The following is a 56,881-nucleotide window of genomic DNA, read 5'->3' on the forward strand; positions in this document are numbered from 1 at the left end:
CCTCTCGACCTGCTGGACGACCAGTTGGGCGATCCGGTCGAAGCGCTCGAACCGCACGCACTCGCGCGGGTCGAGGTTCACCACGATCACCTTGATCTCCCCACGGTACCCGGCATCAACCGTCCCCGGGGCATTCACCAGGGCGACACCGCAGCGGGCGGCCAGGCCGGAGCGCGGGTGCACGAAGGCCGCGTACCCCTCCGGCAGTGCCACAGACACCCCGGTGGGCAACACCGCGCGTTCGCCGGGCGCGAGTTCGCAGGCCTCGGTGGTGCGCAGATCGGCCCCCGCGTCGCCGGGGTGCGCATACGCCGGAAGCGGCACGTCCGGATCGATGCGGCGAATGAGCACTCGCAGCGGCTCGCGGCTCACGGGTTCACCTCGAAGGCGCGGGCCCGGCGCAGCTGGTCCGGGTCGTTCATGGCGGCCCGGATCTCCTCCTGGCGGCCGTGGTCGACGAAGTGGTCGACCTTGACCTCGATGAAGAGGGCGTCGGCGCGGACGGCGACGGGGCCGTCGGGGCCGCCGATGCGGCCGGTGGCGGTGGAGTAGATCTTCCGTCCGGCCACGGCCGTGACCTCGGCCTGAAGGAACAGGGTGGTACCGACCGGCACCGGCCGCACGAAGTCGGTCTCCAGCCGTCCGGTGACGGCGATGATGCGCAGCAGCCAGTTCAGCGAGCCCAGCGTCTCGTCGAGCGCGGTGGCCAGGACACCGCCGTGGGCGAGGCCGGGCGCACCCTGGTGGGCGCTCTGCACGGTGAACTCGGCGGTGATGCTGACGCCGTCACCGGCCCGGGCCGCCAGGTGCAGTCCGTGCGCCTGCCCGCCACCGCAACCGAAACAGTGTTCGTAGTGCGCGCCGAGGAGCTCACCGGGGGCGGGAGCGTCGGGATGCCGCACGGGAGGCGCGGCGTCGGCCGGGGGCTGAAGAGCTGGGGAAGTACCACTCACAGCCGCAGACCTTACCCGCCCACCCGCCCCCCACGACCAGCCCTGCCCGGCGCCCGGCGGCCACCTGCCGTGGGCGGGGCGGGCGCGGGGCGGCGCCTGATTGCGGGGACGTCCGCACACCATGCCAAGCTTGGCTCCATGCAGCTTCCCGCCACCCCCTACGAAGAACGCCTCACCGCCCCCCGTTCGTGGTGGCTGGTCTCCTTCCTCGTGGGTCTCGCCCTCGCCTTGGTCTTCCTGCCCTTCGGGACGCTGCCGATGCTCGGCGCCCTGGTCGGCGGTACGGCCGTGTCGGCGGTCGTGGCCAGCGCGTACGGCTCGCTGCGCATCCGTGTGGTGAACGGCTTCCTGATCGCCGGTGAGGCGAAGGTCCCCGTGTCGGCGCTGGGCGAGGCCGAGGTGCTGGACGCGGAGGAGGCGCGCGCCTGGCGCACCTACAAGGCGGACACGCGCGCGTTCCTGCTGCTGCGGGCCTACATCCCGAAGGCACTGAAGGTCGAGGTCACGGACCCGGCCGACCCGACGCCGTACCTGTACCTGTCGACGCGGGAGCCGGAGCGGCTGGCCGAGGCGCTGAAGACGGCGCGGGAGGCAGCGGCTCAGCAGGGCTCGTAGGAGCTTCAGGGGCCCGGACAGGGAACCCTTGGGGCCACCCTGGCGCCCAGGTCCCAGAGGCCCGGCAGGGACCCCCGGTGGGCCATGGAGGGCCCGTGGGTCAGCGCTCCAGGTCCTCGGTGAGCTCGCCCACCGTCACGGGCTCGTCCGGCTGCTCGAGAGGCGGCAGCTCGGGGAGGGCTTCCCAGGGCACCTGCACCGTGCGCAGGTCGGTGCGCACGTGCCCGGCGAGCCTGCGGGTCTCGCGGCGGTTCATGACCGCGCCGACCGCGGCGCCGACCATGAACGGCATGAGATTGGGCAGATCCCGCACCAGGCGCTTCATGATCTGCTGGCGCAGTTCGCGCTTCATCCGGCCCCCGAGGGCCGCGTCGAACGTCGACGGTTTCGTCACCTCGATGCCCCGCTCGCCGGACCAGGCGCGCAGGTACACCGAGCTGCGGTCCTTGAGAGAACCGGGCGGTCGCACGCCGTAGACCTCGTGCAGTTCGGCGATGAGCTTCAGCTCGATCGCCGCGACGCTGGTGATCTCAGCGGCCAGCTCGGTCGGCATGGCGGGCGGCACGGGCAGCATCGCCGCCGCGCCCACTCCCGCTCCGACCGTCGCCGTCGCCCTGGTGGCGCCGGCCACGAGCTTGTCCGCCAGCTGCTCCGGACCGAGGCCCGGAAACTGTGCGCGGAGCGTGGCGAGATCGCGTACGGGCACGCGTGGGGCGAGGTCGATGATCCGGTCGGCGAGGTAGCTCAGGCCCGCGCGGGCGCGGTCCTTGCCCTTGCTCGCGCCGGACCTGGCCAGATCTCCGGCCTTGGTGCGGGCGGCCGCGGCCCGCCTTTTGGCGACGGGCGCGATACGTCCGGCGCGATCCCGAAGACCGCTCCGGTCGCCCGCGGCTTCGAGCGAGGCCGACCCTGTTCCTTCCGTCGAGGACGTAAGGGGTGAGCCTCGCTCGTCGTCACGCACGCCATGGGGGCCTTCCACCGGCCCCGGGTCCGCTCCCCTGCGGGAGAAGCGGCGCTTCCGAGAAGGGGTCGAGCCAGTCACGGCCGACCCGCCCTCAGTCGCAGTCGCGGCAGATCGGCTGACCGTTCTTCTCCCGGGCCAGCTGGCTGCGGTGGTGCACCAGGAAGCAGCTCATGCAGGTGAACTCGTCCTGCTGCTTGGGCAGCACCCGGACGGCCAGCTCCTCGTTGGAGAGGTCCGCTCCGGGCAGCTCCAGGCCTTCTGCGGCCTCGAACTCGTCGACGTCGACGGACGACGCCGACTTGTCGTTGCGCCGGGCCTTCAGCTCCTCAAGGCTGTCGGAATCGACGTCGTCGTCGGTCTTGCGTGGGGTGTCGTAGTCAGTTGCCATGTCGCTCTCCCCCTCTGGGTGTCTGCGGTGTCTCCAGCGCACGTAACGCGTGAGAGGCCGGACTTGTGCCCGCCTCGAGGCGGAGATTTTGCCTCACATCAAGGTCTGTTACTCAATCGACACCCAACCGGACACCTCAAGAGTGATCGGCTTGGATGGCGAACGGGACCGTACACGGTCCGAATGTCGCACTTCAAAGGCGTCCCACCGTGTACTTCCCGTGATCAGGACCCCTGAAAACCCGGATTTTCCGGGCTTTCCGGCGGCCTTCATGATCACGGAGAGTAGATGGCCGGAAAATCGCCCTTGTGATCGATCACACATCGGAGGCTGGGCCGAGTGCCCGGAAAATTCCGCGCAAAGCGAACATCCTCCGCGTGTGTCGCGACGGTCTCACAGCGGCAGGGTGACCCGCATGACGAGCCCACCCCCTTCGCGGGGCGTCGCCGTGATGTGCCCGCCGTGGGCCCGCGCCACGGACCGCACGATGGACAGGCCCAGGCCCACCCCCTTGTCGCTGCCCGTGCGCTCGGTGCGCAGCCGCCGGAACGGCTCGAAGAGGTTGTCGATCTCGTACGCCGGGACCACCGGGCCGGTGTTGGACACCACCAGCACCGCCTGACCGTGCTGGACCTGCGTGGTGACCTCCACCCAGCCGCCTTCGGGAACGTTGTACCGGACGGCGTTCTGCACCAGGTTAAGGGCGATCCGCTCCAGCAGTACGCCATTGCCCTGAATGACCGCGGGCTCGCGCTTGCCGCGCACCTCCACGCCCTTGTCCTCGGCCTCGCCGCGCACCTGGTCGATGGCCTGCGAGGCGACCTCCGCGAGGTCGACGGGCTTGCGCTCGACGATCTGGTTGTCGCTGCGGGCGAGCAGCAGCAGGCCCTCCACCAGCTGCTCGCTGCGCTCGTTGGTGGCCAGCAGCGTCTTGCCGAGCTGCTGCAGCTCCACCGGGGCGTTCGGGTCGGACAGGTGCACCTCGAGCAGCGTGCGGTTGATCGCCAGCGGCGTGCGCAGCTCGTGCGAGGCGTTGCCGACGAAGCGCTGCTGGGCGGTGAAGGCCCGCTGGAGGCGCTCCAGCATGTCGTCGAAGGTGTCGGCGAGCTCCTTCAGCTCGTCGTCCGGGCCGTCCAGCTCGATCCTGCGGGACAGATCGGATCCGGCCACCGCACGCGCGGTGCGGGTGATCCGGCCCAGCGGCGACAGCACCCGGCCGGCCATGGCGTAGCCGAACGCGAACGCGATCACCGCGAGGCCCAGCAGGGCGAGCAGGGAGCGGCTGAGCAGGCTGTCCAGGGCGTGCTGGCGCTGCTCGTTGACGCAGGCGTTCATGGCGCTGTTGAAGACGTCGGGCGACGCCTTGTCCGGCAGGTTGCAGACGTTGCTGGTGACGCTTCCGCTGGTGATCTTGAAGGGCAGCTCACTGCCCACGTTGAGCGCCTGCGCGGCGAGCAGATAGATGATCGACAGCAGCAGGATGCCGGCGATCAGGAACATGCCGCCGTACAGCAGCGTCAGCCGTATCCGGATGGTCGGCCGCAGCCATGGGAACAGTGGCTGCGGCCGTCGGGGATCCCAGGTGGGCTTCGGTGGCGCCTGCGGAGGCGCGGGGGTGGCCGTCACGTCGATCAGATCCGGTAGCCGGAACCGGGCACGGTGACGATCACGGGCGGCTCGCCCAGCTTGCGGCGCAGCGTCATCACCGTCACGCGCACCACGTTGGTGAACGGGTCGGTGTTCTCGTCCCAGGCCTTCTCCAGCAGCTGCTCGGCGGAGACCACGGCGCCCTCGCTGCGCATCAGCACCTCCAGGACCGCGAACTCCTTGGGCGCGAGCTGTACCTCGCGGCCGTCCCGGAAGACCTCGCGGCGGTTGGGGTCGAGCTTGATGCCGGCCCGCTCCAGGACGGGCGGCAAGGGCACGCTGGTGCGCCGGCCGAGGGCACGCACGCGTGCGATCAGCTCACTGAACGCGAAGGGCTTGGGCAGATAGTCGTCGGCGCCGATCTCCAGGCCCTCCACGCGGTCGCTGACGTCGCCGGAGGCGGTGAGCATCAGCACGCGCGTGGGCATGCCCAGCTCGACGATCTTGCGGCAGACGTCGTCGCCGTGGACGAGCGGGAGGTCACGGTCGAGGACGACCACGTCGTAGTCGTTGACGCCGATGCGTTCCAGAGCGGCCGCACCGTCGTACACGACGTCGACCGCCATGGCCTCCCGGCGCAGTCCGGTGGCCACCGCATCGGCGAGCAGCTGCTCGTCCTCGACGACGAGTACGCGCACGTCGCTTGTCCTTCCTCAAAGCCGCCGGGCACGCCGCATCGGCGCACACAGGCGGAATCCATACCGGGGTCTACGCCTCCATCCTGCCGCGTTGGCCCATAAACCGGTGGTAAGGCGCCCGTCGGCCGGTATGGGAGGCGCTGGCTCCGCGGGGGGACCGCCTGGCGTCGGCTCCCTCGGGACGACGCCTCGTGCGCCGGCCGGCGCACGGGGTTCCTCTCCCCTTGGTCCGCCCGCGGAGCGGTCCCTCTCGGTCCGTCCGCACCGGCCACTCGGCGGTCCCGTCCGGCTCCCCCAGCCCCACAAGTCCCCTCCCGCTGCCGTCCGTCGGGTTCCGGTCACGGCCGCGGGCATATGCGGCCAGATGCGGGCGCGGGAAGATTTGTCGGCTCGCCGAGGTTTCCCCGGATGTCCGCGGGGGGAGGACGGCTTTACACCCCGCGATCACGCTCTGCTTGTGCCGCAGCACCATGCGGCACGACAGGCCGCTTCCGCAGAGCGGGCGTGGGTGTCCGGCACCGTCGCCGCCCAGCAGGGCAGCGCTGGGCACCTACGGAGACGTGATCGCCCCTTCCCAACCGGCACACCCCCGTGCCACCGACCCACGACCCTGGACGAGGGGGCGCAGCATGGACGCTTTCACCGCAGGACTTCTGCAGCGCATAAGGGCGACCGAGTCCGACCTGACGCGGGCTCGTGACGAGGGCGACGACTTCCTCGTCGACGTGGAGCAGGGCGAGCTCGACGACCTGCGCCGCCTGGCCGCCGAACATGGCGTGGAAGTCGGCCTGTCCGGCGTCTGATCAGCCCGTATGCACCCCAGCGGGGCCCCGGCGAATCCAGCGCCGGGGCCCCGCTGTCCGTGTCGGCGTCGTACCCGCCGTCAGTCGTGCCAGGCGCCGAAGTCCTCCAGGAGCCGCTGGAGGGGCTGGAAGACGGCCGGTGAGGCGGCGATCGTCAGGTCGCCCGACAGGGGCTGTCCGGGCCGCCCACCGGTCACGGCGCCCGCTTCCCGGGCGATCAGGTCACCGGCGCGGAAGTCCCACGGGTGCAGCCCCCGCTCGTAGTAGCCGTCGAGACGGCCCGCGGCGACATCGCACAGGTCGATCGCGGCGGATCCGCCGCGGCGGATGTCCCGCACGAGCGGGATCAGCCGCCGGACGACCTCGGCCTGATGCTCCCGGACGTCGGCCACGTAGTTGAAGCCCGTGGAGATCAGGGCCTGCTCCAGGGGCGCCGCCGCGCGGCAGGTCAGCCGGCGCTCGCCGTCCCACGAGCCGGTGGCCCACGCCCCGCCGCCGCGCACCGCGTGGTACGTCTCCCCGCGCATCGGTGCCGCGACGACGCCGACCACCGTCTCGCCGTCCTGCTCCGCGGCGATGGAGACCGCCCAGGTCGGCAGGCCGTAGAGGTAGTTCACCGTGCCGTCGAGCGGGTCGATCACCCAGCGGATCCCGCTGGTGCCCTCGGTGGTGCCGCCCTCCTCGCCGAGGAAGGCGTCCTCGGTTCGGCGCTCGGAGATCAGTCCGGTGATCAGCTTCTCCGCGGCGATGTCCATCTCGGTGACGACGTCGACGTCGCTCGACTTGGTCGCGGCGACCGAGAGGTCGGCCGGCCGGCCGTCGCGCAGCAGGGTTCCGGCCCGGTGGGCGGCCTCCCGGGCGAGCCTGAGCAGCTCCAGGTGCAGGGGGTCGTTCACGGCGCTCCTCACGCGTACGGGCTGTCGGCGCCCGCGGCGGCGGGACGCGGGGCACGGGACGGGCAGCAGCCCACCGGGCACAGCTGGTGGCTCGCGCCCAGCGCGCCCAGCGCGCACGGTGTGACGTCCTGGCCGCGCTCGAGGCCGGCGCGCTCCAGGACGAGGTCGCGCACCGCGGCGGCGTACCGCGGGTCGGCACCCACGGTGGCCGAGCGGCGCACCGGCAGGCCCAGCTCCTGCGCCTTGGCCTTGGCCTCCGTGTCGAGGTCGTACAGGACCTCCATGTGGTCGGAGACGAAGCCGATGGGGGCCATGACGACCGCGGGGACCCCGGCGGCCTTGCGCTCCTCGAGGTGGTCGCAGATGTCGGGCTCCAGCCACGGGATGTGCGGGGCGCCGGAGCGGGACTGGTAGACGAGCTGCCAGGGGAGCTCGAGGCCGGTGCGCTCGCGTACGGCGTCGGCGATCAGATGCGCCACGTCCAGGTGCTGCCTGACGTAGGCGCCGCCGTCGCCGTGGTCCTCCACCGGCCCCGAGGTGTCGGCGGCCGCGGTCGGGATGGAGTGGGTGGTGAAGGCGATGTGGGCGCCGGCGCGGACGTCCTCGGGGAGGTCGGCGAGGGACTCCAGCACGCCGTCGATCATGGGCTCGACGAAGCCGGGGTGGTTGAAGTAGTGCCGCAGCTTGTCGATCTTCGGCAGTTCCAGGCCCTCGGCCTCGAGGGCGGCCAGGGCGTCGGCGAGGTTCTCGCGGTACTGCCGGCAGCCCGAGTAGGAGGCGTAGGCGCTGGTGGCCAGGATGAGGATGCGGCGGTGGCCGTCGCGCACCATCTCGCGCAGGGTGTCGGTGAGGTACGGCGCCCAGTTGCGGTTGCCCCAGTAGACCGGCAGGTCCAGGCCGTGCTCGGCGAAGTCCTTGCGCAGGGCTTCCAGCAGGGCGCGGTTCTGGTCGTTGATCGGGCTGACCCCGCCGAACAGGAAGTAGTGCTGCCCGACCTCCTTGAGGCGTTCGGTCGGGATACCGCGGCCGCGCGTCACGTTCTCCAGGAACGGAACCACGTCGTCCGGGCCCTCGGGGCCGCCGAACGAGAGCAGGAGCAGGGCGTCGTAGGGACTGGCGTCGAGCACGTCTGGCATGAGTCGATCCTGCCACCCGCCACTGACACCGGGGAAACGACGGGTGACCGGTGCGTCGGCGGCCCGGACGGCCTCCGCTGCGGCGGCCTGGTTACTCGTGTGCGTTAGGGCGCCCTAACTCGTAAGCTGTACCGGCTGCCTACGCTGCTTACGAAGGCACCGCCACTCGCACGGCCCCGCCCCGAGCCGTACCGGACCCCCGGAGACCACGTGCCCAGCCCCTACCGCGCCTTGTTCGCCGCCCCCGGCTCCAAGGGTTTCTCCGCCGCGGGCTTCGTCGGCCGGATGCCGCTGTCGATGATGGGCATCGGCGTCGTCACGATGGTCTCCCAGCTCACCGGCCGCTACGGCCTGGCGGGCGGGCTGTCGGCGACGATCGCGCTGTCCGCGGCGGCGCTGGGTCCGCAGATCTCCCGGCTGGTGGACCGGCACGGGCAACGCCGCGTGCTGCGCCCGGCGACCCTGGTCACGCTCGCGGGGGCCGCCGGACTGCTGCTCACGGCCCACTACCGGTGGCCGGACTGGCTCCTGTTCCTCTGCGCGGTCGGCATCGGCACCGTCCCGAGCCTCGGAGCGATGATCCGGGCCCGCTGGGCCGAGCTGTACCGGGGCACCGAGCGGCTGCACACCGCGTACTCCTTCGAGTCCGTGGTGGACGAGGTGTGCTTCATCTTCGGGCCGATCATCTCCATCGGCCTGTCCACGGCCTGGTTCCCTGAGGCGGGTCCGCTGCTCGCCGCGTGCTTCCTCGCCGTCGGCGTCTTCTGGCTGACCGCGCAGCGGGCGACCGAGCCCGCGCCGCACCCGCGCGAGCAGCACGGCGGCGGCTCGGCGCTGCGCGCGAAGGGGCTGCAGGTACTGGTGGCGACCTTCGTGGCCACCGGCACGATCTTCGGCTCGGTCGACGTCGTCACGGTGGCCTTCGCCGACGAGCAGGGCCACAAGAGCGCGGCGAGTGTCGTCCTGGCCCTGTACGCGGCCGGGTCGTGCGTCGCCGGGATCGTGTTCGGTCTGCTGCGCTTCACGGGTCCGCCCGCCCGCCGCTGGCTCCTGGGCGTGTGCGCCATGGGCGTGAGTATGATCCCCCTCCTACTGGTCGGGAACCTGCCGTTTCTGGCCGCGGCGCTCTTCCTTGCGGGTCTGTCCATCGCTCCCACGATGATCACGACGATGGCCCTCATCGAGGAGCACGTACCACGCGCGCACCTGACCGAGGGCATGACCTGGGTGAGCACCGGGCTCGCGGTCGGCGTCGCGCTCGGCTCCTCGGTGGCCGGCTGGGTGATCGACTCGGCCGGCGCACGAGCCGGGTACGCGGTTCCGGCGGTGTCCGGAGCGGTCGCGGTGGCGGTCGGTTTCCTCGGGTACCGCCGGCTCAGCAGGCCGGTTCCGCGTCGGGGAGGCACCGTTGAGCAGCACAGCGAGCGGGAAGAACGGCACGTGGCGTAACTGGGGCGGCAACGTCTCGGCCCGCCCCGCGCGGGAGGTCACGCCCGCCTCCGTCGACGAGCTGGCCGCCGCGGTACGGCGGGCCGGCGAGGACGGTCTGACCGTGAAGGCCGTCGGTACGGGGCATTCCTTCACGTCGATCGCGGCGACCGACGGCGTCTTGATACGCCCTCAACTGTTGACCGGTATACGCAACATCGACCGTGAGGCGGGGACCGTCACGGTGGAGGCCGGCACCCCGCTCAAGAGACTCAACATGGCGCTGGCGCGCGAGGGACTGTCGCTCACCAACATGGGCGACATCATGGAACAGACCGTCTCCGGCGCCACCAGCACCGGCACGCACGGCACCGGTCGTGACTCCGCCTCGATCGCCGCACAGATCAAGGGCCTGGAGCTGGTGACGGCCGACGGCTCGGTGCTCACCTGCTCCGAGAAGGAGAACCCGGAGGTCTTCACGGCCGCCCGGATCGGCCTCGGCGCCCTGGGCATCGTCACCGCGATCACCTTCGCCGTAGAGCCGATCTTCCTGCTCACCGCGCGCGAGGAGCCCATGCCGCTGGAGCGGGTCCTCGCCGACTTCGACGAACTGTGGGTCGAGAACGAGCACTTCGAGTTCTACTGGTTCCCGCACACCGGCAGCACCAACACCAAGCGCAACAACCGCAGCGCGGGCCCGGCCCGGCCGGTGAGCCCCGTCAAGGGCTGGATCGAGGACGAGTTCCTCTCCAACGGCGTGTTCCAGGTGGCCAACTGGGTCGGCCGGGCGGCGCCCGCCGCGGTCCCGGCGATCGCGCGGATCTCCAGCAAGGCCCTGTCCGCGCGGACCTACACCGACATCCCCTTCAAGGTCTTCACCTCTCCGCGCCGGGTGCGGTTCGTGGAGATGGAGTACGCCGTTCCGCGCGCGGCCCTGACCGAGACGCTGCGCGAACTGAAGGCCATGCTGGACCGTTCGGGCCTGCGCGTCAGCTTCCCCGTCGAGGTGCGCACCGCCCCGGCCGACGACATCGCCCTCTCCACGGCCTCCGGGCGCGACAGCGCCTACATCGCCGTGCACATGTTCCGGGGCACGCCCTACCGGCGGTACTTCACGGAGGCCGAGCGGATCTTCACCGCGCACGAGGGCCGGCCGCACTGGGGCAAGGTGCACACCCGGGACGCCGCGTACTTCTCCCGGGTGTACCCGCGCTTCGGCGAGTTCACGGCGCTGCGGGACCGGTTGGACCCGGAGCGGCGCTTCCAGAACGACTACCTGCGCCGGGTGCTGGGGGCGTAGCGGTCGCGGGCGCGCTCGGCGTGCCGGCGCCGCCCGTCGAACCGTCCTCGGTGGCGTCGGCGCTGGGCGTCGGTGTCGGCGTGGCGCTGGGAGTCGCGCCCGGTGTCGTGTCGCCGGAACCGGAGGGCGAATCGCCCGGCGCGGTGCCGCCGTCCGCCGGCGGCGCCTTCGAGGGCGAGCCGGTGCCGTGGTCCCCCGGTTCGGAGGACGGGGACGGCGTGGCGGGCGACGAGGCGCTGCGTCCGGTGAACGCATGACTGACGGTCGTGCCCTTGCCGCCGCTGAAGCTGCTGCCGGAGACGAGTTCGAAGGCGGTGACGCCGGCCATGGTCACGCCGAAGACCAGCGCCGCCGCGAGAAGCGGCCGCCGCCAGCTCTTGACCCGGGCCCGGTAGACGGTCCCGTCCGTGTACTCGCCCGGAGCGGGCGGCCCGGACTGCTCCCTTGACCGGGGCACGGTGACTGTGCGCAACTGCTCGCCGGTGTGCTTGAAGAAGTGCTGGAACACCGTGCCGCCGCAGGTGGCGATGACACTGACCACCCCGGCGCCGAGGATCGTGCCGTAGACGCCGAAGGAGGAGGCGAGTTTCGCGGCCACCACCGCGGCCATGGCGCTGCCCGCCACCTGAGGGAGGTTCAGGTCGATGCGCTTCTTGTCCTGCCGCTGCGTCAACTGTCCGTTCCCTCTCATTCCCGTACGTGATCGACTTTTCCTACTTGATCAACCAACTGCACGAGAAAGGGACGTAGGAACGAAACCAATAGTTCCGTTTCTGCTGATTACGTGAAGTACGCCACGTTCAAGATCGCGAAAACCGGCCACGGGCGGCCAAGTCCCGCCTCTTGCCAGAAGTTGAGCGGCGCGCCGATCCACGCGCGTGGCCCGAATGGAGTACTGTTGCGAGCCCTGGACCCGGTCTCCCGCCAGGATGTCCGGGGCCTTGCTGGACCGCCAGGAGGGGGGCTTGTCGCACAGGGTGACGGCGTTGGTCACTTAGCGTGGCGAATAGGTAACCGTGCCATAACGGCGATCCAGGGCCCGTGCCCGACACGCCGGGCAACTCGGCAAGGTTGTGGCAGGCTGCACCCGGGCAGGCCACACTCGACTAGCGGAAGCAGCGACGCACGTGACGTCGGCAGGCACCACCCGGGAGGTCCCCATGCCCGAACTGCGTGTCGTGGCCGTCTCCAATGACGGCACACGGCTGGTGCTGAAGGCTGCGGACAGCACGGAGTACACGCTTCCGATCGACGAACGGCTCCGCGCCGCCGTGCGCGGCGACCGTCCCCGCCTCGGCCAGATCGAGATCGAGGTGGAGAGCCATCTCCGCCCCCGCGACATCCAGGCGCGTATACGCGCCGGCGCGACCGCGGAAGAGGTCGCGCAGATGGCCGGCATCCCCGTCGACCGCGTACGCCGGTTCGAGGGCCCCGTCCTCGCCGAGCGTGCCTTCATGGCCGAGCGGGCACGCAAGACACCCGTCCGCCGCCCCGGGGAGAACGCCGCGGGACCGCTGCTCGGCGAGGCCGTGCAGGAACGGCTGCTGCTGCGCGGCGCCGAGAAGGACACCGTGCAGTGGGACTCCTGGCGCCGCGACGACGGCACGTGGGAGGTGCTGCTGGTCTACCTGGTGGCCGGCGAACCGCACTCGGCGAGCTGGACGTACGACCCGCCGCGGCGGCTCGTCCAGGCCGTCGACGACGAGGCGCGCTCGCTCATCGGCGAGTCCGACGACCTCGCGCCGCCGGAGCCCAGCTTCCCCTTCGTGCCCCGCATCGCCCGTCTGCCGCGCGACCGCCCGCTGGACCGCCCGCTCGACCGGGAGCGGCCGAGCCTGCCCGCGCAGGCGTCGGAGCCGGTGGAGGAGAACACCGGCGAGCGCGACTCGCTCACCAGCCTGCTGGAGGCGGTCCCGAGCTTCCGGGGCGATCTGGTGGTGCCGGAGCGAGCGGCGTCCTCGGAACCGAACGACGACGAACCGGACGCGGAGCCCGCGGCGGAGGAACCGCCGGCGCCCGCCGCCTCGGCCGGTTCCGCCTACGCCGACGTGCTCATGCCGCGGTCGGTCGGCAGCCACCGGGACCGCCTGATCGGCGCGACCGACCGGCAAGCCGAGGCCGACGGCGTCCGCCCCGGCCGCCGCGCGGCGGTACCGAGCTGGGACGAGATCGTCTTCGGCACGCGGCGCAAGAAGCAGGAGTAGCGCGCGGGAGCGGGGCTCAGGCCCCGTGGGTGAGGTGCCCGCCTCGCCGGGCGTACGGCGCCCGGCGAGGTACGACGACGGCTGGCGAGGCGGTACGACGACGGCCGCGCGGGCGCCTCGGGCGGTACGGCCCGAAGCCGGAACGCTGGACGCGCTCGCCCCGGCGTCCGCGTGCAGCCTCTCGGGGCGCCTCCATGACGCCACGGCCGCATGCGCGCGCAGGCGCTCCCGGCAGGGCACAACGCTCACGCGGCCGACGTCACCGCTCCACGCGCGCGTGCTCGTCGTGTCGCGCGAGCCGGGGCGGAGAACCCGCCCCGACGCCACCTGATCACTGCGGGTCCGGCCCCACCGCCACCGGCCGGTCGGGGTCCGACGACCACTCCGACCACGAACCGACGTACAGGGCCGCCGGGATGCCCGCCACGGCCAGCGCCAGCACCTCGTGCGCCGCGGAGACGCCCGAGCCGCAGTAGACCCCGACCTCGGTGTCGTCGGCGGCTCCGAGGGCCTTGAAGCGGGCGCTCAGCTCCTCGGCGGGCAGGAAGAGGCCGTCGGGGCCGACGTTGTCCGTGGTCGGCGCCGACACCGCGCCGGGGATGTGACCGCCGATCCGGTCGATCGGCTCCACCTCGCCCCGGTACCGCTCTCCCGCCCGGGCGTCGAACAACAGGCCGGAGCGGGCGAGCGCGGCCGCCTCGTCCGCGTCCAGCCGCCGCACGGCTCCGGGAACCGGTTCGAAGTCGCCCTCCGGCGGCTGCGGCACCGCCGTCTCCAGCCGGCCCTTCCATGCCGTCAACCCGCCGTCGAGGACCCTCACATCCGGGTGACCCGTGTAGCGCAGCAGCCACCACGCGCGTGCCGCCGCCCAGCCCTGCCCGCCGTCGTACACGACCACGGGCCGCTGTGCGGACACGCCGGCCCGGCGCATCGCCGTACCGAAGACGTCGAGGCCGGGCAGCGGGTGGCGGCCGGCCGGGCCGGGGGCGGCGGCCAACTCGCGGTCCAGGTCGACGAAGACGGCGCCGGGGATGTGCCCTTTCTCGTACTCGGCGCGGCCGTCGAAGGGCGGTTCGCCGGCCGCCTTGGCCACGCTCAGCTGCCAGCGGACGTCCAGCAGGACCGGCGGGTTCTCGCCGGTCAACTCACCGGCGAGTTCGGATGCGGAGATGATGGCGTTCATGACCCCATCCTTGCGCACGGGGTGGCCGCATCGCCCATGTCCGGCTACTGTGCTCGGCCGGACAGGCTCGGTCACGATGCGTACGTGATCGAGCACATGCCGTACCATCCATCGACACCCGCCGCCGGTACACCGCGACGCGCGGGAGACCGCGCTCCGGGCACAGCCCGACGTCCCGACCGCCCCGTACCGCGCGTGGCGGGCCCGGCCGCGGCTGGTGTGCGTATCCCGCACGCGTCCGGTGAGCGGATTGGACACGGCCGCCGCGAGGGGCCGAGAAGAGAGTGACGATGACCGAGGCAGGCGGGTCGGCCGACCGGAACGGTGAAGCGCACGCTCGGTACGCACCGGGAACACCCTGCTGGGTGAGTCTGATGGTGCACGGGGTGGCCGCGACCCAGGAGTTCTACTCGGAGCTGTTCGGCTGGGAGTTCCAGCCGGGCCCGCAGCAACTCGGCCCGTACGTGCGGGCCCTCCTCGACGGCCGTGAGGTGGCCGGCATCGGACAGCTGCCGCCCGACCGTCATCTGCCCATCGCCTGGACGCCGTACCTGGCCTCCGACGACGTGGACCTCACCGCCGAGACGGCCCGGATGTGCGGCGGCACCATCGGCGTCGGTCCGCTGGACGCCGCCGAGGCGGGGCGGATGGCGATCGGCTCCGACCCGTCCGGCGCGGTGTTCGGCATCTGGCAGGCCTCGGCGCATCTCGGCACCGGCCTCACCGGCGTACCCGGCACGCCCGTCTGGAACGAGCTGGTGACGTTCGAGACGGAGAACACCGCCAAGTTCTACGAGACGGTGTTCGGCTACGAGGAGGAGCCGCGGGCCTCCGCCGACGAGGACCGCGTGGTCCTGCGCGTCGGCGGCCGGCCGGTCGCCGGTGTCCGCGGGGTGGGCCACGCGCTGCCGCACGACCGAGGTCCGCACTGGATGACGTACTTCCAGGTGGCCGACGTGGACGCGGCTCTGACCCGGGTCGCCGAACTCGGCGGCCGTGTCCTCGGCCCGGTGCGCGACAGCGCGTTCGGGCGCATGGCAGCGGTGTGCGACCCGGAGGGGGCGCGCTTCTCGCTGCTCCAGCCGCCGGACGGTGCGCCCGCGTAGGTCGGCCAGACCGCGTGGTTCAGGCAGACCGCGTGGCTCGGGCAGATCGCGCAGGCCGGGCACGAGAAAGCCGCGGCTCGGGCAGGAGAGAGCCGCGGGCTCAGGCCGGTGAGACCGGCAGGACGTCCGGCGACAGGGCCGCCGCGTGGGCCGTCGCGGCCGTCATTCGGCGGCGGTGGTGACGGCGGCACAGCACCTCGTAGCCGATCTCGTCGGCCGAGCGGTTGACGTCGCCGACGACGACCTGGGCGCCCTCGACGACCATCACGCCGCCCACCGTGCGCGCGTTGTGCGTGGCGCGGGCGCCGCACCAGCACAGCGCCTCCACCTGGAGCACCTCCACCCGGTCGGCCAGCTCCACCAGCCGCTGCGAGCCGGGGAAGAGCTTGGAGCGGAAGTCCGTGGTGATGCCGAAGGCGTAGACGTCGAGCTCGAGGTCGTCGACGACGCGCGCGAGCTGGTCGATCTGCTCGGGCACCAGGAACTGCGCCTCGTCCGCGATCACGTAGTCCACGCGCCCGCCGTGCGAGAGGTGGTCGATGACATAGGCGTACAGGTCCATGCCGTCCACGACCTCCACCGCGTCCGTGACCAGGCCGAGGCGGGAGGACAGCTTGCCCTCGCCGGCGCGGTCGTCACGGGTGAAGATCATGCCCACCAGGCCGCGGGCGGAACGGTTGTGCTCGATCTGGAGAGCCAGCGTCGACTTCCCGCAGTCCATCGTTCCGGAGAAGAAGACCAGCTCGGGCATGGGGGGATGAGCACCTTTCGGCGGGGAGGGGGACGAGTGGGCCTTCAGGAGCGTACTTCGAGCAACGGCACCAGCTGCTCGGCAGGGGTCATCGAGCCGTGGTTGCCGACCATCGCCGACTCGTTGGGCTCCCGCTCGGAGGCGATGAGGAGCACGTCGTCGTGCGCGGCCGCGACGACGTCGCCGAGGCGTGCGTACACCCGGTCGTCGATGTGCGGGCCGAACCAGCCGGCCGCGATCGCCTCGTCCCGGGACGCCACCCAGAACCGGTCGCCGAGCACCTCGCGCCAGCAGGTGAGCACGTCGTTCTCGGCCCCGGAGACGGCGTAGACGTGCCGGGCGCGGCCCTCGCCGCCGAGCAGGGCGACGCCGGCGCGCAGCTCCCAGTCCTCGTCGAAGTCGATGCGGTGGTCCTCGTCGAACGGGATGTCGACCATGCCGTGGTCGGCCGTGATGTACAGCGCGCTGCGCGGTGGGAGCTGCTCGGCCAGCCGCTGGGCGAGCCGGTCGACGTACATCAGCTGGCCGCGCCAGGTGTCGGAGGCGACGCCGTAGCGGTGGCCGGAGCCGTCGAGTTCGGCGTAGTACGTGTAGACCAGGGAGCGGTCGGCGGCGGCCAGTTGCTCGGCCGCGAGGTCCATGCGCTCCTCGCCGGTGAGCCGCCCGTGGAACGTCCCGCCGCTGAGGGCGACCTTGGTCAGCGGGGTGTTCTGGAAGGTGGGCGACGACACCTGGGCGGCGTGCACACCGGCCTCGTGGGCCTGCTGGAAGACCGTTGGGTACGGCTGCCAGGGGCGCGGCGGGGTCCAGGGCTGCCAGCGCAGCTGGTTCATCAGCTCGCCGGTGGCCGGGTTGCGGGCGGTGTAGCCGGGCAGGCCGTGCCGTCCCGGGGGCAGGCCGGTGCCGACGGAGGCGAGGGAGACGGCGGTGGTGGCCGGGTAGCCCGCGGTGACGGGGCGGCCGGTGCCGCCGCGCGAGGCGGCCATCAGGGAGGTGAGGAACGGCGCCTCGTCCCGGTGGGCTCGCAGCTGCTCCCAGCCGAGGCCGTCGATGAGGAAGACGCAGTTCCGGTCGGCCGGCGTGAGCTCGGGGATGGCCGCAGTCATGCCGGGTACGCCCATGCCGGCGGCGAGGGTGGGGAGTACGTCGGCCAGGGAACCGCTGCCGTACTCGGGGACGGGAGCGGAGGCCAGGGCGAGGGGTTCGGGGTGCGGTTCCCAGGCGGTGTGGACCATCAGCGGGTGATGTCCGCCGTGGCCTCGGAGATCGCCTGGGCGAAGGCGAGCGTCTGGCGGACGGTCTCCGGGCCGTCCCCCGCCTCGCTGACACGCAGGCTCAGGTCGTCCGCGGTGGAGTTGCCGGTGTAGCCGTGGTCGGCGTCGCAGTTGGGGTCGCCGCAGGCGGCGGGCTCCAGGTCGATGCGGGAGACGGCGCCCCAGCCGATGGTCAGCACGACCTCGCGGGGCAGCGTGCCCGGGGTGTACGACTCGGGGTTGGCGACGACGCGGCTGACCACGACCGACGAGATCCGGTCGATTTTGACGGACTCGGTGGACGTCGTGGCGTACGGCGTCGGGGACGTGCTGTCGGCGCTCTGCTCGTCGGTGTGGCTGACGAGGAAGCGCGTGCCGGTGAGGACGAGCACGGTCACGTGCCGCCGCACCTCGTTCTGGTCGAAGGTGGTCTCCTGGTGGACCAGGTACGACCGGATGGGCTCGCCGCCCACGGCGGCCTCCACCGCCTCGGCCACGAGGGCCGGGTAGTAGCCGCTGCGCTCGATCGCCGCACGCAGCCCCTGGGTCGTCGTACTGGTCTTGGCCATGCGCCCCATCCTACGGGGGACCACTGACTGCGAGGGAACCGTTACGGGGTTCCGGCGGCCCCGGCAGGGACCCGCGGGGGCTGTGATGTGCCTGGGCGAGGTGCGGGGACGGGGCCGGGGCCCGGGTCGTCAGTACGCCGGGAGCGTGCGGGGGCCGAGGTCGTCGCGGGCGGGGGGCGGTGCCAGTCGTACCGAGGCGCCGAGCACGCTCAGGCCGTGCGGGGCGACGACGACGGGTTCGAGGGTGACCGCGACGACCTCCGGGTGGTCGTCGACCAGCCGGGAGACCCGCAGCAGCAGTTCCTCCAGGGCGGGCGTGTCCACCGGTGTCGAGCCGCGCCAGCCGAACAGCAGCGGGGCGGTGCGGATCGAGCGGACCAGCGAGGTCGCGTCCCGGTCGGTGACCGGTATGAGCCGGTGCGCCATGTCGCCGAGCAGCTGGGAGGCCGCTCCGGCGAGGCCGAAGGAGAGCACGGCTCCGGCGGCCGGGTCGATGACCGCCCGTACGACGGTGTCGACGCCGCGCGGTGCCATGCCCTGCACGACCGGCCGCAGCTCCTCCGGCTTGCCGAACAGGTCGGTCAATTCCGCGTAGGCGCGCCGCAGTTGCTCCTCGTCGGCCAGGTCGAGGCGTACGCCGCCGAGGTCGGCGCGGTGCCTGAGGTGCGGGGCGGTGGCCTTGAGGGCGACCGGGTAGCCGAGGGCGCGGGCGGCCTCGGCGGCGTCGTCCGGGGTGGGTGCGGGCAGGGCGCGGCGGACGTGGACGCCGTACCGGCCGAGCAGTTCGCAGGTGTCCTCGGTGGAGAGGGTGAGGCCCTGTCCGCGGGCGAGCAGGGCGTCGATCCGGCGGGCGGCGCCCTTGACGTCGATGTCGTCGTACTCGGGGACCTTGCCGGGGTCGATGGCCTCGCGCCGCCACTGCGCGTACCGGACGGCCTCGGCGAGGGCTCGGACGGCCCGCTCGGCGGCGGGGTAGGCGGGGATGAGGTGGGTGTCTTCGGGGGTGCCGAGGTGAGCTGGGAGTTCGGCGGGGGCCCGGGAATCGGCGGGAGACACGTCCCGGGCGGGCGTGGCGGGCACGCGCGTGGCACCCGGGCCTGCCGGGACCGTGCTTTCCGGGACCGGCGCGCCCGGTGTGCCGTTCTGGCTCGGAGCGCCGCTCCGGCCCGGCGTGGGCGGCACGCGGGTGTCCGTCTGTGGTGCCGTGCTCGCCGCGGCCGAGAGGGCCTCCGCCAGGCCACCCAGCTCGACGTGCACCACCAGTACCGGCTTGCCCGGCACGGCCGCCGCGGCGGAGCGCAGCGCCTGCGCCAGCTCGGCGTCTCCCGGTGAGCCTTCGCCGATCGCCGGGATGGCGGTCACGACGACCGCGTCGCAGGTGTCGTCGGCGAGTGCCCGCGCCAGTGCCGCGCGGAAGTCCTCCGCGGAGGCGGCGGTGGTGAGGTCCAGCGGGCGGTGCGGGCGCAGTCCGGCGGCCAGGCACTGGTCGTACGTCAGCACGCCGAGGGACTCGGAGTTGCCGAGGATCGCCACACGCGGGCCGGCGGGCAGCGGCTGGCGGGCGAGCAGCAGTCCGGCGTCGACCAGCTCGGTGATCGTGTCGACGCGGATCACGCCGGCCTGGCGCAGCAGCGCGGACACCGTGGCGGGCGGCAGGCGCGTCGCCCGTACGGCGTGTCCCTGGGGCGCGGATCCGGAGCCCTGGACGACGACCAGCGGCTTGGCGGCCGCGGTGCGCCGGGCGAGGCGGGTGAACTTGCGTGGGTTGCCGATGGACTCCAGGTACATCAGGACGACGTCGGTGTCCGGGTCGTCGTACCAGTACTGCAGGACGTCGTTGCCGGAGACGTCCGCGCGGTTGCCGGAGGAGACGAACGTCGACACGCCCGTGACGCCCGTGACGCCGCCGCCGCGCCGGTGCAGCCGGGACAGCAGGGCGATGCCGATGGCCCCGGACTGGGCGAACAGGCCGATGCGGCCGGGGCGCGGCATCTCGGGCGCCAGGGAGGCGTTCAGCCGGACGGCCGCCGAGGTGTTGATCACGCCGAAGGCGTTCGGGCCGATGATCCGCATGCCGTACGTGCGCGCCTGCCGGACGAGTTCGCGCTGGCGCTCGCGTCCCTCGGGGCCGCTCTCGGCGTATCCGGCGGAGATCACCACGAGTCCCTGCACGCCGTGCTCGCCGCACTCGGTGACGACCTGCGGCACATGGCCGGCGGGTACGGCGACGACGGCGAGGTCGACCGGGCCCTCGATCTCCCGCACGGAGCGGTGGGCGGGGACGCCGTCGAGTTCGGTGATGTCGGGCCCGAAGGCGCGGTTCACGGCGTGCAGACGGCCGGTGTAGCCGGCCTCGCGGAGGTTGGCGAGGATGCTGCGGCCGACGCCGCCGGGGGTGCGACCGGCCCCGACCACGGCGACCGAGCCGGGCATCAGCAGCCTCTGCACGGAGCGGCCCTCGGCGCGCTGTTCGCGCGCGTACTGCACGGCGAGGGAGCGCTCGGTGGGCTCGAGATCGAACTCCAGGCGCACGACGCCGTCCTCGAAGCTGCGCTTCTGGGTGTACCCGGCGTCCGTGAACACCTTGATCATCTTGGTGTTGGCGGGCAGCACCTCGGCGGCGAAGCGGCGGATGCCGCGCTCGCGGGCGACGGCGGCGATGTGTTCGAGCAGGGCGGAGGCGACGCCGCGGCCCTGATGGGCGTCCTGGACGAGGAAGGCGACCTCGGCCTCGTCGGCCGGTGCGGACGCGGGCATTCCGTTCACGCCGATCCGGTCGTAGCGTACGGTGGCGATGAACTCGCCGCCGATCGTGGCCGCGAGTCCCACCCTGTCCACAAAGTCGTGGTGTGTGAAGCGGTGGACGTCCTTCGCGGACAGACGCGGGTAGGGCGCGAAGAAGCGGTAGTACTTCGACTCGTCCGACACCTGCTCGTAGAAGCTGACCAAGCGGTCCGCGTCATCGACGGTGATGGGGCGGATCCGCGCGGTGCCGCCGTCGCGCAGCACCACGTCGGCCTCCCAGTGAGCGGGGTACTCCTGCCTGTCCGACGCGCTCTGCATGGGGCCCAGAGTACGGCTCGCGTACGACAACGGCGCGGGGCACTCTGTGGAGGACGGATGCCGGGTCGAGGCCGCGGCCCGGTGATCGCGTCCGGATGGGGTCGCAGGACCTCTCCGGGCATGCTTCACCATATGGGAAACTGGTCTAGACAACCCTGAGAAACTGAAGGGCAGCAACACATGGCTGAGCGCCGCGTCAACGTCGGCTGGGCCGAGGGCCTCCATGCCCGCCCCGCCTCCATCTTCGTCCGAGCCGCCACGGCCGCAGGCGTCCCGGTGACGATCGCCAAGGCCGGCGGCACCCCGGTCAACGCGGCCTCCATGCTGGCCGTCCTCGGCCTGGGCGCCCAGGGTGGCGAGGAGATCGTCCTCGCCTCCGACGCCGAGGGCGCGGACGCCGCCCTGGACCGTCTGGCGAAGCTGGTCTCCGAGGGGCTCGAGGAGCTCCCCGAGACCGTCTGAGTCACGCCTGACCGTCCGAGTCACGCATAAAAGAAGCCGCGTCGTCCTTTCAGGGCCGGCGCGGCTTCGCTTTTCCCGTCCACCATGAGGCGACGCGGACGGAAATTGACGGCACGAGGGAAAAGGCGAGCCCGATAAAATGGCACCCCTTTCAGCGGGCGCACATATCCCTCTCTTTGTATACGGCGCGCGTGTTAATGCCGTAGGCCCGACGTGTTTACGGGGTGTTGCGAACTTCTCACACGCTCGGGTCGGTCTCCGCCGAAGAAGCGCAGCCGGTACGCGGCGGTGGAACGCTCGGTGTGCAGGGCGGCGACCGCACGCGCGCGTTCCCCGTCGCCGCGCGCCACCGCGTCCGCGATCGCGCCGTGCTCGGCCCAGGACCTGACGGGGTCGGCCGACGGCTCCACGGCGTACATCCAGGCGATCTTGTGGCGCAGCTGAGTGAGCGTGGCGGTCAGCGCCTGGCTGCCGCACGCCTGGACGAGCGTCTCGTGGAACCAGCCGCCCAGGGAGCGCAGGTCGTCGCCGGTTCCGTGCCTGGCCCGGTCCTGACCGAGCCGCACCAGGCCGCGCAGCACCTTCAGATGCGCCTCGGTACGCCGCTGGGCGGCCCGCGCCACACCGAGCGGCTCCAGCAGCATCCGCATCTCCAGCAGGTCGGCCGCTTCCTGCTCGGTGGGCTCGGCCACGCACGCGCCCGCGTGCCGTCGCGTCACGACGAAGCCCTCGGCCTCCAGGGTGCGCAACGCCTCCCGCACGGGCACCCGGGAGACGCCGTACCGGCGGGCGAGGAGTTCCTCGGTGAGCCGGCTGCCGCGCTCATGGACACCGGCGACGATGTCGTCCCGGATCGCCGTGCACACCGAGTGCGCCGGAATACGCATGTCCGACCTCCGCCTTGATCCCCGTGAAACGCCGACGATGGACGCGTGTTCCGTGACTCTATTCCAAGGGGGCCGAATTTCCGACGGCAGGCCGGATTCCATGGATATTTTTTGGTCACCTCGCCGGGGTTCTCCGGGACGAAGAGGCGGGTATGAAGAGGCGGGGACGAAGGGCCGGAAAACGGAGAAAGCCCCGGCGCGATGCGCCGGGGCTTCCCGGAGTGGGTGCCGTGCTCGGGTGTCAGACGTTCACGCCGTGCGCACGCAGATAGGCGATCGGGTCCATGTCGGAGCCGTACTCGGGGCTGGTGCGCGCCTCGAAGTGCAGGTGCGGGCCGGTGACGTTGCCGGTCGCGCCGGACAGGCCGATCTGCTGGCCGGCGACGACCTGCTGGCCGACCACGACACCGATCGACGACAGGTGCCCGTACTGGGTGTACGTGCCGTCGTGCATGCGGATGACGATCTGGTTGCCGTAGGCGCCGCCCCAGCCGGTCTCGACGACGGTGCCGAAGCCCACCGCGTGCACGGTGGTGCCGGTGGCGGCGTGGAAGTCGATGCCGGTGTGGTGGCCGGAGGACCACAGGGAGCTGCTGGCCTCGTAACCGGTGGAGACGTAGGAGTGCGCGATCGGGGCCACGAAGGTGGTCAGGCGCTTGCGCTCGGCCTCACGGGCGGCGCGCTCCTTGGCCTCGTGGGCGCGCTCGGCGGCGGCCTCGCGTGCGGCCTCCTCGATGGCCTTCTGCTCGGCGGCCTGCTTCTGGGCCTCCGCCTGGGCGTCGATCTGGGCGGCGAGCGAGTCGTCGACGCTGATCACGGGGAGCAGACCGGTCTGCTCGGCGGAGGTGTCGGCGGCGAGGGCGGGGGCCGCGAGGGTGCCGATGACGCCGGTGGTGGTGAGCGCGGCGATTCCGGCGGCCTGCGCGGTGGTGCGCTTCATCCGGCTGGGACGACGGTGCTTCCCGGTGGCGCTGACGAACGCCATGTGGTGGCTTGTCCTTTCCTTCCCTCTCGCCTACCGGGTTAGCTGACGGGTTCGGAGCAGGAAGGTCTCCTACGAGCACCCTCGCGGGCGCCCGATTCACCCCAGGGACGTGTGGGTCCCCGGCTCCCCTGGCTCGCGCCGTACGGGGACTCGGCGATGACTGTCCGGTGCCGCGGGTGCGGCGCTATGCCTGACGGACAGCCCGGACGAAGCTACGGTGATCGACCTTCAATCCTCAAACGAAACAGGCGTTTTGTAGCGCATCCCACAGGCCAGAAAGGCAACCTCCGCCCCAATTCGGGCATATGTGGGATGCGGCGCCTTCAATCACAAACAGCCCCGGGGGCACGGCAAGGGCCCTGGTGCTCCGTCAGACACCAGGGCCCCACGCGCGTGTGCGGCTACTCCGCGCTCACCACCGTGACGTCGCCGATCCCGAGGGCCTCGACGGGCTCCTTGATCTGCGCCGCGTCCCCGACCAGGACGATCACCAGACGGTTCACGGGGAAGGCGTTCACGACCGCCGCCGTGGCCTCCACGGTGCCGGTCGCGGCGAGCTGCCGGTACAGGGTCGCCTGGTAGTCGTCGGGCAGATGCTGCTCGACCTGGTCGGCGAGCGTGCCCGCGACGGCGGCCGCGGTCTCGTACTTCAGCGGGGCCACCCCGACGAGGTTCTGCACGGCGACGTCGCGCTCGGCGTCCGTCAGGCCGTCCGCCGCCAGGGTGCGCAGCACCGTGAAGAGGTCGTGCAGCGCCGGACCGGTGTTCGGCGTGTCCACGGAGCCGCTGATGGCGAGCATCGCCGCGCCCGTGCCGTCGGGGGCGGAGCGCAGCACCTGGCTGAAGGCGCGCACGCCGTACGTGTAGCCCTTCTCCTCGCGCAGGACGCGGTCCAGGCGGGAGGTGAGGGTGCCGCCCAGGCAGTACGTGCCGAGCACCTGGGCGGGCCACACGCGGTCGTGCCGGTCGGGGCCGATCCGGCCGATGAGCAGCTGCGTCTGGACGGCGCCGGGGCGGTCGACGATGACGACGCGGCCGGTGTCGTCGGCGGTCACCGCGGGCACGGGGCGCGGCTCGGTGCGCGAGCCCGTCCAGGCGCCCACGGTGTCACCGAGGAGGTCGTCGAGGTCGAGGCCGGTCAGATCGCCGACGACCACCGCGGTCGCGGTGGCGGGGCGCACGTGCCGCTCGTAGAAGGCGCGTACGGCGGCCGCGTCGACGGCTGCGACCGTCTCCTCGGTGCCCTGACGCGGGCGCGACATGCGGGAGTCCGCCGGGAAGAGCTCCTTGGACATCTCCTTGGCGGCGCGGCGGGCCGGGCTGGCCAGCTCGTGCGGGATCTCGTCGAGGCGGTTGCGCACCAGCCGTTCGATCTCGCTGTCGGCGAAGGCGGGCGCCCTGAGGGCGTCGGCGAGCAGGCCGAGGCCCTTGGCCAGCCGTGAGGCGGGCACCTCCAGGCTGAGGCGGACGCCCGGGTGGTCGGCGTGCGCGTCGAGGGTGGCGCCGGCGCGCTCCAGCTCGGCGGCGAACTCCTCGGCGGAGTGCTTGTCCGTGCCCTCGGAGAAGGCGCGCGCCATGATCGTGGCGACGCCGTCCAGGCCGGCGGGCTCGGCGTCCAGGGGCGCGTCCAGGAGCACCTCGACGGCGACGACCTGCTGGCCGGGGCGGTGGCAGCGCAGCACCGTCAGGCCGTTGTCGAGCGTGCCGCGCTCGGGGGCCGGGAAAGCCCACGGCCTGGCCTCGCCCGCCTGGGGCTGGGGGTGGAAGTCCATCGTGGCGAGCTCGGTCACTTGGCCGTCTCCTCGTTCTTGTCGCCGGCCTCTACGGTCGCTTCCTGCTCAGGGTCCTCGGGCACATCGGCGTCCGGTGCGGCCTCCGGGGTCTTCGGCTCGTACACGAGCACCGCGCGGTTTTCGGGGCGCAGGCGGGCCTTGGCGACCTCCTGCACCTCCTCGGGCGTCACCTCGAGCACGCGCTGAACGGCGGTGAGGGCGAGCTGCGGGTCACCGAACAGGACGGCGTAGCGGCACAGTTCGTCGGCGCGGCCGGCGACGGTACCGAGCCGGTCCAGCCACTCGCGCTCCAACTGGGCCTGCGCGCGTTCCATCTCCTCGGCCGTGGGGCCCTGCGCGGCGAACCGGGCGAGCTCCTCGTCGATCGCGGCCTCGATGACCGGCACCTCGACGTCACCGGACGTCTTCACGTCCAGCCAGCCCAGGGAGGGCGCCCCGGCGAGGCGCAGCAGCCCGAAGCCGGCCGCGACAGCCGTACGGTCCCGGCGCACCAGCCGGTTGTACAGGCGGGAGGACTCACCGCCGCCGAGGATCGTCAGCGCGAGGTCCGCCGCGTCGCACGCGCGTGTGCCGTCGTGCGGCAGCCGGTAGGCGCCCATCAGGGCCCGCGCGGGGACCTCCTCGCGGACGACCTCGCGCAGCTGCCGGCCGATGACCTCGGGCAGCGTGCCGTCGCGCGGCTCGGGCTTGCCGTCGTGGGCGGGGATGGAGCCGAAGTACTTCTCGACCCAGGCGAGGGTCTGCTCCGGGTCGATGTCGCCGACGACCGACAGGACCGCGTTGTTCGGCGCGTAGTAGGTGCGGAAGAAGTGGCGGGCGTCCTCGAGGGTGGCCGCGTCCAGGTCCGCCATGGAGCCGATCGGGGTGTGGTGGTAGGGGTGGCCCTCAGGGTAGGCGAGGGCGGTCAGCCGCTCGAAGGCGGTGCCGTAGGGGACGTTGTCGTAGCGCTGGCGGCGCTCGTTCTTGACGACGTCGCGCTGGTTCTCCATGGACTCCTCGTCCAGGGCGGCCAGCAGGGAGCCCATGCGGTCGGCCTCCAGCCAGAGCGCGAGCTCCAGCTGGTGGGCGGGCATGGTCTCGAAGTAGTTGGTGCGCTCGAAGCTGGTGGTGCCGTTCAGCGACCCGCCGGCGCCCTGCACCAGCTCGAAGTGACCGTTGCCCTTGACCTGGGCGGAGCCCTGGAACATCAGGTGCTCGAAAAGGTGAGCCAGACCCGTACGCCCCTTGACTTCGTGGCGCGAGCCGACGTCGTACCAGAGGCACACCGCCGCGACCGGGGTCAGGTGGTCCTCGGAGAGCACCACGCGCAGGCCGTTGGCCAGGCGGTGCTCGGTTGCTGTCAGTCCGCCGGAGCCTGCCTCGGCTGTAGCCGTGTGACCCATGGGCATGTACGTCCCTTCCATCGCGGAAGCGGTCGTGAAACCGCGCGTTTCCTGCCGTCCTGCCACTGTATGCAAGCGCGCGGACCGGCGGCGAAGTTCCCGCACGAGGTACGCCGACAGCGAGATCGCGTAGCCTGCGGACGATCGTCGTGCGCGGGTCGGCACGGCCGGGGATCCGGCGCCCCGACTCGGGCGCTCCCCTACGGCCGCGCGGTGCCGGAAGGCCGGGTGTACGGGCGCCGCTTCACGCAGCCGGAGTCGGGTGCGCGGGCACTGCTTCGTACGCCGGGGCCGGGTCCGCGCCCGGCTTGTCAGTCCCACGGTCCACAATGGTCCGCGTCAGATACCGTTCACGCTTCAGCAAGGAGCCAGGCAGCGATGGCCCGCCGCAGCACGAAGACCCCGCCGCCCGACGACTACGAGGAGAAGATCCTCGACATCGACGTCGTCGACGAGATGCAGGGCTCCTTCCTCGAGTACGCGTACTCGGTCATCTACTCCCGCGCCCTGCCGGACGCCCGGGACGGCCTCAAGCCGGTGCACCGCCGCATCGTCTACCAGATGAACGAGATGGGACTGCGCCCCGAGCGCGGCTACGTCAAGTGCGCCCGCGTCGTCGGCGAAGTCATGGGCAAGCTGCATCCGCACGGCGACGCGTCGATCTACGACGCGCTGGTGCGTATGGCGCAGCCCTTCTCCATGCGCGTGCCGCTGGTCGACGGCCACGGCAACTTCGGCTCGCTCGGCAACGACGACCCGCCGGCCGCCATGCGGTACACCGAGTGCCGGATGGCCGAGGCCACGGGGCTGATGACGGAGTCGATCGACGAGGACACCGTCGACTTCCAGCCCAACTACGACGGCCAGGAGCGCGAGCCGGTCACCCTGCCCGCCGCCTTCCCGAACCTGCTGGTCAACGGCTCGTCCGGGATCGCGGTCGGCATGGCGACGAACATGCCGCCGCACAACCTGCGCGAGGTGATCGCCGCCGCCCGGCACCTGATCAGGCATCCGAACGCCGACCTCGACGCGCTGATGAGGCACGTCCCGGGCCCCGACCTGCCCACGGGCGGCCGGATCGTCGGCCTGTCCGGCATCCGCGACGCGTACGAGACGGGCCGCGGCACGTTCAAGATGCGCGCGACGGTGACCGTGGAGGACGTCACCGCGCGCCGCAAGGGCCTGATCGTCACGGAGCTGCCCTTCACGGTCGGCCCCGAGAAGGTCATCGCCAAGATCAAGGACCTGGTCGGCTCGAAGAAGCTCCAGGGCATCGCCGACGTCAAGGACCTCACCGACCGGGCGCACGGACTGCGCCTGGTCATCGAGATCAAGAACGGCTTCGTGCCGGAGGCGGTCCTGGAGCAGCTTTACAAGCTGACGCCGATGGAGGAGTCCTTCGGCATCAACAACGTCGCCCTGGTCGACGGCCAGCCGCTGACGCTGGGCCTGAAGGAGCTGCTGGAGGTCTATCTCGACCACCGCTTCGAGGTCATCCGCCGCCGCTCGGAGTTCCGCCGGACCAAGAAGCGCGACCGGCTGCACCTGGTGGAGGGCCTGCTGACGGCGCTCGTCGACATCGACGAGGTCATCCGGCTGATCCGCTCCAGCGAGAACTCCGCGCAGGCCAAGCAGCGCCTGATGGAGCGCTTCTCGCTCAGCGAGATCCAGACCCAGTACATCCTCGACACGCCGCTGCGCCGGCTGACCAAGTACGACCGCATCGAGCTGGAGGCGGAGAAGGACCGGCTGAACGCGGAGATCGAGGAGCTGACCCGGATCCTGGATTCGGACGCCGAACTGCGCAAGCTGGTCTCCAACGAACTGGCCGCGGTGGCCAAGAAGTTCGGCACCGACCGGCGTACGGTCCTGCTGGAGTCCGCGGGCTCCCCGACGGCCACGGTGTCGCTGCAGGTCGCCGACGACCCGTGCCGGGTGCTGCTGTCCTCCACCGGACTGCTGGCCCGCACCGCGACCGCCGATCCGTTCGATGACGGCGATGGCCGGCGCAGCAAGCACGACGTGATCGTCTCGGCGGTGCCGGCGACGGCGCGCGGCGAGGTCGGTGTGGTCACGTCCGGGGGCCGGCTGCTGCGGCTCAACGTGGTCGACCTGCCGCAGCTGCCGGACACGGCGTCCGCGCCGAACCTCTCGGGCGGGGCCCCGCTGTCGGAGTTCGTCTCGCTGGAGGACGACGAGCAGGTGATCTGCCTGACCACGCTCGACGAGTCCTCCCCCGGTCTGGCGCTCGGCACCGAGCAGGGCGTGGTCAAGCGGGTGGTGCCCGACTACCCGGCCAACAAGGACGAGCTGGAGGTCATCACCCTCAAGGAGGGCGACCGGATCGTCGGCGCGGTCGAGCTGAGTACGGGTGAGGAGGACCTGGTCTTCATCACGGACGACGCCCAGCTGCTGCGCTTCCAGGCGTCCGTGGTCCGTCCGCAGGGCCGGCCGGCGGGCGGCATGACCGGCATCAAGCTCACCGACGGCGCCAAGGTCATCTCGTTCACGGCGGTGGACCCGGCGGCCGACGCGATCGTCTTCACGGTCGCGGGCTCGCGCGGCACGCTGGACGACTCCGTGCAGACGACGGGCAAGGTGACCCCGTTCGACCAGTATCCGCGCAAGGGCCGGGCCACCGGTGGGGTGCGCTGCCAGCGGTTCCTCAAGGGAGAGGACTGCCTGTCGCTGGCCTGGGCGGGCCCGGCGCCGGCCAGGGCGGCGCAGAAGAACGGCACCCCGGCCGAGTTGCCCGAGCCCGACCCGCGCCGCGACGGCTCGGGCGTGTCCCTGCCGAAGACGGTGGCGGCGGTGGCCGGGCCGGTCTAAACCGAGGGCTCGCCCGTCTCGACCGGCACCTCACCGGTCTGGGCCGGCGGCTCGCCGGTCTCGGCCGGGGGCTCGCCGGTCTCGGCCGGGGGCTCGCCGGTCTCGGCCGGGGGCTCGTCGGTCTCGGCCGGGGGCTCGTCGACGGTGCCGGGTTCGCCCTCGGGATCGCGGACGTAGCGAAGGACGCCCCACATGCCGTGCTCGTCGGCGTGTGGGGCGCCGTTCTTGCACGCGTCGAGCTGCCCCGCGAGGGCGTCCGCGTCGATGCCCGCGCCGATGAGGACGAGCTGCGTGAGCCGGACGTCCGGCGCGGGCCAGGGCTCGGGGTAGAAGCGCAGGAACCGCCCGACGGCGTGCACGGCGTACCGGTTGTGCCGGTCGTACGGTCCGAAGTCGACGTAGCCCTTGATCCGGTACAGCCCCTCGGGGCGGCTGTCGAGGAACTCCATCAGCCGCCGGGGCTCCAGCGGCAGGTCGGACGTGAAGGAGAGGCTCTCGTAGCCGGTGTGCAGATGCCCGGCGTGGCCGCCGGTCTCGTCGTCGTCATGATGGTGCAGGTCGTCGAAGGACAGTTGCCCGATGCGCTCCTCGCCGGGACGGCAGTCGAAGAGGAACTCCGGGTCGATCCGGCCGTAGGTGGCGGGTACGACAGCGGCCCGGTCGGTGAGGGAGCGGACGAGCCCGAGGACGCGCTCACCGTCGGCGGTCCGGTCGAGCTTGTTCACGACGACGAGGTCGGCGAGGGCGAGGTGCCGGTCGATCTCGGGGTGCCGGGCGCGGGTGTCGTCGAACTCCGCCGCGTCCACCACCTCGACGAGGCCGCCGTAGACGACGCGGGGGTTCTCGCTGGCCAGCAGCATGCGGACGAGTTCCTGCGGCTCGGCGAGGCCGCTGGCCTCGATCACGACGACGTCGATGCCGAGGGACGGCTGGACGAGCCGGTCAAGATATTGATCAAGTTCACTGGCGTCGACGGCGCAGCACAGACAGCCGTTGCCGAGCGAGACGGTGGAGTCGCCGAGCGCGCCGGCCACCGCCATGGCGTCGATCTCGATGGCACCGAAGTCGTTGACGATCGCGCCGATACGGCTGCCGCCGCTGCGGTGCAGCAGGTGGTTGAGCAGGGTGGTCTTGCCGGAGCCGAGGAATCCGGCGAGCACGACGACCGGGATCTGCCGCGGACTCGGACTGTGCCCCACGTACGACCTCTCTCACGCCTGTGCGTACACCGGCTCACGGGACGGCGTACGTCTGTGGATTGAATGCCGCCCCAGGATACGAGCCGTAAGAATCACGGCGAAGTGAACGATTGTCAGCAGCACTTGCGGGGCAGACGTGGAGAAGGTGCCGGATTGTGCGACCCTCGCTTCCCTCCGTGCGCCTCCTCTCCGCCTCCCCGCCGATCAGAGCCGCTCGGCACCCTGGAGGCGGCAAGCGCCGCCCATCGCTCGCCGGTCCTCATCAGTCGCCCCACACCGACGGCCGGCGGACGGTCGCCTGATTCGGGGGTTGACATGGTCACACGGAAATTCACGGCAGGGAGGTTCGGCTCCGCCGCCGGCCTGCTGCTCACCGCGGCCGGCATGACGCTGGCCGCGTGGCAGCGACGGCTGGAGGCGGAACGGTCGGAGGCGGAACGGTCCGCGGCGGAACGGTCGGAGGCCGAACGGCTTCAGGCGAAACGGGTCGAACGCGAGGAAGTGGCCTCGCTGCGCCAGGCCCTCGCGCATCAGCAGCGCATGCACTGGGAGCTGCTGACCAAGGCGATCGACGATCCCTCACTGGCCCCGGTGATCGACACCTACGACAAGGGCATCCCGGCGGAGAAGCGCCGCCAGTTCCTGTACGCCAACGCCTGGTACGCCTACATGTACCACAGCCACCGGGCGGGGCTCCTGGACCGGGAGGAGCTGTACCGGCACATGCGGGAGCTGCTGCAGAGCCAGGTCTTCCGCGACTACTGGGAAGCCTCCCGGCACATGCGCGCCACCCTGAACGAGTCGTCGGAGGAGGCCCAGCTCGGTCTCATGATCGACGGCTTGGTCCAGGAACTCGACGACGCGGAAACGGACGAGTGGTGGGTGGTCGGCAACCCGCCGACCGGTTGACACGACGGAGTGACTTTTGACCGTCCGGCCATACAGAGCACAACAGCACCACTAGCGTGATCCCCACCACTGTGCCCCGACTTTGTGCTCTGTAAGGACCGGTACCTTTGAAGATCGTGCGCCGCATCGGTGTGCCGCCCAGTGCCCGAGGCAGTAACTCAGGGGCCACCTGCCCGGACGTGTTCGAGCTGAGCGACGGCAACTTCGCCGTCATCGGCACCGAGGCCACCGAGGCGCTGGAGGGTGAGCTGCCCGCGGACGCCTCCCGCGCCGACTACGAACGCATCGTCATCGTCAGCCGGGAGACGCTGATCCGCGCCAAGGCGGACATCCCCGACGCCTGACGTCACCCCGCGGCGGCACGTCCACCCTTGACCCGCCCCTCGCGCCTCCGGCCGGGCGCCATCCGCGCCCGAGCCGGACGAGACATCCGGCGAGCAGCCCGATACCCCGCTCCTGCTCGACGCCCCATCGATGAGGCCTGGCGCCCGGAACGGCACCAGGCCTCACGCCTGCTCAGACGGCTGAGGGAACGGCCACCGGCGCGTGCGGCCCGACATACCGCGCCACCGGGCGGATGATCTTCGGATCCTCCGCCTGTTCGAGGATGTTGGCGCTCCAGCCCACCACCCGTGCCGCGGCGAAGGTGGGGGTGAACATCTCGCGGGGCAGACCGCACAGTTCCAGGACGACCCCCGCGTAGAACTCGACGTTCGTGTGCAGTTCGCGTCCGGGCTTCAGTTCGGCGAGGAGCGCCTCGACCCGGCGTTCCACCTGGACGGCGAAGTCAACGCGCGGGCCGCCGAAACGCTGGGCGATCTCGCGGAGCATCCGGGAACGGGGGTCCTCGGTGCGGTAGACCGCGTGGCCGAAGCCCATGATCCGCTCACCGGCCAGGACCCGCTCACGGATCCAGTCGTCGATGCGGTCGGGGCTGCCGATCGCGTCCAGGGTGTCCAGCGCCCGGCTGGGCGCGCCGCCATGCAGCGGTCCGGACAGCGCTCCCACGGCACCGACGAGACACGCGGCCACATCCGCGCCGGTCGACGCGATGACACGGCCGGTGAACGTTGACGCATTGAAGCCGTGATCAATGGTTGAGATCAAGTACTGCTCGATGGCCCGGGCCCGCTCCGCGTCGGGCTCGGAACCGGTCACCATGTACAGGTAGTTCGCGGCGTACGACAGGTCCTCCCGGGGCTCCACCGGCTCCAGCCCGCGCCCCAGCCGGTACAGCGCGGCCAGCAGCGTCGGTACGGCCGCGACGGCCACGAGCGTGTCCTCCCGCCGCCGGGCGCCGTCGATGTCGTAGACCGGGCTGAATCCCTTGGCCGCACCGAGCAGCGACAGAGCGGTGCGCATCCCGGCGAGCGGCCCGGAGGCGGAACCCGCCGCCGCGATGGCGGGCAGCACCGCGCGCACCTCGTCGGGGAGTCGGCGCAGCGAAGCCGTCCGTGCGGCGAAGGCGGCGCCGCGCTCGGCGTCCGGCAGGTCACCGAGGACGAGCAGGTGCCAGACGTCCTCGAAGGAGCGCGTCCCTGCGAGCTCGACTGCCGAGTACTGGCGGTAGTGGTAGAAGCCCTCGCGGCCGCGGACGTCACCGATGCCGGTATCGGTCACGACGACTCCGGCCAGCCCGCGGGGCGCCTCGATCAACGGGGAGACGGGGCTCATCGCGGATCCATTGACGGACATGTTTCCCTCCTTGGCATTGATTCGACTGTCTATGCTTGACTCAATTCTTGTCAATGTTGATTCACTCAATGCATCGAGGAGGCGGCTACGGTGACCTCCATGCGTGACCATGAACCCCACCCCGGCCACCCGGGACGGCGGCTGACCACCAAGGAGGCCGCCGAACTGCTGGGCGTGAAGCCCGAGACCGTGTACGCGTACGTGAGTCGCGGTCAGCTCAGCAGCCGCCGCGCGTCCGGCGGGCGGGGCAGCAGCTTCGACGCCGCGGAGGTCGAGGCACTCGCCCGGCGCAACAGGCGTGAGAGCGCGGGCGGTTCGGGCACCGGTGGCGAGCTGTCCGTCCGTACCCGCATCACCCTCATCGAGCAGGACCGCTACTACTTCCGTGGCGTGGACGCGACCGAACTGGCCGCCCGGTACTCCTACGAGGAGATCGCCGAGTGGCTGTGGACCGGCCGGCTGCGTCCCGGTGTCACGTTCACCGCCCCGGAGGCGTCCGTGGCGGCGGCCCGCCGCGCCGTGCGCTCCCTGCCCGGACACTCCGGTCCCGCCGACCGGTTGCGGGTCGCCGCGATCGCCGCCGCGGCCGAGGATCCGCTGCGCTTCGACCTCTCCGAGGAAGCCGTGCTCGGGACCGCCCGCACCCTCATCCCGACCCTCGTCGCCGCTCTCGCCCCCGCGCACCGCTCCGACCGCCGGACCGGCCCCCTGGCCCACCGCCTGTGGGCCGCGCTCACCGGCCGTGCACCCGACGAGGCCTCCCTGCGCGTGCTGGACGCCGCGCTCTGCCTCCTCGTGGACCACGATCTGGCCGCCTCCACGCTCGCCGTACGCGTCGCCGCCTCGGCCCGCGCGCACGCCTACGCGGCCGTCTCCGCCGGCCTCGGCGTCATCGAGGGGCCGCTGCACGGCGCGGCCAGCGGACTCGCCCACCGCCTGCTGCAGGAAGTGCTGGACGAGGGCAACGCCGGTCCGGTGATCGCGGAGGAACTGCGCGCGGGACGCCGTATCCCCGGGCTGGGCCACCGGCTCTACCCCGGCGAGGACCCACGCGCGCGTGCCCTGTTCGCCCTGCTGGCGCAGGTGCCGCAGGCCGAGCCCGCCCTGGCCGCCGCCCGCGACATCGTGGCCACCACCGCCCGCCACGCCCCCCTGCACGCCAACGTCGACCTGGCCCTGGCCGTGTTCACCGCCTCCCACGGGATGCCGCCCACGGCCGGTGAGACGATCTTCGCAGTGGCCCGTACCGCCGGCTGGATCGCGCACGCCCTGGAGGAGTACGCGGAGCGCCCGCTGCGAATGCGTCCGAGCGGGCAGTACGTGGGGCCGAAACCGCCGCAGCCGTTGCCGGAGTGAGCCCGCGGGTACTCGTGCGGACCAGGACACGGACGCGGCCGGAAGTCACGCCATGCGAAGTCAGGTTAGGCTCACCTCTGTGAGTACGTGCGCGACCGCCTCGCGGGCCCTCGACGAGCCCGTTTCCGGAACCGCGGCCACCGCGACGACCTGGCTGCTGCTGGAACAGCCCGGCCCGTGGGGCGCCAAGGCGCTCGTTTCCAGCCACCTGGATCCGGCACTGGGCCGCGCCCTGGAAGCCGCCGCCGAGGACACCGGCGTACGGATCGCGCTGATCCGTCGCCCGGGTCGCCACGCCGACTTCGGCACGCCGGACATACGGCACGTGTATGCCGCCCACACGGTCCCCGGGAAGGTATGGCTGCACGGCGCCGCGCTCACCGATCCCCGCCGCCTCCTCGACCTCGACCTCGCCGCGCTCGGCCGGGGCGACCACACCGGCTTCGACACCGTTCTCGACGGCCGCCCGCACACGGACGGACCGCTGGCGCTGGTGTGCACCAACGGCAAGCGCGACCGGTGCTGCGCGATGCTCGGCCGGCCCCTCGCCGCCGAGCTCACGGCCTCGGGCGTGACGGGCGTGTGGGAGGTCACCCATCTGGGTGGACATCGCTTCTCGCCGACGGTGCTCGTGCTGCCGTACGGCTACGCGTACGGCCGGGCGCAGGCACACGCCGTCAAGGAGGTGCTGCACGGCGCCCAGGAGGGCCGGATCGTGGTCGAGGGATGCCGGGGCGCGTCGGCCTGGGAGCGCCCGGGCCAGGCGGCCGAGCTGGCCGTGCGCGGCGTCGCGGGCGAGTCCGCCGCGGAGGCGCTGCGCGTCATACGCACGGACGGCGCGGCACCCCGCTGGGAAGTGCTCGTCGCCCACGTCGACGGCCGCCGCTGGCGGGTCACCGTCGATCAGGGCGAGGCGCTGCCGCCGCGCCCGGAGAGCTGCGGGGCCGCAGTGCTGGGCACGCCCGCACGGATGGACGTCGTGGCCGTCGAGGAAGTGCCCGCGGCCCCCTGAGGGTCCCCGCCTCGACGAGTCCCGCACACAGCCGCTGACGGGTTGATCATGTCGAGGCGTCGCCCTTGACCCATCCAGGGACGGGCCCCCGATCAAGATCCGGACAAGCACGGGTCAAGAGATCCGGGCCACACCCCCTACGGCTCAGCCGCCACCGGCACGTACCGTCATGGGTATGAGCCCCACTCCCCCCGCACGCCGTCTGCGCCTCGGTCTGCCGCGGCGGGTGTTCTCGCAGGTGCTGCTGATGCAGGTGGCGATCGCCGCAGGCGTCGCGGTCCTGGCGACCGGGCTGTTCCTCGCGCCGCTCAGCCACCAGCTGGACGACCAGGCGATGCGCCGCGCCCTCGCCATCGCGGAGACCACCGCGCAGCAGCCGCAGATCGCGAAGGACCTGCAGACCACCGCGCCCAGCGTCCACGGACCGGTGCAGCAGGAGGCGGAGCGCATCCGCAAGGCCACGCAGGCCGAGTACGTCGTGATCATGAACGAGGCCGGCACCCGCTGGTCGCACACCGACCCGAAGCAGATCGGCCGCCACGTCTCCACCGACCCCCGCGACGCCCTCGAAGGCAACGAGGTCATGGAGATCGACAACGGCACGCTGGGCCGCTCCGCCCGCGGCAAGGTGCCGCTGCGCGACCCGAGCGGGCACATCGTCGGGGCGGTGTCCGTCGGAATCGCGTACGACAGCGTGCGGGCGCGGCTGATCAGCGCGATCCCCGGGTTGCTCGCGTACGCCGGCGGGGCCCTGGCCGTGGGCGCCCTGGCCGCCTGGCTCATCTCACGGCGGGTCCAGCGGCAGACCCGCGATCTGGCGTTCTCCGACATCTCCGGGCTGCTCGCCGAGCGCGAGGCGATGCTGCACGGTATCCGGGAGGGCGTCGTCGCCCTGGACCGCGGCGGTCGGGTCCGGCTGCTCAACGACGAGGCGCAGCGCCTGCTGGGCATCGGCGAGGAGGCGGTGGGGCGCTCCCCCGACGAGGCGCTCGGCGAGGGCCGTACGGCCGACGTGCTGGCCGGCCGGGTCACCGGCACCGATCTGCTCACCGTGCGCGGGCACCGGGTCCTGGTGGCCAACCGGATGCCCACGGACGACGGCGGCGCCGTGGCAACCCTGCGCGACCGCACCGAGCTGGAGCAGCTGGGCCGCGAACTGGACTCCACGCGTGGTCTGATCGACGCGCTGCGCGCCCAGGACCACGAGCACGCCAACCGCATGCACACCCTGCTCGGCCTGCTCGAGCTGGAGATGTACGACGACGCCGTCGAGTTCGTCGGGGAGGTCGTCGGCGACCACCGGGCGACCGCGGAGCAGGTCACGGAGAAGATCCAGGACCCGCTGCTCGCCGCGCTGCTGGTGGGGAAGGCGACCGTGGCGGCCGAGCGCGGCGTAGCGCTGTGGATCTCGGACCGCACCCGGCTGCCGGACCGGCTGGTGGACCCGCGCGGGCTGGTGACGATCGTGGGGAACCTGGTCGACAACGCGCTCGACGCCGTCGCGGGCACGCCGCACGCGCGCGTGGAGGTCGAACTGCGCGCCGAGGACCGTACCGCGGTGCTCCGCGTACGGGACACCGGGCCCGGCGTTCCGGAGGAGCAGCGGGAGCTGGTGTTCACGGACGGCTGGTCCACCAAGAAGCCGCCGGCACACGGCAAGCGCGGCATCGGCCTGTCGCTGGTACGCCGGCTCGCCGAACGGCAGGGCGGCAGCGCGAGCGTGGCCGAGGCGGAGGGCGGGGGCGCGCAGTTCACGATCGTGCTGCCGGAGGCGCTGGCCGAGCCCGACCTGGAACTGCAGCCCGCCCTGGCCGGCCCGGCGGACACGGCCGTCGAGGAGGAGGCGCGATGATCGAGGTCCTGGTCGTGGACGACGACGCCCGGGTCGCCCAGGTCAACGCCGCCTATGTGGCGAAGGTGCCCGGCTTCCACGTCGCCGGTGAGGCCCACAGCGCGGCGGAGGCACTGCGGCAGGTGGAGGAGCTGCCCCACCTGGACCTCGTCCTCATGGACCACTACCTGCCGGACGAGACGGGCCTGGAGGTCGTCTCAGCGATGCGGCGGCGCGGCCACCAGACGGACGTGATCATGGTGACGGCGGCGCGGGACATCGCGACGGTGCAGGCGGCGATGCGGCAGGGCGCGCTGCAATACCTGGTCAAGCCGTTCGCCTTCGCGGGCCTGCGCGCCAAGCTGGAGGCGTACGCGGAGCTGCGCCGCCGGCTGGACGGCGGCGGCGAGGCCGAGCAGGCGGACGTGGACCGGATCTTCGGCGCGCTGTCCGCGTCGTCGGAGCTGGGGCTGCCCAAGGGCCACTCCCCCACCACCGCCGAGCTGGTCCGGCAGGCGCTGATGAACGCCGACGGGCCGCTGTCGGCCCAGGAGATCGCCGAGCGAACGGGACTGAGCCGGCAGACCGCGCAGCGCTATCTGAAGCTCCTGGAGCGCACCGGGCGCGCGCGGCTGACGCTGAAGTACGGCGACGCGGGCCGCCCGGAACACCGTTACGTGTGGGCGACCCGCGCCTGAGGCACGGCCGTGGGGGCGGTGGAAGGGGCCGTGCCCGTCCAGGAGTACGGACCGCGGCCCCCGGCCTTCTCGATCCCCGGGTGGTGCTCCTGCCGGTTGTCAGCCGGCCGCCTTCTCGACGAACTCCGTCGTGTAGGTCTTGCTGAGGTCGACCTTGGCGTTCTTGATGGTGGGGTTGAACGCCTTGAGTACCTTCTCGACGGTCTCGGGGCCGTTCGCCGGCATCACGCCGTCCTTGGTGAACATCGGCAGCGTGCTCTTGATGGCGGCGGCGTACAGGACCTTGTTGCCCTTCGAGTAGTCGGCGGGCATCTTGTCGGCGATCTCGGAGGCGCTGTGCGTGGACATCCACTTGAGCGTCTTGACGAATGCATTGGCCAACTTCTGGACGGTGTCCTTGTGGCTGTTCACCCAGTCCGTCTGCATGTACAGACTGGACGACGGGTACGGACCGCCGAGCGCCGACTGCGAGCCCTCGGGCGTGCGCATGTCGAGCAGCACCTTCCCGGCCTTCTTGTCGAGGATGGTCGCGACCGTGGGGTCGGTCGTCATGCCGCCGTCGATCGCGCCCTGCTGGAGGGCGGAGATGAAGGTCGGTCCGGCGCCGACCGCGACCGGGGTGAACTCGCTGACCTTCACCCCGTTGGTGACCGCCAGGTACTTGGTGAGGAAGTCGGTCGAGGAACCGAGCCCGGTGACGCCGAGCTTCTTGCCCTTGAAGTCCTTGGGTGAGGTGATGTCCTTCTCCGCCTTGGTGGAGACGACCTCCACCTCGCCGGGCGCGTGCGAGAACTGCACGACGGACTCGACGGCCTTGCCCTTCACCTGGAGGTCCAGCGTGTGGTCGTAGAAGCCGACGGCGCCCTGGACCTGACCGGAGACGAGCGCGGTCTCGGCCTGCACACCGGCCGGCTCGCTCAGCAGCTCCACGTCCAGGCCCTCGGCGTCGAAGTAGCCGAGGCGCTGGGTGAGCATCGCCGGCAGGTAGATGACCTTGTCCAGGCCGCCGACCATGATCTTGACCTTGACGCCCTTGCCGTCACCCTTGCTGCCCGCATCGGCGGAGGTGCCGGCCGCGTCGTTGGCGCAGGCGGTGAGCGAGGTGAGGGCGAGCAGGCCGGCGGTGGCCAGCGAGGCGTATCTGGCGGTCTGGCGAGGGGTCTTGCGCATGAGGTTCACGTCCTTGGAAGAGGGCCGGGCGGGCGGCGGGGGTGAAAGGGGCGGCAGGAGAAGAGGGCGCGGGACAGGACGGGGAGAAGAGACCGGCGTCAGCTGTCGGAGCGGGACGGCTTCCAGCGGAAGATGCGTCGCTCGGCGAAGGTCAGCAGCCCCTCGGCCAGGAGGGCGACGACGGCCAGGATCACCATCGCCGCGTACACGCCGGCGGCGTTGAAGGTGCCCTGCGACTGCGCGACGAGCAGGCCGATGCCCTTGGTCGCGCCGATGTACTCGCCGACGATGGCGCCGATGAGGGCGAAGCCGAAGCTGACGTGGAGGCTGGTGAAGATCCAGGACGTCGCAGACGGGATGACCACCTGGAGGGTCACCCGCCGGTTGCTCGCGCCGAGGATCCGCGCGTTGGCCACGAGGTTGCGGTCGACCTCGCGGGCGCCCTGGAAGGCGTTGAAGAACACCGGGAAGAAGACCAGGACGACGGCGGACGCCACCTTCGAGACGGGGCCGAGGCCGAACCAGATCACGAAGATCGGGGCCAGGACGATCCTGGGTATCGAGTTGAGCACCTTGATGTATGGACCAAGGACATCGGCGAGGAAGGCGATCCGCCCGAGCGCGATACCGAGGACCACACCGGCGATGACACCGACGACCCATCCGACGAGCGCCTCGTAGAGCGTGGCCCAGATCTGCTCGCCGAGGGAGCCGAGCGCCGTCCCGTGCATGACCCAGGTGGAGATCTGGTCCCAGATCTGCGAGGGCATCGAGAAGTTGAACGGATCGATGACCTTGGCGCGCGAGAGCATCTCCCACAGACCGAGCACGGCGACCAGCAGCAGGACACGCACGGACGTGACGACGACCTTGCGTCTGCGGGCGGCACGCGCGCGTGAGTGCGCACGGTCCGGGATCTTGGCCGTGTCGACGACCGGCGTGCTGAGCACCTCAGGCGACATGAGCGGCACCCCTCTCGCGGGTGATGCGCACCTCTTCGCCGAGGCACTCCCAGATCTCCCGGTAGATCTCCAGGAAGCGCGGCTCCAGGCGCACCTGCTCGACCTTGCGGGGCCGCGGCAGGTCGATGTCGAAGACCTGCTTGACGGTGGCGGGACCGGCCGTCATCACGACGACCCGGTCGGCCAGGGCGATGGACTCCTCCAGGTCGTGGGTGACGAAGACGACGGAGGCGCGCGTGCCCTCCCACAGCTCCAGCAGTTCGTCCGACATCAGCGCCCGGGTCTGCACGTCGAGCGCCGAGAAGGGCTCGTCCATGAGCAGGATCTCGGGGTCGTTGACGAAGGTCGCGGCGAGGGCGACCCGCTTGCGCTGGCCTCCGGAGAGCTGGTGCGGATAGCGGTCCTCGAAGGCGGAGAGCCCGACCCGGGCCAGCCAGGCGCGGGCCTTCTCCTTCGCCTCGGCCTTCGGTACGCCGCGGAAGCGGGGGCCCGCCATGACGTTGGACAGCACCGTGCGCCACGGGAAGGTGGCGTCCTGCTGGAAGACGAAGCCGACCTTGTCGCCGACGCCGCGCACCGGCTCACCGGCGACCAGAACCTCGCCCTCGCTGGGCTCCTCCAGGCCGCTGACCAGCGTCAACGTCGTCGACTTGCCGCAACCTGTGGGGCCGACGACGGCCACGAACTCGCCTTGGTGCACGGTCAGGTCGAGGTCCCTGACGGCCGTGTGCAGACCACCGGACGGCGTCCGGAAGGTTTTGCCTGCGCCCCGCAGTTCGATGGCGGGGCTGGTGTCTGTGCTCATGGGCCGGACCGTAGATGTGGCGCGGGCCACAGCAGCAGTCTTGTGAGCACATGCGCTTCTTTTGCTTGCAACAGCCTGTTGTGCTCATTTTGCTCGCGCTACAACAACGGAGCCGAAACACGGGCGTCACGCCCGCCTGGCCGTGACAGAAAGAGGCCCGATGATTGACGTCCTGGTGGTGGACGACGACTTCCGCGTCGCCGAGATCAACGCCAAGTACGTGGGAAAGGTTCCCGGCTTCCGGGTGGCCGCCCGCGCCCACAGCGCTGCCCAGGCTCTGGCCGCCGTCGAGCGCGGCGGGATCGACCTGGTGCTGCTCGACCACTACCTGCCCGACCAGACGGGCCTGCAACTCGTGCACCGGATGCGTCAGCAGGGACACGGCACCGACGTCATCATGATCACGGCCGCCGGTGATGTCACGACCGTACAGACCGCGATGCGTCTCGGCGCGCTGCACTACCTGGTGAAACCGTTCACCTTCGCCGCCCTGCGCACCCGCCTGGACTCCTACGCCGCGCTGCGCCGCACCGTGGACCGGGTCGGCGGCCGCGGCGTCGCAGGCCAGGAACAGGTCGACCGCATCTTCGGCGCCCTGCGGACGGCTCCGGTGCCGTCGTCGCCGGGGTTGCCGAGCGGCCATTCGGAGCCCACCACGGACCTGATCTGCTCGGTGCTGCACCGCTCCGATCAGCCCCTGTCGGCCCACGAGGTCGCCACCCGCACCGGCCTGAGCCGCTCGACCGCCCAGCGCTACCTGCGCCACCTCGAACAGGCCGGCCGTCTGCGGCTGTCCCTGAAGTACGGCGACACGGGCCGCCCCGAGCACCGGTACGCGTGGGTCGCGCCCTGAGCCCTGAGGGTCCCTCTCGCCCCCGACCGACCTGCCCCACGGCGGCCTCACGGTCGTGGCGTAAGTCGGCTACGGGCGCATCGCAACCTATGCCTGCACGCTCGGCTTCCATTCGTGGGCCAGGAGCCCGAGCAGCACCTCGTCCAGGAACTCGCCCATCACCCAGGCCGAGGAGCGCAGCACGCCCTCGCGGACGAAGCCGTTGTGCTCGGCGGAGCTCAGCATCGCGGCGTTGTCCGCGAGTGTCTCGATCTGCAGCCGATGCAGGCCTCGTACGACGAAGCCGTAGTGGCACAGCACCGCGACCACGTCGGTGCCGTAGCCCTTTCCGCGGGCGGACGGCAGCAGTCCCAGCCCGATGTGCGCGGACCGGCTGTGGTTGTCGATGCCCCACAGATTCGCGGTACCGATCAGCATGCCGCCCTCCAGCTCCACCACGGAGAACGGAACGTGCCCCTGCTCCTTGTCGTCCACCACGAGACGCGAGTCCTCCGAGCCGGGCGTCATCGGCCGCCACGGCCGGCCTTCGGCCCGCGCGGCGTTGGCAACGTCGTCGTAGAGCTCGGTCCGCAGGATCGGGATGTCCTCCGCGTGCCGGGCCCTGAGCCCGACCTTGCTGCCTGTAAGCATGCAAGCTTCCTATACGACCGGGTTGACCGGCGGCAAACCAATAAGGCACCCCGACGGCCGCCGAAGTGGCGAGCCTAGGCCGCTCCCGCGCCCGTGAGCGAACGCACCTCGGCCTCCGCGTACTTGGCCTCGTCCGGGGCCTCCGTGGAGGTCACGGTGCCCAGCCAGCCGGCGAGGAAGCCCAGCGGGATGGACACCAGGCCGGGGTTCTCCAACGGGAAGACCTGGAAGTCGACGCCCGGGAAGAGGGAGTTGGGCCCGCCGGAGACCACCGGGGACAGGATGACGAGCAGCAGGGCCGGAAGCAGTCCGCCGTAGACGGCCCACACCGCACCGCGCGTGGTGAAGCCACGCCAGAACAGCGAATAGAGCAGCACCGGCAGGTTCGCGGACGCGGCGACGGCGAAGGCCAGCCCGACCAGGAACGCCACGTTGAGGTCGCGGGCCAGCAGTCCCAGGGCGATCGCGACCACGCCGATGCCGACAGCCGCGGCCCGGGCGACGGCAACCTCACTGCGCTGCTTGCTCGTACGGCGGCGCAGCGAGGCGTACAGGTCGTGGGCGACGGAGGCGGACGAGGCCAGCGTGATACCGGCGACCACGGCGAGGATCGTCGCGAAGGCCACAGCGGTGACGACCGCGAACAGCACCGTGCCTCCCGTGGAGTCGAGGCCGCCACCGAGGTCGAGCGCCAGCAGCGGCACCGCCGTGTTCCCGGCCGCGTTGGACTGCCGTACCGCCTGCGGGCCGACGATCGCGGCGGCGCCGAAGCCGAGGACGATCGTCATCAGGTAGAAACCGCCGATGAGGCCGATCGACCAGACCACCGAGCGACGGGCGGCCCGGGCCGTGGGCACGGTGTAGAAGCGGGCCAGGATGTGCGGCAGCCCGGCTGTGCCCAGCACCAGCGCCAGACCCAGGCTGATGAAGTCCAACCGGGCGGTCCAGTTCGCGCCGTAGCGCAGCCCGGGGGCCAGGAACGCGTCTCCGTGCCCGCTGCGGTCGGCCGCCGTGAGCAGCAGCCGGTCGAAGTCGCCGTGGAAGCGGACGAGGACGAGCACGGTCAGCGCGACCGTGCCGCCGAGCAGCATGACCGCCTTGACGATCTGGATCCATGTGGTGGCCCGCATCCCTCCCAACGACACGTAGATCACCATCAGTGCGCCCACGCCGATGACGGCCCAGGACTGCGCCGCCCCGCTCGAACGCCCCAGGAGCAGGGCGACCAGGCTGCCCGCGCCCACCATCTGCGCCACCAGATAGAGAACGGACACGGTGACCGAGGAAGTTCCCGCCGCGATCCGCACGGGCCGCTCCCGCATGCGGGCGGCGACCACGTCCGCGAGGGTGAACCGCCCGCAGTTGCGGACCAGTTCGGCGACCAGGAAGAGCACCACCAGCCATGCCACGAGAAACCCGACCGAGTACAAAAGGCCGTCGTAGCCGTACAGCGCGATGAGTCCGGAGATGCCGAGGAAAGAAGCGGCCGACATGTAGTCGCCCGCGATGGCAAAACCATTTTCCATCGGGGAGAAGAGCCGTCCCCCGGCGTAGAACTCCTCAGCCGAACCGTGCCGGTGACGGCTCACCCAGGTCGTGATCGCCAGCGTGACGGCGACGAACACGCTGAACAGCGCCAGCGCGAGCGTGTGGTGGTTTCCGGTCATACGGCACCGCCTCGGGCACCGCGCGTCATCTCCTGGGTGTCCCAGCGCAGATCGAGTGCGGCCCGGTCCCGGCGCAGCCGGGCGTGGCGGGCGTAGGCCCAGGTGAGCAGGAACGTGGTGAGGAACTGACCGAGCCCGGCGAGCATCGCCACGTTCACCGCACCCGCCACCCGGCGCTCCATGAAATCGGGCGCGGCCGTCGCCGCCACGACGTACCCGACGTACCAGAGAAGGAAGCCGACGACCGCCGGAATCACGAACCTCCGGTACCGGCTGCGGACCTCCTGGAAGGCCGCGCTGCCCTGCACTTCGAGGTAGACGTCGGCCGCGGCCACCTCAGTCGGCTCCCGGCCCGCGGCCGGAACGGCGACGGCCGGGGCCGCGCCGGCGACCGACTCGCCCCATCCCGAGGCGAGCGCGTCGTACCAAGGGTCGTCATGCCGGGCGCTCTCCGGAGCGCCGACACCGAAGGGGGCGGGGCGTTGCTCGTGCGCGGTGGAACCTTCTGGACCGCCCCCGCTTGGACGACGTTTGCTTGACTGCATGCCCAAGCATGGACAGAACGGGAAGATCCCCAACTCTTTTCCCCGCGCTCTTCACCCCATCAGGTGACCTCCCCGGCCGGCGGCCGTGCCAGCCCCTTCGCATACGCGTATCGCACGGCCTGCGCCCGGTCCTTGAGCCCGGTCTTGGCGAAGAGGTTGTTGATGTGGGTCTTCACGGTCGCGGTGGACACGTGCAGTCTCCGGGCGATCTCCTGGTTGCTGAGCCCCTCCGCGATGAGCAGCAGCACCTCCGTCTCCCGCACCGTGAGTCCGTCCGGTGCCGCCTCGGCGGGCATCTGCTGCCGGGGTTCGGGCTCCGACAGCCTCTCCAGCAGGCGCCGTTGGATGCTCGGGGACAGCCCGGCATCACCGGACAGCACGCTGTGCACGGCCCGCACGATCTCGTCCCCGCCCGCGTCCTTGGTCAGATACCCGCGTGCTCCCGCGCGCAGCGCCGGGAACAGGGAGTCGTCGTCGGCGTACGTCGTCAGGACGACGACCTGGGTGCGCGGATGCTCCGCTCGAATCCGCCGGGTGGCCTCCACCCCGTCGCAGCGAGGCATACGCAGGTCCATCAGCACGACGTCGGGGTCCAGTTCCGCGACGAGTCTCACCGCCTCGTCCCCGTCCCCGGCCGCGCCGACGACCTCGACACCGGGCAACAGGCCCAGCAGCATCACGATGCCTTCGCGGACGACGGTCTGGTCGTCGGCGACCACGACACGGGCGGACACCGTCCCCTCCCCCTCGGTCATACCGGCACCTTCAACGTCACCACGAAGCCCTTCTCACCCGGCCCGGCGTCGAGCGACCCGCCCAGCAACTCGGCTCGCTCGCGCATCCCCAACAGACCGTACCCGGCGCCCGACCCGGTCAGCTCCCCCGGTCCGCCGCCCGAATCCCTTACCTGCAGCGCCACTTCATGCTCGGTGTAGTCCAGCCGCACCTCGACCTTGGCCCCGGGCGCGTGCTTGCGGACGTTCGTCAGGGCCTCCTGGGCGACCCTGCGCACCGCCTGCGAGGCCTCCGCCGGCAGCGGCCGGCTCTCACCCGAGACAGTGACCTCCGCGCCGTCGGTCTGCCTGACCAGTTCTCTCAGAAAGTCCTCCACCGGGGTCAGTTCTCCGCGCAGAGCGGAAAGCGCCTGCCGGGTCTCGGCGAGGCCCTCCCGGGCCATACCCCGGGCCGCCACGACGCGTTCGAGGATCTGCTCGCGGTCCGCGCCGCGTTCGACGAGCAGCCGGGCCGCCTCAAGATGCACGAGCTGGGCGGAGAGACTGTGGGCGAGCACGTCGTGGATCTCCCGGGCGATCCTGGCTCGCTCCGCCAGGGCCGCCGACTCCGCCTCGGCCGCCCGGGCGGCTCGTTCCTGGGCGAGCAGCCGCTGGGCGCTGCCGCGGGCCTCGGCGTCCAGCCGCAGAGCGTATCCGCCGAGAGCCAGGCCGACCGTCGTCACGACCGTGGTCAGCCACGCGTCGTCGTTGACGGTGGCGTACGCCTGGAAGGACAACCAGGTGACGGGAAGAGCCGCCGCGAGTGGCAGCCGTTCCAGCGCGGCGACACCGCAGCCGCACCAGATGACCAGAGCCGGCACCTTGAACTCGGCGGCCTGCGCGCCGACCGCGAGAGCCACGAGCAGCAGGCACAGGACGATGGACGGGACGAGCCGGTGGGCGAGAGTGGTCCGGTAAAAGGCCCAGCCGGCAGCGATGGCCGCGAAGACAACCCCTGCGGCGGCCGCGATGCCCCACCCGTGGACGCGGCCGCCGGTGAAGGAACTCCACAGCAGCGCCCCGATCGCGACGAGCCGGACCGCCCAGGCGAGCAGGCGCCGGGCCCGTGAGATGCCCTCACTGCCGAGGGCCTCCCGGGAGGGCCAGCGCGTCCAGGCGTTCTCCGTCACACGCGTTCCTTCCGTGCCTGCCGGATCATGGCGTCACCGTACGACGCGGCGGGTTCGGTCACCGGGGACATGGACTGAGCCCGCACGACCAGGATCCCGGAGCGGACGAGCAGCGTGCACGCGAGGCCGAGCAGGAGAGCGGTGCTGTTCTGGTGTATCCCCAGCAGCAGACCGAGGCCGATGAGACCCAGGCGCAGGGCGACGCCGGCGGCCCAGGCTGCCCCGCTGGCCTTGGTGCTCCTGCTCCAGACGGTGCCGTCGGTCTCCACCCACATACGGGTCGTCCAGGCCCACCCGGCGCCGGTCGCGGCGGCTATGAGGAGCTCGGCGGCGAGCAGCATCACGGACCCGGCACGGTGATGGGCGTCCAGCAGACCCGGCGAGCGCAGCGCCATAGCCGCGAGGATGACGGGAACCAGCCACCAGCGGCTGTCGGCACTGACGCGGCGGGCACTGAACTGGCGCACGATCACCAGCACGGCGACGGCGACCATCACCAGCACATTGACGAGCCCGGACATGCAAGCCTCCGTGAGCGGAACGGGGGCCGGCAGCGGGTGCCGCCGACGCCTATGAAGCTACGGAAAAGCGCAGGTCGGGCGGATCGGAGCGGGGGTGGAAAACCGGGTGGAACCGCAGAGGGTGCTCCCTCCACCCACGGGTGGAGAGCGTCTGGTGGCGGTGAGCGCCTCGTGGCGCAGGGCGGCTCGGGCGGGGGCGAGTGCGGGGGCGGCGTCGTGGTGCCCGCGGTCGCTCCGCCACAGCGCGCCCCGTCAGCACGCGGGTTCTGCCAGGACGTAAGCCCCTGCCAGGGCGGGCACGGCCCGGGGCCCCTGGGCCGGACGCATCTCACGCGTCCGGCCAGGGGCCCCGAATGGGTCGGCCAGGTCCAGCTCAGCGACTACGCGTCGATGCGGGAGCGGTCCAGCGTCGCCGCCGAGCTGGAGATGAACTCCTTGCGTGGCGCAACGTCGTTGCCCATGAGCAGGTCGAACACCTGCTCCGCCGCCTCCAGGTCGGTGAGGTTGATCCGGCGCAGGGTGCGGCGACGCGGGTCCATCGTCGTCTCGGCCAGCTGGTCGGCGTCCATCTCGCCCAGACCCTTGTAGCGCTGGATGGAGTCCTTGTAGCGGACACCCTTGCTCTGGAACTCCATCAGCTTGTCCCGCAGCTCACGGTCCGAGTACGTGTACACGTACTTGTCCTGGCCCTTCTTCGGCTGGACCAGCTCGATGCGGTGCAGCGGCGGCACCGCCGCGAAGACCCGGCCCGCCTCCACCATCGGCCGCATGTAGCGGTGGAACAAGGTCAGCAGCAGCGTGCGGATGTGGGAGCCGTCGACGTCGGCGTCGGTCATCATGATGATCTTGCCGTAGCGTGCCGCGTCGAGATCGAAGGTGCGCCCGGAGCCCGCTCCTATGACCTGGATGATCGCGCCGCACTCGGCGTTCTTCAGCATGTCGGTCACGGAGGACTTCTGAACGTTGAGGATCTTGCCGCGGATCGGCAGCAGCGCCTGGAACTCGGAGTTACGGGCGAGCTTGGCCGTGCCGAGCGCGGAGTCGCCCTCGACGATGAACAGCTCGCTCCGCTCGACGTCGTCGCTGCGGCAGTCGGCCAGCTTGGCCGGCAGCGAGGAGGACTCCAGGGCCGTCTTGCGACGCTGGGCGTCCTTGTGCTGGCGCGCGGCGATACGCGTGCGTGCCGCGGCGACGGCCTTCTCCATGACCACCCGGGCCTGGGCGGCGGCGTCACGCTTCGTGGAGGTGAGGAACGCCTTGAGTTCCTTGGTGATCACGTTGTTCACGATGCGGCGAGCCGCCGAGGTGCCGAGGACCTCCTTGGTCTGGCCCTCGAACTGCGGTTCTGCGAGCCGGACGGTGACGACGGCGGTGAGGCCTTCCAGGGCGTCGTCCTTGACGATGTCGTCTTCAGCGACGCGCAGGAGCTTCTTGGCGCGCAGGACCTCGTTCATCGTCTTGGCGATCGCCTGCTCGAAGCCGGCGACGTGGGTGCCGCCCTTGGGGGTGGCGATGATGTTGACGAAGGACCTGAGCATCGTGTCGTAGCCGGTGCCCCAGCGCATCGCCACGTCCACGCCCAGCTCACGGGTGACCTCGGTGGGCGTCATCTGGCCGTGCTCGTCCAGGACCGGGACGGTCTCCTTGAACGTGCCCTGCCCGCTGAAGCGGAGCACGTCGCAGATCGGCTTGTCGCCGGCCAGGTACTCGCAGAACTCGCTGATGCCGCCGTCGAAGCGGAACGACTCCTCGCCCTTGCTGCCGCCCTCACCGAGGCCGTATTCGTCACGGACGACGATGGTCAGGCCGGGCACGAGGAAGGCGGTCTGGCGGGCGCGCTGGTGCAGCGTCTCCAGAGAGAGCTTGGCGTCCTTGAGGAAGATCTGGCGGTCGGCCCAGTACCGCACGCGCGTGCCGGTGCGGGTCCTGGGGATCTTCTTGGCCTTGCGCAGTCCGCTCTTGGCCTCGAACTTCGCGTCCGGGCCCTCGCCGGTGAAGGCGCCGGGGACGCCGCGGCGGAAGCTGATGGCGTGCGTGTGGCCGCTACGGTCCACCTCGACGTCCAGCCGGGCGGACAGGGCGTTCACGACGGAGGCCCCGACGCCGTGCAGACCACCGGAGGCCGCGTAGGAGCCACCGCCGAACTTGCCTCCGGCGTGCAGCTTGGTCATGACGACTTCGACACCGGACAGGCCTGTCTTGGGCTCGACGTCGACCGGAATACCGCGGCCGTTGTCCCGCACCTCGACGGAGGCGTCGTCGTGCAGGATCACCTCGATGTGGTCGCAGTAGCCACCGAGGGCCTCGTCGACGGAGTTGTCGATGATCTCCCACAGGCAGTGCATCAGGCCACGGCTGTCGGTGGACCCGATGTACATACCCGGACGCTTGCGTACGGCCTCGAGCCCCTCGAGGACGAGCAGGTGCCGCGCGGTGTAATTGGATCCGTCCCGCTCTGCTCCTGCCAGCAGCGCTGTGGACGACACGGACGTCTCGGCGGTCACGCGGTTCGCTCCTCGCTGAATTTCAGATGGGGCCCTGATGGGTAAGGGGCCGGCTTCGGTCACCGGTGAGAGGGTACCGAGGCCTGGTAGAGCCGTTGTAACGCCACCCTCGTGCTCGGTTCACCCTAGTGCAGGATCGTAAGCTTGTTCGATCCCTCGATGGGGTGACGTGCACATCACGTTCCCTGGGAGGCATGAACCGTTTAGGCTCCGGGCACGTCCTCATGAACAAACCGGCAATCCCGCCGGGAGGGCGACCATGACCGACAGAGCGAAACCGTAGGACACGACAGATACGCAATACGGCACATTCGCCGCCAACCCGGCAGCAGCCAACCCTCTCGGAGATTTTTTTCGAGGAAAAGCCGCGAGCGGGAACGTTTTGGGGCTGGTTGGATGTTGACCCTGGTACGACAGCTCGTCGAGCTAGAGAAGAGGCGACGTGACTACTGTTCTGACTTCCGCGAGCCCGCTGACGGCCGCTGATCGCTGCGACCGCTGCGGCGCCCAGGCATACCTGCGCGTCGTCCTGCTGAGTGGCGGAGAACTGCTCTTCTGCGCCCACCACGGTCGCAAGTTCGAGCCGGAACTCAAGAAGATCGCCGCTGAGATACAGGACGAGACCGAGCGACTGACCGCCGTTCCGGCATCCGCCTCCGAAGAAGAGCACTGACTCTGCGCGACCACGACGAGCCAGCTCCGGCACAGGCCGGCGCACGGGCGGTCGTCCCCGAAGGGGGCGGCCGCCCGTGCTCGTCGAGGTAAAGGAGAGGGACAGGGGTCGGCAGGCCCCTGCAAGCCGGCCAGGAGCCGCCAGGCGCCACCCAGGGGCCCTCAGGCTCCCCCGGGCCCATCACCCACGGCTGAGCGTCCGTACGACGCCGGACACGCGCGTGTAGACGCCCGGACTCCCGGCCCGTCCGCAGCCACTCCCCCATGACACCAGCCCGATCAGCCGCCCCTCGGCGACCAACGGGCCTCCGCTGTCGCCCTGGCAGGCGTCTCTGCCGCCGGACCGCTCACCGGCACACACCATGCTTTCGGCGTCGTACGTTCCGTCACCGCCACCTGGGTAGGCCTGCTCACACAGCGCGTCCGACAGGACACGCACGGGAGCGGCTCGCAGACTCGCGGCGTAGTCTCCTGCCCCTGTGACATCGCCCCAGCCGTAGACCAGCGCGCGCGTGCCGGGGGCGTACGCCGGGTCGCCGTCGGCGGCCATGCTGATGACGGCGCTGCTGGGCAGCGGCCGGGACAGGGTGAGCACCGCGAAATCACCGGTGTTGCTGCCGGCGTGGTAGCCGGGGTTCACCCAGGTCTCGCGGACCGGGATCTCACTGCCCTGGTCCGACAACAGATTTGTGCGTCCGGCGATGACCTTGAAGTCCCGCAGCCGCTCAGGCGGCCCGCCCAGGACGTCCTCGCCGAGGCAATGGGCGGCGGTGAGCACGGCGGTGCGGCCGATCGCCACTCCCCCGCAGAACTGCCCTGCCCGCGTACCCCCGAACCGGTCACGACTGGACAACGCCACCGTCCAGGGACTCTGCGCGACATCGACGGGGAAGCCCCCGACCACCACGCTGTCGGCGGACGAGGGGGCGGCGGACATCAGCGGTATGGCCCCTGCGGCGGCCGCCAGGACCAGCGGCCGGATCAACGCGCGGGCAATGGAACGACGCATGCACGCTCCTCACTCGGGGTTCGTCATGGAACACCCAGAGTGATCCAGCTCCGGGTGCCCCGCACCCGCTGGACCATGGAGAAGGCCCGGCTCCCTCTCGGGAGACCGGGCCTTCTGCGTCGTACGACCGCGACCTAGTCGAGGTAGTCGCGCAGCACCTGGGAACGGGACGGGTGGCGGAGCTTCGACATGGTCTTGGACTCGATCTGGCGGATGCGCTCACGCGTCACGCCGTAGACCTTGCCGATCTCGTCGAGGGTCTTCGGCTGACCGTCGGTGAGACCGAACCGCATGGAGACGACGCCGGCCTCGCGCTCGGACAGGGTGTCCAGGACGGAGTGCAGCTGCTCCTGCAGGAGCGTGAAGCTGACGGCGTCGGCGGGGACCACGGCCTCGGAGTCCTCGATGAGGTCGCCGAACTCGCTGTCGCCGTCCTCACCCAGCGGGGTGTGCAGGGAGATGGGCTCGCGGCCGTACTTCTGGACCTCGATGACCTTCTCCGGGGTCATGTCGAGTTCCTTGGCCAGCTCCTCCGGGGTGGGCTCGCGGCCCAGGTCCTGGAGCATCTGGCGCTGCACGCGCGCGAGCTTGTTGATGACCTCGACCATGTGCACCGGGATACGGATGGTGCGGGCCTGGTCGGCCATCGCGCGGGTGATCGCCTGACGGATCCACCAGGTGGCATACGTGGAGAACTTGTAGCCCTTGGTGTAGTCGAACTTCTCGACCGCGCGGATCAGACCGAGGTTGCCCTCCTGGATGAGGTCCAGGAAGAGCATGCCGCGGCCGGTGTAGCGCTTGGCCAGGGAGACCACCAGGCGGAGGTTGGCCTCCAGCAGGTGGTTCTTGGCGCGGCGGCCGTCCTCGGCGATGATCTCAAGCTCGCGCTTGAGCTTCGGGGCCAGCTTGTCGGAGTTCGCCAGCTTGTCCTCGGCGAACAGACCCGCCTCGATGCGCTTGGCGAGCTCGACCTCCTGCTCGGCGTTGAGCAGGGGGACCTTGCCGATCTGCTTGAGGTAGTCCTTGACCGGGTCGGCGGTGGCACCGGCCGCGGCGACCTGCTGCGCGGGCGCGTCGTCCTCGTCCTCGTCGGAGAGGACGAAGCCGGCGCTCTCGGTGCCCTCGGGCTCGTCGCCGACCTTGGCTTCCTCGAGGACCTCTTCCTCGACCGGCTCGGCGTCGTCCTTCTTGGCAGCCGTCTTCTTTGCCGCCGTCTTCTTGGCGGGGGCGGCCTTCTTCGCCGCCGCCTTCTTGGCGGGGGCGGCCTTCTTCACCGCGGCCTTCTTCTCGGTCGAGGCTTCCTCGATCGGATCAGCCGCGGGGTCGGCCGGCGCCTCCGGGGCAGCCGCGGTCGTCGCGGTGGCCTTGCGGGTGGTCACCGTCTTCGCCGCGACCGTCCTGCTGGCGGTGCGCTTGGCCGGGGTCTTCGCTGCGACGCTCTTTCGGGTGCGCTTTGGCTCTGCGGCACTGACCATCAGCGTCACACCCTCTTCCTCGAGGATCTGGTTGAGGCTGCGCAGTACGTTCTTCCACTGAGTGGCCGGGATCTGGTCAGCTTCGAAGGCCCGACGCACATCGTCGCCGGCGATCTGCCCCTCAGCCTTTCCCCGCTCGATGAGCGCCATGACAGAGACGGACTCGGCAATCTCCGGCGGGAGCGTACGGGATGTGCTGGCCGACACGAACAACCTCTCGGAACGTTGGAAAACGGCTTCCGGCCCCGTCCACTGCGGACAGGAGCCGACCACCGGCTTGGGGATGGGCCGACGGCGCGGGCGGGCGCCGGGAAGATGCACAGCGCCATGAACGGCGTCCGTATTCCCTCCGCGGCTGTCACCTCTTAGGTCATCGCGTTGTTTCCACGAGCGTTACGCCCAATCTTCGTGGCCCGAGTCACACCCCGTAAGCGCTCAAAAGCGGTCAGACACGGGCACACATGGTCACTTGTACCCGTGGACGGGGCGCCGAATCCCCGTTCGACTCGGGTTCACGGTCCCGTCACCGACACCGCCGGGCTCCGTCACCGACCACAGGCACCGCCCGACGGCCACAGGCGCCACCGAGACCGACCGGTGACCACGGGCCCCGCCAGAGGGTGGAAACGACGGCCACAGTGGGTGGAAGCAGCGGCCACGTCACCTTCGTCCCGCCGCCGGACCAAGCGCGCCCGGCCACCGGTCCCCGCGACATGGTGCGCAGCCCGCGGGGACCGGTGTGGCGGCGGACGGCCGGTGGATACCGCAGGAGGGGGGCGGCATCCCCCGGCCGGGCCGTCCGCGGAACGGGGTCAGTGTTCGCGCGGCGCGGGAACCACGGGCTCCACCTCGGGGTGGACGGTGAGCAGTTGCCGCATGGCCATCTCGGCCGCGGAGCCGTCCGCGGCGGCGAGGGCGTCGACGATCCTGCCGTGCAGCGCCAGGGACGCGTCGTTCGGCCGGTCACAGCCGGCGATCGGGCCGCCGGAAACCTGAAGGGCCGAGGAGACGATCCCGGAGAGGTGCTCGAGCATGCGGTTGCCCGCGAGCTGGATGAGCAGGGTGTGGTACTCGGCATCGGCACGGGCGAAGGTCAGCGCGTCGCCCTGCGCCAGGGCGTGCCCCATGATCTCGACCATGTCGGCCAGCCGCTGCTGGATGTCCTCACGCCCGTGCCCCGCGGCCAGGCGCGCGGCCAGCGGCTCGATCGTCCACCGCAGCTCGTGCAGCTCACGACGCTGGTCGTCACGCTGCGGTCCGAACGCACGCCACTCGATGATGTCCGAATCGAGAAGGTTCCAGTCGCTGACGGGGCGCACGCGCGTGCCCACGTTCGGGCGGGCGCTGACCAGTCCCTTGGCCTCCAGCACGCGGAGCGACTCGCGCACGACGGTGCGGGAGACCTCGAAGCGCTGGCCGATCTCCTCGGGTACCAGCGGGCGGTCGGCACCCAGGTCACCGGAGACGATCATCTGTCCCAGCTGCTGGACGAGTTGGCCGTGCAGCCCGCGGCCGCGGTTGCCCGCGGCCCGCCGGCCCACCCGGCCGAGCTCGGGCTCCGCTCCTTCCCAGACGGGTGCGCCGACGCGGTCGGCGGGGGCCTCGGCGTAGGGGTAGCGGTCGAGTTCGCCCGGGCCGGCGAGGCCGGAGTCTGCGGAGCGGGCGGCGGTCATCATGGTGTGCGCAAGGGTACTCACGGATTCCTTTCTCGGCGCTGCCCCCAACTCCCTTGAGGGCTTTGGTGAAAAGCACACGAAAGGGTGATCGCTCACCGCATCGCAATTGACGCCTTATCGGAAAGAAATGAGCTTCCCTCGGGAGAGTTGCACACAACCCGTGCAGGGGCGGGCACGGACGGTCGTCAGCGGACCCGGCTGCGCAGGTTGGTGAGCACATATGCGCAGAGCAGAGCCGTGAGGGACAACATCAGCGCGCCCCCGACAGGTTGCGCGATCAAGCGAACGGCGGCGAGCAGATAGCGCTCTCCGCCGAAGGGCCACTGCAGCAGAAGCACCTCACGCATCCGCGCGGACAGCCCGGCGGCCTCTCGCACGGACGCTCCCGCGACGGCCTGGTGTACGAGGGGCACGACGGCGACCGGTACGGCGACCACGGCGGCCAGCCCTGCCGTCGTGGACCGGAAGACACCGGCGGCCAGCACACCGGCCCACGCGCATCCGACGACCAGCCCGGCCCAACTCGCGGACATCACAAGCCAGTCCCCGGGAACTTCCGTGAGCTCCCGCCCGTAGAACAGGTACAGCACTTCGGCATCGCAGCCCACGGAGAGAAAGGCCAGCATCAGCGCCGTGGCCGCGGAGACCACGAGCTTGGCCGTGAGCAGCCCCAGCCGGCGGGGCACGGTGCCGCGGTCCGCCGCCAGAGCGGGGTGGCGGAACTCGTCACCGAACGCGAGCGCGCCCAGCAACCCGGCACCGAGCGCAGCGGGCGGCCAGGGCAGTTCCCGCGGCCAGGCGGCGAGCAGCCGGTGCTGCGGAGTGTGCCCGATGCGAGCCAGGATCACGGCGGTGAGAGCGGAGACGATCAGCACGGCGGCGCAGGTGACGAAACCGGTACTGATCCCCGTGGCGCGCCGCACCTCGTAACGGAGGGGGCGCAGGGGGCTGGGCGCGGGGCGGACGGAGATGGGGGGTGGGAGGGGAGGGAGGGGGGCCCGAACCGCAGAGGCATCCTGACCACCGCGGTCACCACTGCCGCGCCCGCCGTCAGCGTCCGACTCCTCTTCGGCGTGCGGCGACTCTTCAGCGTGCGGCGGCTCTTCCGCGTGCGGCTGCCCTTCCGCGTGCGGCTGCCCTTCCGTTACCGCGGGAAGGCCTGTCGCCCGATGTTTCGTTGCCTCTGCGGCCAGTGAGACCTCAGTTACTTCCTGGGTCGCTTGGGGTCCGATGACCGGTCGGTCGCCGGCTCCGCCTGGCCCTTCGCCCTCCGCGGCAGGGAGAGCCGCCCGATCCCCATCTCCCTCGCTGCCGTACGCCCGCTCAATCTCCCCGAGATCAGCGCCGTTCCCGGCCTCACCCCACGGTTCGGCGGCCGCGCCGGCGCCCATGTCGCCGACCTCGTCGGCGAGTTGGTGAACGAGGATGCCGTACCGGTAGGCGATCTCTCCGACCTCGGCGCAGGTGCTGCCGTACACGGAGAGGCGGTTTCCGGCCTCGGGCACGACCTCCACGGAGCGCCGGGCAGTTCGGGCCTCCTTGGCGAGCAGGGCCGCCAGGCGGGGCGCGTGCGGGCTGCGCACGGCCACCCGGGGCCGCAGCCGGGTTCGGGAGAAGTCCGCGGCCTCCTGGTCGGCGACGACCTTGCCCTCCTCCAGGGTGACGACCCGGTCGGCGGTGCGGGCGGCCTCTTTGGGGTCGGTCGTGGTGAGCAGGACCGTGCCGCCCTGGGTGGTGTGCGCACGCAGCATCCCGTGCAGCCAGCGGCTCTCCCGGGCGGAGAGCCCGTCGGTGGGGTTGTCGAGGACGAGGGTGTGCGGGTCGGCGAGGAGGGCGCAGGCCAGTCCGAGCCGGCGGTCCATACCGCGCGAGAGAGTGCCGAGGCGTTCCTCGCGCAAGCCGACGAGCCCGGCGGCTTCGAGGACTTCGTCGGCCCGGCGCGCCGGGACTCCGGCCGCCGCGCACAGCATGCGCAGATGACCACGGACCGTGCGGGCGGGATGTCCGGGGACATCGCCCAGCACCACTCCGACCTCGCGGGACGGATGGGCGATGCGGTGCAGCGGGCGGCCTCTGAAGTAGGTGATGCCACGGCCCTGTTCGAGTTCGAGCATCAGCCTCAGCACCGTGGTCTTGCCGGCACCGGCTGCGCCCAGCAGCGTGGTGACGCGGCCCGCATGCGCCTCGAAGGAGACGTCGTCGACGGCGGGGGGAAGGTCCTTGCGCGGATTGCTGGTCAGTCCGAAGGCCTGGATCACCGCAGCAAGATAGCGCGCCATTTCGGGTTTTTCGGGCATCCCGGGCGCGTTCGGTGCTGGTCGCCGCCGTACGGCATCCCGTAGGTCCTGGAGCACCCGTGTGGCCCTGCAGCCGGCATGGCCCGTGCAGCAGCGCGGGATTCCGGGAGCAGCAGATTGCCCCTGATGGGGACTGTCAGACTTCGGGGCGCAGCATCGGCGGGTTGAGCAGGGTGGCGCCGCCCGCTCGGAAGAGCTGGGCGGGACGGCCGCCCTGGCGGGTGGTGGTGCCGCCCGTGGGGACCAGGAATCCCGGG

The 56,881-nt window shown here is 71.3% G+C and carries 51 protein-coding genes and 1 riboswitch (2 of these 52 cut by a window edge); of the genes, 16 read left to right on the forward strand and 35 right to left on the reverse strand.

Translation table 11 applies throughout. The features are described 5' to 3' along the window. Together dut and AB0J12_RS22855 are read right to left on the reverse strand one after the other, a co-directional pair. Positions 1–372: the 5' portion of a dUTP diphosphatase gene (gene dut / locus AB0J12_RS22850; RefSeq protein WP_363266196.1), read on the reverse strand. Its footprint begins 180 nt before the window's first position; 372 of the gene's 552 nt are visible here — the first part of the coding sequence; the start codon lies at positions 370–372; its stop codon lies beyond the left edge, outside the window. Beyond that, positions 369–953, reverse strand: coding sequence for a PaaI family thioesterase (locus AB0J12_RS22855; protein ID WP_363266197.1), 585 nt, complete (start codon positions 951–953; stop codon positions 369–371). The genes dut and AB0J12_RS22855 overlap by 4 nt, the downstream gene beginning before the upstream one ends. Positions 954–1,091: 138 nt before the next feature. Between AB0J12_RS22855 and AB0J12_RS22860 the strand changes: the two genes are divergently transcribed. Next, entirely contained in the window at positions 1,092–1,568 is a 477-nt protein-coding gene (locus tag AB0J12_RS22860; RefSeq protein WP_363266198.1) for a DUF3093 domain-containing protein, read from the forward strand. Between the two features lie 100 nt (positions 1,569–1,668). On the opposite strand, the gene AB0J12_RS22865 is transcribed toward AB0J12_RS22860, so the two are convergent. The 4 genes from AB0J12_RS22865 to AB0J12_RS22880 form a co-directional block, all read right to left on the reverse strand. Next, positions 1,669–2,610, reverse strand: a complete 942-nt coding sequence (locus AB0J12_RS22865) for a hypothetical protein (protein ID WP_363266199.1) — start codon at positions 2,608–2,610, stop codon at positions 1,669–1,671. 13 nt (positions 2,611–2,623) lie between these two features. Further along, positions 2,624–2,920, reverse strand: a complete 297-nt coding sequence (locus tag AB0J12_RS22870) for a DUF4193 domain-containing protein (protein ID WP_043504706.1) — start codon at positions 2,918–2,920, stop codon at positions 2,624–2,626. A 393-nt stretch (positions 2,921–3,313) separates the two neighbouring features. Continuing rightward, a complete protein-coding gene (locus AB0J12_RS22875) occupies positions 3,314–4,546 on the reverse strand; it encodes a HAMP domain-containing sensor histidine kinase (protein ID WP_363266200.1) in 1,233 nt (410 codons plus the stop codon). A gap of 5 nt (positions 4,547–4,551) precedes the next feature. After that, the gene (locus AB0J12_RS22880; RefSeq protein WP_010353034.1) at positions 4,552–5,205 is read right to left on the reverse strand and encodes a response regulator transcription factor; all 654 of its coding nucleotides are present in this window, start codon (positions 5,203–5,205) and stop codon (positions 4,552–4,554) included. Positions 5,206–5,834: 629 nt separating this feature from the next. Between AB0J12_RS22880 and AB0J12_RS22885 the strand changes: the two genes are divergently transcribed. Then, positions 5,835–6,008, forward strand: coding sequence for a hypothetical protein (locus AB0J12_RS22885; protein ID WP_363266201.1), 174 nt, complete (start codon positions 5,835–5,837; stop codon positions 6,006–6,008). A gap of 80 nt (positions 6,009–6,088) precedes the next feature. Here AB0J12_RS22885 and AB0J12_RS22890 read toward each other — a convergent pair whose 3' ends face one another. Beyond that, positions 6,089–6,904 (reverse strand): inositol monophosphatase family protein, encoded by an 816-nt coding sequence (locus tag AB0J12_RS22890; protein WP_363266202.1) that lies wholly within the window; start codon positions 6,902–6,904, stop codon positions 6,089–6,091. An 8-nt stretch (positions 6,905–6,912) separates the two neighbouring features. Beyond that, complete coding sequence (locus tag AB0J12_RS22895; protein WP_363266203.1) at positions 6,913–8,040, reverse strand: ferrochelatase; 1,128 nt, start codon at positions 8,038–8,040, stop codon at positions 6,913–6,915. A 210-nt stretch (positions 8,041–8,250) separates the two neighbouring features. On the opposite strand from AB0J12_RS22895, the gene AB0J12_RS22900 reads away from it, so the two are divergent. After that, positions 8,251–9,489: an MFS transporter gene (locus AB0J12_RS22900; protein ID WP_363266204.1), complete on the forward strand. Its 1,239-nt coding sequence runs from the start codon at positions 8,251–8,253 to the stop codon at positions 9,487–9,489. After that, entirely contained in the window at positions 9,449–10,768 is a 1,320-nt protein-coding gene (locus tag AB0J12_RS22905) for a D-arabinono-1,4-lactone oxidase (protein WP_363266205.1), read from the forward strand. Before AB0J12_RS22900 ends, AB0J12_RS22905 begins: the two co-directional genes overlap by 41 nt. Here the strand turns inward: AB0J12_RS22905 and AB0J12_RS22910 are convergent. Next, a complete protein-coding gene (locus tag AB0J12_RS22910; protein ID WP_363266206.1) occupies positions 10,692–11,441 on the reverse strand; it encodes a hypothetical protein in 750 nt (249 codons plus the stop codon). The genes AB0J12_RS22905 and AB0J12_RS22910 overlap by 77 nt on opposite strands. Positions 11,442–11,928: 487 nt before the next feature. Between AB0J12_RS22910 and sepH the strand changes: the two genes are divergently transcribed. After that, positions 11,929–12,972 (forward strand): septation protein SepH, encoded by a 1,044-nt coding sequence (gene sepH, locus AB0J12_RS22915; RefSeq protein WP_363266207.1) that lies wholly within the window; start codon positions 11,929–11,931, stop codon positions 12,970–12,972. Between the two features lie 331 nt (positions 12,973–13,303). Here sepH and AB0J12_RS22920 read toward each other — a convergent pair whose 3' ends face one another. Then, positions 13,304–14,155: a sulfurtransferase gene (locus tag AB0J12_RS22920; RefSeq protein ID WP_363266208.1), complete on the reverse strand. Its 852-nt coding sequence runs from the start codon at positions 14,153–14,155 to the stop codon at positions 13,304–13,306. Positions 14,156–14,445: 290 nt separating this feature from the next. Between AB0J12_RS22920 and AB0J12_RS22925 the strand changes: the two genes are divergently transcribed. Further along, on the forward strand, positions 14,446–15,261 hold the full coding sequence (locus AB0J12_RS22925; protein WP_363266209.1) for a VOC family protein: 816 nt from the start codon (positions 14,446–14,448) through the stop codon (positions 15,259–15,261). A 100-nt stretch (positions 15,262–15,361) separates the two neighbouring features. Here AB0J12_RS22925 and AB0J12_RS22930 read toward each other — a convergent pair whose 3' ends face one another. From AB0J12_RS22930 to AB0J12_RS22945, 4 genes are all read right to left on the reverse strand, one after another. Next, entirely contained in the window at positions 15,362–16,012 is a 651-nt protein-coding gene (locus tag AB0J12_RS22930; RefSeq protein WP_363266210.1) for a thymidine kinase, read from the reverse strand. Between the two features lie 44 nt (positions 16,013–16,056). Beyond that, on the reverse strand, positions 16,057–17,247 hold the full coding sequence (locus tag AB0J12_RS22935) for a nucleotide pyrophosphatase/phosphodiesterase family protein (RefSeq protein ID WP_363266211.1): 1,191 nt from the start codon (positions 17,245–17,247) through the stop codon (positions 16,057–16,059). Continuing rightward, positions 17,247–17,834, reverse strand: a complete 588-nt coding sequence (locus tag AB0J12_RS22940) for a DUF5998 family protein (RefSeq protein ID WP_363266212.1) — start codon at positions 17,832–17,834, stop codon at positions 17,247–17,249. Before AB0J12_RS22940 ends, AB0J12_RS22935 begins: the two co-directional genes overlap by 1 nt. Positions 17,835–17,963: 129 nt before the next feature. Continuing rightward, positions 17,964–20,897, reverse strand: a complete 2,934-nt coding sequence (locus AB0J12_RS22945) for a GNAT family N-acetyltransferase (protein WP_363266213.1) — start codon at positions 20,895–20,897, stop codon at positions 17,964–17,966. 180 nt (positions 20,898–21,077) lie between these two features. Here AB0J12_RS22945 and AB0J12_RS22950 point away from each other — a divergent pair, with 180 nt between their 5' ends. Then, positions 21,078–21,359, forward strand: coding sequence for an HPr family phosphocarrier protein (locus tag AB0J12_RS22950; RefSeq protein ID WP_030235221.1), 282 nt, complete (start codon positions 21,078–21,080; stop codon positions 21,357–21,359). Positions 21,360–21,553: 194 nt separating this feature from the next. Here AB0J12_RS22950 and AB0J12_RS22955 read toward each other — a convergent pair whose 3' ends face one another. The 4 genes from AB0J12_RS22955 to AB0J12_RS22970 form a co-directional block, all read right to left on the reverse strand. Beyond that, entirely contained in the window at positions 21,554–22,246 is a 693-nt protein-coding gene (locus AB0J12_RS22955) for a GntR family transcriptional regulator (RefSeq protein WP_363266214.1), read from the reverse strand. Between the two features lie 241 nt (positions 22,247–22,487). Beyond that, on the reverse strand, positions 22,488–23,231 hold the full coding sequence (locus AB0J12_RS22960) for a M23 family metallopeptidase (protein ID WP_363266215.1): 744 nt from the start codon (positions 23,229–23,231) through the stop codon (positions 22,488–22,490). Positions 23,232–23,243: 12 nt separating this feature from the next. Then, positions 23,244–23,397, reverse strand: a riboswitch (cyclic di-AMP (ydaO/yuaA leader). Between the two features lie 235 nt (positions 23,398–23,632). Further along, a complete protein-coding gene (locus tag AB0J12_RS22965) occupies positions 23,633–25,021 on the reverse strand; it encodes a pitrilysin family protein (RefSeq protein ID WP_363266216.1) in 1,389 nt (462 codons plus the stop codon). Next, positions 25,018–26,412, reverse strand: a complete 1,395-nt coding sequence (locus AB0J12_RS22970) for a pitrilysin family protein (RefSeq protein WP_363266217.1) — start codon at positions 26,410–26,412, stop codon at positions 25,018–25,020. The genes AB0J12_RS22965 and AB0J12_RS22970 overlap by 4 nt, the downstream gene beginning before the upstream one ends. A 372-nt stretch (positions 26,413–26,784) precedes the next feature. On the opposite strand from AB0J12_RS22970, the gene AB0J12_RS22975 reads away from it, so the two are divergent. Then, positions 26,785–29,235 (forward strand): DNA topoisomerase IV subunit A, encoded by a 2,451-nt coding sequence (locus AB0J12_RS22975; RefSeq protein ID WP_363266218.1) that lies wholly within the window; start codon positions 26,785–26,787, stop codon positions 29,233–29,235. Here the strand turns inward: AB0J12_RS22975 and AB0J12_RS22980 are convergent. After that, positions 29,232–30,434, reverse strand: a complete 1,203-nt coding sequence (locus AB0J12_RS22980; protein ID WP_363266219.1) for a GTP-binding protein — start codon at positions 30,432–30,434, stop codon at positions 29,232–29,234. The genes AB0J12_RS22975 and AB0J12_RS22980 overlap by 4 nt on opposite strands. A 315-nt stretch (positions 30,435–30,749) precedes the next feature. On the opposite strand from AB0J12_RS22980, the gene AB0J12_RS22985 reads away from it, so the two are divergent. Both AB0J12_RS22985 and AB0J12_RS22990 read left to right on the forward strand, forming a co-directional pair. Continuing rightward, positions 30,750–31,343 carry a DUF6082 family protein gene (locus AB0J12_RS22985; protein ID WP_363266220.1) on the forward strand — a complete coding sequence of 198 codons (594 nt, stop codon included), beginning with the start codon at positions 30,750–30,752 and terminating at the stop codon, positions 31,341–31,343. Between the two features lie 107 nt (positions 31,344–31,450). Continuing rightward, a complete protein-coding gene (locus AB0J12_RS22990) occupies positions 31,451–31,687 on the forward strand; it encodes a hypothetical protein (protein ID WP_363266221.1) in 237 nt (78 codons plus the stop codon). 172 nt (positions 31,688–31,859) lie between these two features. Here AB0J12_RS22990 and AB0J12_RS22995 read toward each other — a convergent pair whose 3' ends face one another. Next, positions 31,860–33,038 carry a citrate synthase/methylcitrate synthase gene (locus tag AB0J12_RS22995; protein ID WP_363266222.1) on the reverse strand — a complete coding sequence of 393 codons (1,179 nt, stop codon included), beginning with the start codon at positions 33,036–33,038 and terminating at the stop codon, positions 31,860–31,862. Between the two features lie 99 nt (positions 33,039–33,137). On the opposite strand from AB0J12_RS22995, the gene AB0J12_RS23000 reads away from it, so the two are divergent. From AB0J12_RS23000 to AB0J12_RS23015, 4 genes are all read left to right on the forward strand, one after another. After that, positions 33,138–34,394: a citrate synthase gene (locus AB0J12_RS23000; protein WP_363266223.1), complete on the forward strand. Its 1,257-nt coding sequence runs from the start codon at positions 33,138–33,140 to the stop codon at positions 34,392–34,394. 79 nt (positions 34,395–34,473) lie between these two features. Further along, positions 34,474–35,406, forward strand: coding sequence for a sucrase ferredoxin (locus AB0J12_RS23005; protein WP_363266224.1), 933 nt, complete (start codon positions 34,474–34,476; stop codon positions 35,404–35,406). A 175-nt stretch (positions 35,407–35,581) separates the two neighbouring features. Beyond that, positions 35,582–37,258, forward strand: coding sequence for a sensor histidine kinase (locus AB0J12_RS23010; RefSeq protein WP_363266225.1), 1,677 nt, complete (start codon positions 35,582–35,584; stop codon positions 37,256–37,258). Next, positions 37,255–37,935: a response regulator gene (locus tag AB0J12_RS23015; protein ID WP_363266226.1), complete on the forward strand. Its 681-nt coding sequence runs from the start codon at positions 37,255–37,257 to the stop codon at positions 37,933–37,935. Before AB0J12_RS23010 ends, AB0J12_RS23015 begins: the two co-directional genes overlap by 4 nt. 99 nt (positions 37,936–38,034) lie before the next feature. Here the strand turns inward: AB0J12_RS23015 and AB0J12_RS23020 are convergent, their stop codons facing one another. From AB0J12_RS23020 to AB0J12_RS23030, 3 genes are all read right to left on the reverse strand, one after another. Further along, complete coding sequence (locus AB0J12_RS23020) at positions 38,035–39,105, reverse strand: ABC transporter substrate-binding protein (protein ID WP_363266227.1); 1,071 nt, start codon at positions 39,103–39,105, stop codon at positions 38,035–38,037. A gap of 98 nt (positions 39,106–39,203) precedes the next feature. Continuing rightward, on the reverse strand, positions 39,204–40,067 hold the full coding sequence (locus tag AB0J12_RS23025) for an ABC transporter permease (protein WP_363266228.1): 864 nt from the start codon (positions 40,065–40,067) through the stop codon (positions 39,204–39,206). Continuing rightward, complete coding sequence (locus AB0J12_RS23030; protein ID WP_363266229.1) at positions 40,057–40,872, reverse strand: ABC transporter ATP-binding protein; 816 nt, start codon at positions 40,870–40,872, stop codon at positions 40,057–40,059. The genes AB0J12_RS23025 and AB0J12_RS23030 overlap by 11 nt, the downstream gene beginning before the upstream one ends. Before the next feature lie 160 nt (positions 40,873–41,032). On the opposite strand from AB0J12_RS23030, the gene AB0J12_RS23035 reads away from it, so the two are divergent. Then, on the forward strand, positions 41,033–41,725 hold the full coding sequence (locus AB0J12_RS23035) for a response regulator (protein ID WP_363266230.1): 693 nt from the start codon (positions 41,033–41,035) through the stop codon (positions 41,723–41,725). Positions 41,726–41,812: 87 nt separating this feature from the next. On the opposite strand, the gene AB0J12_RS23040 is transcribed toward AB0J12_RS23035, so the two are convergent. The 7 genes from AB0J12_RS23040 to AB0J12_RS23070 all read right to left on the reverse strand — a co-directional run bounded on the left by AB0J12_RS23040 (position 41,813) and on the right by AB0J12_RS23070 (position 49,495). Next, the gene (locus AB0J12_RS23040) at positions 41,813–42,355 is read right to left on the reverse strand and encodes a GNAT family protein (protein ID WP_363266231.1); all 543 of its coding nucleotides are present in this window, start codon (positions 42,353–42,355) and stop codon (positions 41,813–41,815) included. 74 nt (positions 42,356–42,429) lie between these two features. Continuing rightward, entirely contained in the window at positions 42,430–44,022 is a 1,593-nt protein-coding gene (locus AB0J12_RS23045) for a cation acetate symporter (RefSeq protein WP_363266232.1), read from the reverse strand. Beyond that, positions 44,019–44,567 carry a DUF485 domain-containing protein gene (locus AB0J12_RS23050; RefSeq protein WP_363266233.1) on the reverse strand — a complete coding sequence of 183 codons (549 nt, stop codon included), beginning with the start codon at positions 44,565–44,567 and terminating at the stop codon, positions 44,019–44,021. Before AB0J12_RS23050 ends, AB0J12_RS23045 begins: the two co-directional genes overlap by 4 nt. 59 nt (positions 44,568–44,626) lie before the next feature. Further along, positions 44,627–45,322, reverse strand: a complete 696-nt coding sequence (locus tag AB0J12_RS23055; RefSeq protein ID WP_363266234.1) for a response regulator transcription factor — start codon at positions 45,320–45,322, stop codon at positions 44,627–44,629. Further along, on the reverse strand, positions 45,319–46,470 hold the full coding sequence (locus AB0J12_RS23060) for a histidine kinase (RefSeq protein WP_363266235.1): 1,152 nt from the start codon (positions 46,468–46,470) through the stop codon (positions 45,319–45,321). Before AB0J12_RS23060 ends, AB0J12_RS23055 begins: the two co-directional genes overlap by 4 nt. Then, on the reverse strand, positions 46,467–46,991 hold the full coding sequence (locus tag AB0J12_RS23065; protein ID WP_363266236.1) for a DUF1453 domain-containing protein: 525 nt from the start codon (positions 46,989–46,991) through the stop codon (positions 46,467–46,469). The genes AB0J12_RS23060 and AB0J12_RS23065 overlap by 4 nt, the downstream gene beginning before the upstream one ends. A 380-nt stretch (positions 46,992–47,371) precedes the next feature. Beyond that, positions 47,372–49,495 (reverse strand): DNA topoisomerase IV subunit B, encoded by a 2,124-nt coding sequence (locus AB0J12_RS23070; RefSeq protein ID WP_363266237.1) that lies wholly within the window; start codon positions 49,493–49,495, stop codon positions 47,372–47,374. A 442-nt stretch (positions 49,496–49,937) separates the two neighbouring features. Between AB0J12_RS23070 and AB0J12_RS23075 the strand changes: the two genes are divergently transcribed. Next, positions 49,938–50,168, forward strand: a complete 231-nt coding sequence (locus AB0J12_RS23075; protein WP_363266238.1) for a hypothetical protein — start codon at positions 49,938–49,940, stop codon at positions 50,166–50,168. Between the two features lie 180 nt (positions 50,169–50,348). Here AB0J12_RS23075 and AB0J12_RS23080 read toward each other — a convergent pair whose 3' ends face one another. The 5 genes from AB0J12_RS23080 to AB0J12_RS23100 form a co-directional block, all read right to left on the reverse strand. Beyond that, the gene (locus AB0J12_RS23080) at positions 50,349–51,176 is read right to left on the reverse strand and encodes a serine protease (RefSeq protein ID WP_363266239.1); all 828 of its coding nucleotides are present in this window, start codon (positions 51,174–51,176) and stop codon (positions 50,349–50,351) included. Positions 51,177–51,310: 134 nt separating this feature from the next. Then, positions 51,311–52,858, reverse strand: coding sequence for an RNA polymerase sigma factor (locus tag AB0J12_RS23085; RefSeq protein WP_363266240.1), 1,548 nt, complete (start codon positions 52,856–52,858; stop codon positions 51,311–51,313). 605 nt (positions 52,859–53,463) lie between these two features. Further along, entirely contained in the window at positions 53,464–54,348 is an 885-nt protein-coding gene (locus tag AB0J12_RS23090; protein ID WP_363266241.1) for an FCD domain-containing protein, read from the reverse strand. 164 nt (positions 54,349–54,512) lie between these two features. Beyond that, positions 54,513–56,606 carry an ABC transporter ATP-binding protein gene (locus AB0J12_RS23095; protein WP_363266242.1) on the reverse strand — a complete coding sequence of 698 codons (2,094 nt, stop codon included), beginning with the start codon at positions 56,604–56,606 and terminating at the stop codon, positions 54,513–54,515. A 154-nt stretch (positions 56,607–56,760) separates the two neighbouring features. Beyond that, positions 56,761–56,881: the end of an NUDIX hydrolase gene (locus AB0J12_RS23100; RefSeq protein ID WP_363266243.1), read on the reverse strand. 638 nt of this gene lie beyond the right edge of the window; the window shows 121 of its 759 coding nt (coding positions 639–759); its start codon lies off the right edge, out of view; its stop codon occupies positions 56,761–56,763.

Source organism: Streptomyces sp. NPDC049915, from assembly GCF_040656475.1.
Lineage (GTDB): Bacteria > Actinomycetota > Actinomycetes > Streptomycetales > Streptomycetaceae > Streptomyces.

What these genes read in the sequence shown, in the direction of transcription:
- sepH (WP_363266207.1), top strand. Translation starts at nt 11,929, where the DNA reads ATGCCCGAACTGCGTGTCGTGGCCGTCTCCAATGACGGCACACGGCTG.
- AB0J12_RS23030 (WP_363266229.1), bottom strand. Translation starts at nt 40,872, where the DNA reads ATGAGCACAGACACCAGCCCCGCCATCGAACTGCGGGGCGCAGGCAAA.
- AB0J12_RS22955 (WP_363266214.1), bottom strand. Translation starts at nt 22,246, where the DNA reads ATGCGTATTCCGGCGCACTCGGTGTGCACGGCGATCCGGGACGACATC.
- AB0J12_RS23045 (WP_363266232.1), bottom strand. Translation starts at nt 44,022, where the DNA reads ATGACCGGAAACCACCACACGCTCGCGCTGGCGCTGTTCAGCGTGTTC.
- AB0J12_RS22960 (WP_363266215.1), bottom strand. Translation starts at nt 23,231, where the DNA reads ATGGCGTTCGTCAGCGCCACCGGGAAGCACCGTCGTCCCAGCCGGATG.
- AB0J12_RS22940 (WP_363266212.1), bottom strand. Translation starts at nt 17,834, where the DNA reads ATGGCCAAGACCAGTACGACGACCCAGGGGCTGCGTGCGGCGATCGAG.
- AB0J12_RS22970 (WP_363266217.1), bottom strand. Translation starts at nt 26,412, where the DNA reads ATGCCCATGGGTCACACGGCTACAGCCGAGGCAGGCTCCGGCGGACTG.
- AB0J12_RS23035 (WP_363266230.1), top strand. Translation starts at nt 41,033, where the DNA reads ATGATTGACGTCCTGGTGGTGGACGACGACTTCCGCGTCGCCGAGATC.
- AB0J12_RS22930 (WP_363266210.1), bottom strand. Translation starts at nt 16,012, where the DNA reads ATGCCCGAGCTGGTCTTCTTCTCCGGAACGATGGACTGCGGGAAGTCG.
- AB0J12_RS23025 (WP_363266228.1), bottom strand. Translation starts at nt 40,067, where the DNA reads ATGTCGCCTGAGGTGCTCAGCACGCCGGTCGTCGACACGGCCAAGATC.
- AB0J12_RS23065 (WP_363266236.1), bottom strand. Translation starts at nt 46,991, where the DNA reads ATGTCCGGGCTCGTCAATGTGCTGGTGATGGTCGCCGTCGCCGTGCTG.
- AB0J12_RS23010 (WP_363266225.1), top strand. Translation starts at nt 35,582, where the DNA reads ATGAGCCCCACTCCCCCCGCACGCCGTCTGCGCCTCGGTCTGCCGCGG.
- AB0J12_RS22975 (WP_363266218.1), top strand. Translation starts at nt 26,785, where the DNA reads ATGGCCCGCCGCAGCACGAAGACCCCGCCGCCCGACGACTACGAGGAG.
- AB0J12_RS23040 (WP_363266231.1), bottom strand. Translation starts at nt 42,355, where the DNA reads ATGCTTACAGGCAGCAAGGTCGGGCTCAGGGCCCGGCACGCGGAGGAC.
- AB0J12_RS22920 (WP_363266208.1), bottom strand. Translation starts at nt 14,155, where the DNA reads ATGAACGCCATCATCTCCGCATCCGAACTCGCCGGTGAGTTGACCGGC.
- AB0J12_RS23095 (WP_363266242.1), bottom strand. Translation starts at nt 56,606, where the DNA reads ATGGCGCGCTATCTTGCTGCGGTGATCCAGGCCTTCGGACTGACCAGC.
- AB0J12_RS23080 (WP_363266239.1), bottom strand. Translation starts at nt 51,176, where the DNA reads ATGCGTCGTTCCATTGCCCGCGCGTTGATCCGGCCGCTGGTCCTGGCG.
- AB0J12_RS22985 (WP_363266220.1), top strand. Translation starts at nt 30,750, where the DNA reads ATGGTCACACGGAAATTCACGGCAGGGAGGTTCGGCTCCGCCGCCGGC.
- AB0J12_RS22995 (WP_363266222.1), bottom strand. Translation starts at nt 33,038, where the DNA reads ATGTCCGTCAATGGATCCGCGATGAGCCCCGTCTCCCCGTTGATCGAG.
- AB0J12_RS22870 (WP_043504706.1), bottom strand. Translation starts at nt 2,920, where the DNA reads ATGGCAACTGACTACGACACCCCACGCAAGACCGACGACGACGTCGAT.
- AB0J12_RS22925 (WP_363266209.1), top strand. Translation starts at nt 14,446, where the DNA reads ATGACCGAGGCAGGCGGGTCGGCCGACCGGAACGGTGAAGCGCACGCT.
- AB0J12_RS23020 (WP_363266227.1), bottom strand. Translation starts at nt 39,105, where the DNA reads ATGCGCAAGACCCCTCGCCAGACCGCCAGATACGCCTCGCTGGCCACC.
- AB0J12_RS23015 (WP_363266226.1), top strand. Translation starts at nt 37,255, where the DNA reads ATGATCGAGGTCCTGGTCGTGGACGACGACGCCCGGGTCGCCCAGGTC.
- AB0J12_RS23050 (WP_363266233.1), bottom strand. Translation starts at nt 44,567, where the DNA reads ATGCAGTCAAGCAAACGTCGTCCAAGCGGGGGCGGTCCAGAAGGTTCC.
- AB0J12_RS22950 (WP_030235221.1), top strand. Translation starts at nt 21,078, where the DNA reads ATGGCTGAGCGCCGCGTCAACGTCGGCTGGGCCGAGGGCCTCCATGCC.
- AB0J12_RS22945 (WP_363266213.1), bottom strand. Translation starts at nt 20,897, where the DNA reads ATGCAGAGCGCGTCGGACAGGCAGGAGTACCCCGCTCACTGGGAGGCC.
- AB0J12_RS23000 (WP_363266223.1), top strand. Translation starts at nt 33,138, where the DNA reads ATGCGTGACCATGAACCCCACCCCGGCCACCCGGGACGGCGGCTGACC.
- AB0J12_RS22885 (WP_363266201.1), top strand. Translation starts at nt 5,835, where the DNA reads ATGGACGCTTTCACCGCAGGACTTCTGCAGCGCATAAGGGCGACCGAG.
- AB0J12_RS22860 (WP_363266198.1), top strand. Translation starts at nt 1,092, where the DNA reads ATGCAGCTTCCCGCCACCCCCTACGAAGAACGCCTCACCGCCCCCCGT.
- AB0J12_RS22895 (WP_363266203.1), bottom strand. Translation starts at nt 8,040, where the DNA reads ATGCCAGACGTGCTCGACGCCAGTCCCTACGACGCCCTGCTCCTGCTC.
- AB0J12_RS22935 (WP_363266211.1), bottom strand. Translation starts at nt 17,247, where the DNA reads ATGGTCCACACCGCCTGGGAACCGCACCCCGAACCCCTCGCCCTGGCC.
- AB0J12_RS23055 (WP_363266234.1), bottom strand. Translation starts at nt 45,322, where the DNA reads ATGACCGAGGGGGAGGGGACGGTGTCCGCCCGTGTCGTGGTCGCCGAC.